Raw genomic sequence first — 57,671 nt, forward strand, 5'->3', positions numbered from 1 at the left:
CAAAGCGCACCGCGCCGAACTGGCAGTTCAGAAATGCCGCCTGTTCGGTCGTGGGGTAGATGCGTATCTTTGTGGCCTTCAGCATGTCAGTGCTCGCTGCTACAATAGCCATAGATTAAAAGCTATAACGGGGGATTTCAAGTGAGTGCGGATGCAGTCTACCGACGAGGGCGGCACAGCGTCACAACGTTGAAAGCCTATGTTCAGGGGCAGAAGACACAAAAATAGGGCCGCTTGCGCGGCCCCCGCTGACCTCCCCGCCCGAGTGGGCGAGGGTTCACGCGGGTTTTTGCTGAGTCGGCTGATGGGGTTCACCGCCGGGGTGGTGCGCCCCGTCGGGTTTTGGGGGGGCGGATGACACGGGCCTTGCGGGGTGGTTTCCAGGACAGGCCCGCCTGCTGATACAGGGCCTTCATTTCCTGGAACTCCAGTTCCCGCCAGCGCCCCAGCCGCAGCCCGGTTCCCAGCTGAATACAGCCGTAGCGCACCCGGATCAGGCGGCTGACCGTGATTCCCTGGGATTCCCACAGGCGCCGCACTTCCCGGTTACGGCCTTCCTTGAGGGTGACATGGTACCAATGATTGGCACCGGTTCCCCCGGCCTCCCGGATATCATCGAAGCGAGCCGGACCGTCTTCGAGGGTCACCCCGGCCAGTAACTGCTGAATCACTGCCGGTTCTACCGTACCCAGCACCCGCACCGCATATTCCCGCTCCACCTCGGTGGAAGGGTGCATGAGCCGGTTGGCCAATTCGCCATCGGTGGTGAACAGCAGCAATCCGGAGGTATTCAGGTCCAGCCGGCCAATGCTCACCCAGCGTCCCTGGCGCAACCGGGGCAGGTGTTCAAACACGGTGGGGCGACCTTCTGGATCGGCGCGGGTAGTCACCTCCCCCTCCGGCTTGTGATAAACCACCACCCGTGGGGCAGGCGCCTCAACGGAAACGGGGCGGCCACGCACAGTCACCTGATCTTCCGGGCCGGCCTGATCCCCCAACTGGGCTACCTTGCCATTGACGGTCACCAGGCCCTGAGCGATCCACCGCTCCACCTCACGACGTGAACCCAGACCCGCCTGGGCCAGCAATTTGTGGAGACGTTCAGCCATTTTTATACTTAACTCGCGTTCTCAAACCGCTAGTGTACTGACCTGCCCCCCCTTTCCGCTACCGATTATCCCCCGCCCCGTCCGCCCATAGGGGCGACGAAATAAAATCCGCCAGAAAAGGACTGGGCACCCCGGAGCAGGATACGAACAGCTGGCGGATGGCCCGGGTGGCAGCGACGTGGAACAAGGCCCGTTCCGTCAGCTCGCTGGCCCGTTGCTCGGTGGGATCGGTGGAACGCTGCATTTCCTGACGCAGGGGCAGCACGTCCTGATTCACCGCCATGATCAGCACATGACGGAACTCCAGACCCTTGATCCGGTGCATGGTGGCCAGCCGCACCCCATCATGGCCACGGGCATCGGCCTGCTTGCGGCTGAGACGATGGGTGTGGATGCCCGCCGCCGACAACGCCTGCTCACAGGCATCCAGCAGGGCATTGGTCCTGGCCACCACACAAATATCACCAGGGCCTTCACCCTCCCCCTTCAGATCGGATAGGGTCTCCACCAGGAAGGCCAGTTCCTCGGCCAGGGCGGCAAACCGCCGGATCACCGGCGGCCTGCCGTGCATCAGGGAACGGCAATCACTGCCCCGATCCTCGCCGCCATCCAGATCATCCACGGTTTGCCCTTCCAGCAGGGCGGTGGCAAAACGGCGAATCTCCTCGGTGGTCCGGTAATTGATCCTGAGCTTGCGACTGCGACCCCGGACCTCAATGCCGCAGTCACTCAAGGCATACCGACGGCGGTAAATGCGCTGATGCCCGTCGCCAACAATGAACAGATCGTTTTTCCCCTGGGGCACCATGCGCCGCAACAGGGCCATCACCTGCGGCCCCATGTCCTGGGCCTCGTCCACCACCACGGCGGCGTAAGGGGGCGGCACCTGGTCGGAGGCCAGCACATCGGCGGCATCCTGGGTGGCATCCTCGCTGGTCCGCAAGCCGCGCTGATGCAACTGAATCCGCAATGTCTCGAATACAGGCCAGATGGCCGCCCGCTGCGGACGGGTCAGGGGCACCCCCCGCCCCGTCCGTCTGGCACGAAAATACTGGCGTTCATCGGTCACCCGCTGGGGCAGGATGACCCGCTCCCACTCGTCCCGATAAAAACTCTCCGGCAAATCCGGGTCAACCGGGCGGGCATCCAGGGCCAGCCGCCAGCAATGCCGGTACTGCTCGTGACCTTCATACACAATCTGGTGGGGATACTGTCTGGATTTGAGAAACCGACTCACCCAGGCGTCAATGTGAATGACCTCGATTCGGGCCAGTTCCTCCGGGGTGCAGATGTGGCGCAGATTCTCCTGAATATCCACCGCCAGATTGGCGGTGAAGGTGGTGAACAGCACCCGGCCCGGCGTCGCCTCCGCCCCACGACGCACCAGCCACCGGGCACGGTGCATGGCCACCACCGTCTTGCCGGTACCGGCGCCACCCAATACCCGCACCGGCCCGGCCACATCCCACGCCACCAGACGACGCTGGGTGGGATGCAGGAAAATCCGCCATTTCTCCAAAGGCGCCGACAGCATCCCCTCCAGGGCCTGATCATCCTCCACCACACAGAAACTGCGCCGGGTCTGTTCCCGCTGCAGGGCACCGGCAAAATCGCTGGTATCCACCGCCGCCGCCTGGGGCGCCCCATACTCCTGCAGGATGTCCTGCACATCAGAGCCAGCGGCAATCAGATACAACGCCTCGAAGGCTTCCCTGGGCAACCGGGCCTCGGCCTGCTCCAGCGCCTCTTCCGAGGTGATGCCCTTGACCAGGTCCAGCAGGGTCTCGGGCACCCCCAGACGCAGATATTCACGGTCCCTGAGATTGAACAGGGGCCTCTGGCCGGTATCGACAAAGGACTGGGACGGTAAGGCCGGAGCCTCCAGCACGGTGGCATCGAGCAACTGCAAACTGCCGGTTTCCGGATGAATCCGGCAGGCATGACGCCGTGCCCAGTCGTAGGCGGCATCATGCTTGTCCACCCACAGCAGCACATACACGTTCCCCTGGGTCGGGCTGAGGATAATGCCCCGGTAGTCCTGATCCACCCGCACGGAACGAAAATGGGGGTCCGCCGCATCCCGTATCTTCTCGTAGTTGATGCCGCTGCTGCGGGGATCATTGCGAAACTTGGTGACAAACCCCATCACCTTGCGCTGCTGGGTCTTGGGAATCCGGGCATAGGACTCCAGAAAATCCATTGACAATGCCACCGTTGGCTGCAAATCACTCACGCACTCACCTCTTGGTCCCCTGACTCAAATGTTCCACCAGCCGGTCGGCCACCGGGTCATCCAGTCCCACCAGCACGGTCCAGCCCATGGCCCGCCATCGGTCCAGATCCGCCTCATCGCCGTCCAGCATCACCCCCACCCGGTCCATGGGCCAGGCCAGCTCCAGCTCCGGCAACACCTCGCCCCGGTCATCCAGCAACTCCAGACCCACCTCCGGCAAGGGCAGATCCCGCTGGGCCAGCCGCTGCAGCGCCGTCCCCAACAGGGACTGCTGAATCAGCGGCGCCCAATCCGCCGCCGGCTGATCCGGTGCCGGAGACGAAGAAACCGCCACCCGATCCGGGTAGACCCCCGCCTGCACCCCGCTGGCGCAGGTCAGGTGCAACCGGGGCAAAAACTGTAGCAGGTTGGCCGCCTCCCAGTAGGTGATCCAGCACCGCTCCCAGTCCTTGTCCTGCACCCGCAGCCGATCATCCAGACCATGCACCCCCACAAGCTCGGTCTGTAACGGCCCCACCGCCCCGGTCTGGGCCGCCTGCAGGGCAGACAGGGGCAACCGGACTCCGGTGCAGATCCCGGTCACCGCCGGTTCGCTGCCGGTCAGGGAAGCGCCCAGTACCGCCGGGGCGGTGGACGGGTCTTCGTCCCAGCAGGCCAGCAAAGCCCCCGGCAAACAGGGCCGCAGATGCGCCAGCAGATGGGCACGACAGGCCCGGTCCCGCACACTGGCCGGTGTCAACCAGCCCAGCGCCCTGGACAGGGCAGCCAGTCGCAGGCGTTCCCTATCCTCCCCCTCACCGGCCAGATACATCAGCAGCCAGGCAAAAGATCCCCCCTCCACCACCGACTGATACGCGCCATGACGCTGCCAGCCGCCAGCGGCGGACAAACCGTCGAAAATCCCCTGCATCACCGGCTGCTGCCCGGCCCCCAGCAGGTTCGCCGCCGGCCGCAGCAGACGCTGACCAGAGGCGGGCAGCACATGCCAGCCAAACGTCCACAGCCGGAACCGGCCCGTATCCAGAATGGCCTGCCGCTTGGCGGTGTCATCGGCCATGCGATCATGGTGATACTGAAATCCATCGGTATAGATCACCACCGGCTGAATCCGCCCCGACTGACGCACTGGCCAGAAGATGAAATCGGGTCGGGTCTCCAGGGCCACCCCATCCGCCGGACCCAGCCGAGGCTGGGGTTCCAGGGTCCAGGCCCCCGCCTGGGCCGACCCCGGCTGCCGGGCCACGGTGACAAAATAGCCGGGCTTGCCGTTGACCATCCGTGGCGACAGGCTCACCCCCGGCGTGTTGCCCAGGGCATCCACAAACCGCTGTTCCAGTTCGCTTTCCAGCAAGGCATTGAGGGTCACCCCGCCCAGGCTGTCGATCCTCTCCAGGGCATGGGCCTGGGCCAGTATCCGGCCCAGAATCTCGTCGGCGGCCCGACGGGAAATCTCGTTCATCCGGCGACTTTCCCGATAGGCCAGCAGACAGGCATAACAGCCATCACGGTGGCTGTCATGGCGACAGGGGCAATGGTGAATCACCTCATGGGCCGCCCGCAGCACCTGCAACAACGAATCCGGCGCCCGCAACAGCTCCTTGAGATACCCGGTGCCCCCGGGCACGCTGTCATAGAGCACCAGATAATGCTTGCGGGTCTCGCCGCCGGTGGGTTCCGACTGATGGGCCACCTGGATATGGTCCACATTGCCCTGAAAATACCGTCTCAGCCCCAGATTAAGGGCCGCGATCAGGGAATGCAGCCGCTGCCCGCTGCTGCCCACCTCCGCCAGGGGCAACACGATCCGCACCGCCTCGGATTCCAGCTCCCGGAACAGATAGAGGCTGTCAAAAAAATCCGTCTCCTGCTCCACCGCACCGGGCCGCCGCAGGCGGCAGTCATAAGCATGTTGCTGTCCTGGCCGCCCCGCGCCGGCCCGGCGCCGCACCTTGCCACAGTGCCGGCACAACTGAAATCCCGGCCTGGAGGCCATATCCCCCGCCACCGCAAACTGCTGATCCTCGGCACCGTGGGGGCCAAAATTCACCTCCCGCAAGGTCACCCTGGGCAAATACTCAAAACCAAAGGGCATCTGGTCACTGGCGATCCGGTAGGCATGGGTGGCCCCATTGGGGGGCACGTCAATGAGCATCTGCCGATTGAAAAACACCGGAGTGCGCTGGTCAGTGTCATCCCCGATCCGGCTGCTACGGTCATCCACGGTGGCAAATACCTGTCGCAATCGCAGCAGGTTGCGGCGGCGCCCGGCATCGGACCACTGGGGACTGCCGCACCGGGGACAGACCCGATAGGGGTCGCCGCTGATGGCCAGATTCTCCATGTAGTGACAGCGGTCACACAGGCGCCAGGACTGCACCTCGCTGACGGACAGGTCCACCTGATCAATCTCCACCCGCCGGGCCACGGCATAAAACCGGCTGGTGGGGGCCAACTCACTCAGGGCCACCTGGGCCGGGCGCTGAAACTGCATCGGCTCCCGTTCATAGGACTTGCCGCCCTGGGCCTGTTCCCGCTGGGCCGAAGTCAGTCGGCGCAGGATGACCGTGCGCAATGTCACCCCCTCCTCGGGAAAGGCATAGTTGGGCAACAGCCCCTCGTCGGTGAAAAAATTGAGGGTCATGGTTTCCTGCAGGCGCTGACGCAGAGTACTCAACGCCTTCCGCTCCGCCATCACCCCTTCCAGCTCCGCGGTCACCGCCTCGTCCCTGGGCAGGGCTTCCAGATGTTTTTTCTGGGCCATCAACCGGTTGATCCGGGCCACCAGAGACTTGCGCTCCTGCACCAGCTGCTGCAACCGGTTGATCACCCGATGGGCCATGCCCCCCACATGCTCCCCCCCCAGCAAGAACTGCCCCAGATGGTCCCGGGCCGCCTCCGGCAAGGTGGGAAACAGGGCCAGAAAATCCCTTAACAGATCCTCCCGATGGTGCTCGACCCACCGCAGGAACACCAGGGGAAACCGGTCATCGGCCTGGACCTCCACCCCATCCAGCACCCCCTTGAGGGTGGCGGGCATGGCCTCCGCCGCCACCCCCGAAGCCGCCCAGCGATCAAAACCATAGGCGATCAACTGCCGCTCCAGAACCGCCGTCGCCTGTAAAAACACCCCCGGCGGGCGAATCTCCCCCTGAATCAGGGCCAGGGGATCGGCATAAAAATACAGATCATGGGGATGGGCATTGGCCACGGTGACGGCCAGGGCATTACCATCCCGACGCCCGGCCCGGCCAATGCGCTGCAGATAATTGGCCTGCCCCGGCGGCACCGAACACAGCAGCACCGTGGACAGGTCACCGATATCGATCCCCATTTCCAGGGTGGGCGTGGCGGACAGCAGGTTGATGTCCCAGGGGGTTTCACCGTGGATGAAAGACTGCTCCACCGCCAGCCGCTGGGCCGGCCCCAGCAATGCGCTATGTTCCGAAGGCACCAGCCGCACCGGATGGGCCGGCAAATGCCCCCCCGGCAGGGTCGGGGCACCCACGGACGGGGCCAGGGTGCCGGCACAATGGGCATGGAGACAGGGCAACCCCAGCCAACTGGCCACGGACTCCAGGGGCACCTGCAAACGATGGCCACAGGCATCACAGACCAGTTCCGTCACCGTGGTGGTACAGCGCCACGGGTCTGTGTTCAGTCCCCAGACCGACGCCCCGGACACGGTACGCTCCAGCAACAGCCCATCCTGGGTCAGGGCGGCCATCACCCGCCCCATCACCTGCCGGTATTCGGCGGAAGCCAGCACCCGGTCCCCGGTGGCCAGGGTTTTGTTGAACCAGGCCAGATACCAGGACTGGCGCAGCAGATCCTCGAACGACCCACTCACCGGCCCCAGGGTCAGCAGGGCCGGCGGACGGGCCGCGCCGCCATAGTTGGGCATGTGAGGCGTCCGATACAGCGCATAGGTCTTGCCCCTGGACTGGATATAGTGATCCAGCATGGGATGATAAAACGCCCCCCGCACCCGGAACCGCCATAACAGCCCCAGCAAAAACCCCTGCACCGACGCCGCCGTCACCCCCCGCAGGGGGCCGACCTCCTCCCCCAGACGGGCCGCCAGTGAAGTGGCGGTTTCCAGCAGCCGCCGGCCATCCACCGCCACCGCCGCCGTCAGGGTACGCTCCAGGGTTCTGCCGATCCGGGCACGCAGCCCGAACCCCTGCAACACCTCCCAGATCAGCCGCTGTTCCACCAGGGCCGGCAGATCGGAACCGGCGGGCAACCGGCCACGGGTCCGCAGTTCATCATAGTCCCGCAACCACTCCATATTGGGGGCGATGAACGTGCCCACAAAAGCCCCATCACTGCCTGCCAGACTGCGCCAGAACCGGGGCATCCCCGCCGCCACCAGGGACAGGGACATGCCGTTGCCCTGCATCTGGATGAACCGGCCAATGGCACCCCGCACCAGGGTGCTGTAGGTACGCGCCCCGAAAAACCCGGCCCGATGGGCGGCATCCTGCACCGAATCGGAAAAGGCGATCAGCTTGCGGTGATCGTTATGACTGGAGGCGAATAACTGGCCGATCAGCACACTGGACAGGGATGCCGCCCGAGACCCCATCAGGCTCAGGCCCTGAACCGCACCGCAAAAGGGGCAATCATGGTGACTGCCCAGACGGCGGGCCTCCCCCCGGCCCTGTTCCCGGCGCATGTCCGGCGTCCATACCGGCACCCGATGATCACCACCGCAACCGGGACAGGCCACCACCGTGGCGTTACGCCCATGCCACTGACCGCAATCGGCGCACACCAGCCCCAGCAGCCCCTGGGTCGCCCCCTGGGGTGGTTCCACCAAGGGAAACAGCAGGCAGACATCGGGATGATGGCCGAAATAGCCCCGATACAAGGTCTGCAAATCCGACTCCAGACGGGATTCCGAAGGATGGCGCAGGGACAGCCAGCCCGCGGCATGACATTCCCGGCAATGGACCACCGGCAAGCACAGGGGCCGGGTCAGATCCGTCAGATCATCGGCAAACTGCAGCACGGGCCGGGGGGCCACCGAAGCCACCAACCGGCTCAATTCCCGCAGCCAGGACTGCAGGCGCAGATTGACCAGCGGCAGGGCCGCCCCCTGATCCGGCGACTGGGGCCGTCTGGCCCAGGCCGTCAAAGCCAGCAGACTGTCCAGCCACTGCCGGGCCTGTCCCCGGTCAATGCGAAAACGGGCCGCCCAGCGGGCCAGCACCGATTCCACATCCACCATCTGATGGGCCGCCTGCAACATTTCCCGAAAGGGGGCACATCCCCGCAGACATTCCCCCAGGGCAAACCGGGCCTGCAGGGCCTCGGCGGGATCGGGTGCATCCAGAGGGGGCGCCGCCTCCCCGAACCACAGCAGGGCCTGGGCCTGCACATAATCCACCGCCCGCTGGGCATGGGCCATCCCCTGCCCAACCCCGCCCTGGGGCCATTGGGTATGGACCACCTCCGCGCCGGCCAGGAATTCTTCCGGGGTGAGGCGGTCTTCCTGGATCACCGCCGCCTCGTCAAAGGTGGTGGCAAACACCTGGGCGGCATAGTCTCGCAAAGCCTGGGCGGATGCCGGGCCGCCGATGGTGGCGGAAGTGCCGACACAGGCCAGGGCGTCCCCCAGTCCCAGCCGTTGCCGCAGGCGTCGCACCAGACAGGCCAGATCCGTGCCCTGGGCGCCATCGAAGGTATGCAGTTCATCCACCACCAGATAACGCAGACAGCCGGGGTTGTCATGCTGCCAAAGGGGCTGATCCGCCGGGCGCATGAGCAAAAAATCCAGCATCTTGTAATTGGTGAGCAGGATATCCGGGGGATAGGCCCGCAGGGTGTCGCGGCAGGTGATGACACTATCCTCGGTCATCACCTTGCCGGTGCCGTGGCTGGTATCCCCCACATACAGGCCCACGCTGACCCGGCCCCGCAATCCGGGCTGGCGATGGATTTCCCTGGCCAGCCGTCGGGCCTGATCCGTGGCCAGGGCATTCATGGGATAGATGATGATGGCCTTGATGCCCCGTTCCCGGCGGCGGGCGCTGTCTTCCAGGATGGGCAGGGAAAAGCATTCGGTCTTGCCGGACCCGGTGCCGGTGGCCACCAGGGTAGACAGGGGGGTATCGCCGCACAGACGGGAGAAGGCCCGCATCTGGTGTCGATAGGGGGCAAAGTTCATCTGCACCCGTTCAAAGGGAAGGGTCTCCCCTGCTTCTGTCTGCCGAAAGGGCAGTGCCAGGGTCAGATACGGTCCCTTGAACAGCCCTCCTGGGGCGTCCAGCAACTCATCCAGCAGGGTGCTGCCATCGTCCCGGCGAAACCCTGGGGTGGCCATGGGGAATGTGGTGCGCAGGAATCGGCGCACCGCTTCCTGCATTTCGCTTTCCACGATGGAGGGCAGCATAGGTTCCTTCCTGGTTAGCTTTGTATGGAATCGAAAGCGTAACGGAAAAGCTATCGCTGTGCTTGGCCTTGTTAGCGCTATGGTGCCAGAGCCCGAAGCACTATTTCAGGTTCTTTGGCGACAATATTCAAAAGCACCAAGGCCGGCCCATGTGGGGTACGATCACCACGCTCCCAATGGCGAAGAGTACTGACACTTATACCGAATGCGGAAGCGAATTCGTTTTGTGACATGCGGACTTTAGCGCGAATTTTCTTCACATCAAGTGGGCCAAATTGATGAACTACAGCCTTACTAGACTTGCCCCGAGAAAACTCTACGGCCTCAGTCAACCCCTGTTTAATACTGGGAAATTCATTAGTCATCATTATCACCATAATGCTTGTGTAGTCTCAAGCTACCTCTGAATGACGCGCTCCCGCTTTAAAACCTGTCACAGCTATTGCTACCTGATCAGGATGTTGGAAATTTAACTGCGGGAAAATTATCAAAAAAATCGGATTTATCAGCGTTCGTTTTAACCCTGTGTTAGGTGCCGGTGCGCCCCGAAGAAGACCTTCCATGCTGAGGTCTTCGTCAAGGTCTGATCAGTGAATACCGTAATCACTTCCGCAGATTTGCCAGTTGGAAAGTTTCGCTGCCTTACCTGATTAGCCTGCATCACGCAATGATTCTGCGATAATCTCTGGATGCTTAAAGGCGATGCCAATTAGGGCCTTGGCTGCACCGGAGGGGCTGCGCCGACCCTGCTCCCATTCCTGCAATGTCCGAGCAGAAATATGAAGCGCTTGGGCAAACTGAGACTGCGAAAGCCCGGTTTTCATTCGTGCGGCGACAACGTCATTCGGTGCGACCTGAGTAGTACGAGAAGCTTTGCCTGCCTTCATTTCACGCACAGACTGTAAAAGCTTTTTGCCCAGTTCCTCTCCTGTCATAGATTGATACTTAGTCATTTTCAATAGCCTCCCGAATTGATTTGAGCAGATGCGCAGGAATATTGCCACGCACATTTTTTGCGTAGATCAACAATAGCCAAAGTTCGTCACTTTGCAGGCGAGCAAAATATATTACTCTTACTCCCCTTAATCTCAATAGCATCGGGGTCAACGAGGCAGTCGATTTCAAACGTTTTTGGTCGTTGGCCTATGGTGTTTGGAATCTTCACGGTTCCAGAATCAGGGAACTTGTGTTTGAAACAAAGTTTCGTGGCTTCTTCCAGGAAAGATCCTGCGTATTTGTATAGAAAACGACCTTTGTTTTGATAAATGTCGATCATTTTCCCTTCTTTAGTGGTGACACCCAAAACGCGATAAATCAAAAAATGAGACTGGTCATCTTCTTCCATTTCCGCTACGCGAGCATCGATTTGAGCACTCAATTTCTCTGAGTATGTTTTTGCCAGTGCTCTTAATTCATGTTCTATAGGCATTAAATTTCCTTTATTCGTGGATGTGCCTGTAGAGCTAACGCCGAAGGCAGCGGCGTGCGTTAGCGTGTCCGCTGGCCTGACTTTTTAGCAGAAATGTCCTTCAGGCCACCAGAGACATACTTATGCAGGACACTGGACACGAGAGACTGATAAGGAAGCCCTTCCTCCAGAGCTCGACGCTGAAGTGCCTCCAGATCCCGGCTAGAGATACGTATATTGATTCTTTTGTCTTTCTTGAAAGTTTCTTCGGCCATCTTGGCCAGGTACTCGCGACGATCAGCATCCAAGTCCGACTCAAACTTTCCGGATTCGTATGCCTCAAGCAATTCTTTCTCTTCAGTATCCAATTTGGTTTTCGCCATGTTACCCTCCTAAAAATTTCTTGGTGGCCTTGCGACTGGGAATAATCGTCTTGAGAAAGAACTCCCTATCATTTTCAATGTACGGCACCAGCCAGGCATAATCATCTATCCGAACCACGAATATACGCTGGTTTGGATACTTCTCCCTGTTGGAATGAGGCCCATCATCAAGCAAACCACCAGACTATAGAGCAAACAGAACATCTTCGAAGGAGACTCCGCGTTCACTCATAATTTATGCTTTTTACCGGTGTTCGGTTAACTCTTTTTTTATGTGCTTTGCCCGCATCGGAAAGCGCTCAGGATGTTCGATAATTTCTTCCGTCAAGTCGATATCGAGATCGGGCCAATAGAAATGACCAGGCTGCGGTTCCTCGACATTGACTATCTCCCTCACCGAGCGGTCTTTAAACCAGGGAAAATCGTCGTAAGGCAGAAACATTTTCTTTTCCCTGACCAAGAGCCAGATTCCAAAACTGGAAATATTAGTTACCTCAACTAGCGAAGTGCTCTCGCCAAGCGCTGATAAGCTCATCGCAATGACCCTCCCAAGCCTCCAGAATTGAGTTCGGTTTTAAAGCGCGAACTGCTGCGCCTTGTTATGCAGCAGTAAGCTCAACTTTCTGCACCTTGTCTAAACTCAATTTCTTCCCGACATGCCACAAATCATAAGCATCCTGCATAGCCAACCAACTTTCTGGGCTTCTACCCAAAGCTTTAGATAAACGAAGTGCCATTTCCGGGCTTACGCCACTTTGCCCCTTCAGTATCCGATTGAGTGTGGATGGAGAAACATCCAACTTTGCCGCAAGATATCGACAACTAATACCAAAAGGCTCCATGTAGGTTGACAAAATAAATTCACCGGGATGAACCGGGTTAAACATTACAGACATCAGTGATAATCCTCATAATCTAGCAGATACACATGGCCATCACGAAACTCAAAGGTCAAACACCAGTTGCCATTGACTGTTATCGACCAAAAACCTTTGCGATCACCTTTTAGCGGATGCAGTTTGTATCCTGGAATATCGAGATCTGAAATATCCATCGCAGTATTTAACGCCGTTAATTGCAATCGCAAGCGGATGGCATGTTTCACTTGAATACCGCGATTACTTCCAGTTTCGAAGTAAAGCTTTAGTCCTTTGTGCTTGAAATTTATAATCATAGGTTATGAGTGTAGCGCGATACGCAACATTGTCAAGCTACATAAAATTTAGGTTAACCGGCGCCGACCAATACTCGCTCGAATTTTCCGTCCCAGAGCTTTCCTTGGCCCGATTGAACCCTTGTTCTGGTCTACAGATTCATATACTAAATGCCCCGCTTAGCATCGATTAGCTTTACCTCGCTAAACCATTGCCCAGACGGCAGAGGATATTTCTTCAACACTCTCTCATACTTGAAATTCTTACTACCGAGCAGGTGCCGTTCGATTGCTTCTGAGGCATAGACTGCCGTATACAGCGCGGCCCTGGCCATATCTAAAGTCGTGAGGGCGGATTCCTTGTGGATTGTTGCGTTACGCCTACGTGACAGAGTTAGCACTGACTTGAAGGGCTCGGATTCATCATCAAACGGCGACCCCACCAACCTTTCTGGCCACTTTGAAAAAGCATCCAAAAATTGCACACGGTCATATCTGTGGTCGAGGTCAGGATGCGCTCCAGCGCTATTATCCAGAATGCGGCGAATGCACTTGAAAAGCATTACTTCGATGAGGTGATGCGAACCCAGCAGAACAAGTTTTGAGAGAGGGCCGTGCCTCGGTGCCGTCTCGTAGTGGCGCTCGGGTAGTTCATGCGTCACCATCCAGTGGAGTCCAACATACATTTCGGACCATGCGTCAAGGTTTAGCCAACCCATCACAACCGAACTGTGGATTTGTTTGGTCACATGTGCGCCTAATATTCGCCATAACCAGCAGAAAAAACAGAGCGCGGCATCGTTTTATCCCATACAATGGACGCTGAATCTGAAAACACAATAAAATCCCAATCTGAATCCTCTCGGAACTGCCCATTGGCATGAGAGCCGATCAACCAAATCTGAAGAATTCTTGGTACGCGTGAAGTAAGCGTTATAATGTAGCCCTTGGCTTCATATTTCGCCTTCCTAACAGGAGATTAAGCTGTCACATCTATCAAATCCTGATCATGAAGAAATGCAAAGAATTTATCCAGTATCTCGCCATTGCGTTGATTTATCTGATCCTCACCAAAATCTTCTAGCTTTATGATTTCATATATTTCATAGACTTTTGTTGCCCCCTTATTTTTTCCACGCCGTTGCTCTCCGCTGTAGATTTTCTTTTTATCTTTGAATCTATAGTCAGAGGCACGAATGTTGATGCTCCCTTCAAGCAAAACCTTATTACCAAGAGATTCTATAGCCGAACTATTCTGGAGCTCACCTTCCATTTCTTGTCTTTTTTTAGAAAATATATGCTCTAAATGAAATATCTCATTAATATCAAGAAGGAGTTGATTCGAAAAAGTATATGCAAACCATGTGACCATAGAGCGAGTTATATTTCTTTGATTTGTAAACCGATAATTCTCAAAAAATGATCTAGCCTGCTCTTCATCGAACCTATACTTTGAAAATGTGACTTCTTTACCATTAACAATATTTACCATTTCATCGTAAATAGGGGTGCGCAAAGCATTGACGCCAGGATTTGTTATGGCATACGCAAAGATGAAGGCCGTTATCCGATCCAAAAACACCTCAAATTCAGGATCGCTCAAGGCGTCTTCCGATGTTCTATGATGGAGAAAATAGACTGAAACTATATTCTGCCACATCCCATTTGGCGCGTAAGTCAGAACAAATAACTTCTTAAGAATAGATTCAGAAAATCTTTGACTATCCTGATTAGAAATGCTTTTCCAGAATAAGGCTAGTGCTTTTAAGTTTGAGATCGTCTCTGGGCGCTTTAGATATTGGTATTTATTGCGCTCGTAGAATTTCCGCAACGCCTCAGTAGTAGTGCTTTTATTTCCTTCTTTTGCGCGCAAGTAATACATGTAACGAGCGAAAAGCTCATCCATTGGAGAGCCCGTATTTAAGTAGGAAATTGAACTTGTCAGCTCCTCAAGATTTTTCCATTCGGAAATGAAATCATCCTTTTTATCGATCTCGCCATAATACTTATAGAACTGAGCCTTAAATATGTCGGCATCTGCTAGCGGTAAACCGCGATCATTTAATGTCGAGAATATTCTGAGAGCCGTGTCTTGCGACTCCGCCTCTATAGGAAGCAGGATGCAGTTACCTAATATTCTTGCAGGAAAATATGGAAAATAGCTTGCGAACGCTTGCAAAAAATCATCGATTTTTTTTTGGAAGAATTGATAATTGCTGACATATTGGCTTTTGCTGTTTGGCTTCACTGTGCCAGTTCGCAGCAAGTCAAGAAATTCCTCCTTGTCGTTATCCGTAGCCACTTCAGAGTCAATTTTTAAGGTCGATTTATCAGCACTTCCAAATTCATCAGTTTTCCATATGCATTTCTCAATCCTGTCGCGTGTTTGTTTTGAGTTAGCATCTTGCATATGGGCAAACTTATCATAAAATGCACGCAGGATAAGCATTATTGTCGTAAGACGCTGCTGGCCATCAATAACCTCTGACTGCCCATCATTGTTCTTAAATGTAACAATTGATCCTAAAAAGTATTCATCGTTTTTATCAAAGGCTTCATAGTCATTATTTGGAAATGAAAATGTAAAAAGATCATCCCACAGGGTCTGACATTGCTCTTCATTCCAAGCATACGGTCGCTGATAGTCTGGAATAAGAAAATCAGCCTTTTTATCAGACAGCAATTCAAAGATGGTTTTCTGGTCAACGTTTAGTTTTGACATGTTAATCTCTATTTTCTCAATGCATTCACCAGCTTGCCCGGCGCAATAATTTGTTAAATTTATTTCGCCCATAGGGCAATTCTTAATTCAAGTTTCCTCTTAATTTCAACCATGATGCGCCCCCGCTGTAAAAGCTTAAAAGCGCTTAATCGCCGTCACCCATGACTGTATTCAGCTTTTCAACCCCTCAAAAACCCCCCAGGCCACCCGGTAGTCTTCTTCCCGGTCGGGTTTGTGGAAGGGGGCGTGATAGTGGATGGTGCGGGGGATGGGGCCGCCGGGTTGGGTGTCGTCCTGATACGTTTTGCTGACGGTGCCCTGTTGCAGGTGGGCGATGTCTTCCCAGCCCAGGGGGATGTCCCGTTCGCTGCGCTGGGGCGATTCGATGCCGTAGCTGATGCCGTTTTGCAGGTCGGCACGGCGGGCCTTGCGGGGGAGTCCTACCTGGGTGAGACCCTTGCTGGGGGTGAAGATGATGCGGCCCGTGGCGTCGTACCAGGTGTCGGCTTCGTACTGGCGCATGACGGGGAACTGGACCCGGTAAAGGGTGAGCAGTTCGGCCAGGGTGAGACCCAGGGCCTGGGCGACGAGTACGTCGATTTCCAGCAGGGCCTGGCGGCGGGCGTAGTCGCTACGCAGGGCACAGTGGCGCCGCCAGTGGGGGGTGAGACGGCTGAAGAAGTCGGCGGGCAGCAGACGGGCGGCGGGGCTGTCAGGGGCGATGGCCCAGCACTGGTGGCGGAAGTCGTCCTGCCAGCAGGTTTGCCAGAGGTCGGCGTAGTGATTAGAGAGACATAATAAGTTCAGTCCTCTCAATAAAATTTGCCCGGATTCAATAATAGGGAAAAAAGCTAAATCGTTTCCGTATAGATCTGACTTTCCAGTAGATTTTAAGAAAAAATCATATACAACAGAAAATGTAGAAGCTGCAAATAATGAAATTATTCGGCAATCACTAAAAGCAGTGCTTACAACAGTATGTATATGGCCTGATCCTTTGGGAATTATCGACCCAATAAAGGATCTTTCTGAAGATCCTCCGAACATTCTTCTATTGACAAAACGATAATACTCCGTCACCCGCTTCGGCCCGCTGGCGCCGGGTTCGGTCCAGGGGACTTTGGGGGTTCGGGCGGCGTATTCGTCCGGGGTGCAGGCGGGGACGTAGTTGGTGCGGGGAAGGTAGTCGTCCGGCAGGGTTTCCAGATCCAGTACGTCATAGTCCTTGTTACTCTTGCAACCAAGACGCGGAGACTTGAACAAGGGATTACCGACAAAGAAATGGGGACCGGAGAGTATCCATTCTCCTGCATCCCTGGGAAAACGGATTTCACGGCGGATTGTGCCGTCCTCTTGCTGGTTGTGCTCATTCCAATGCTGGGTTGAATAATAATCATCCTTGAGATCGCCCAAGCGCCGAGGCTGAGCGGCAAATTTTTTCAGTACGGAGACCAAAGAGTTGGCATGAAGGGCGGGGAGGCGGGCTTCAAGGGGGTCCGTATCAGATTCGTCATAGAGTCTGGCAAACAAGGATAATTCCTGCTCCGTGACATTGATGATACGGTCGGCATGACCCTCTGTATTCCAGCGCACCCGGATGCGGCCATCTTCGCCTTCAATTTCCTCCTTGATGCCAGGCACAGGCTCTGTGCCTTTATGATTGAAACAGGCGTCTATGGTTTTGGGGACGAAAAGATTGGCCGCATGGTAAAAGTTCGGAGATGCGGACCAAGAACCATGTATATTAATGCTGAATAACGTCTGATTATGTACATCTGCAAATAATCCCATTTCATTGACGAACTGATAATGCCCCCGCAACCTCGAATACACCTCCCGCCGCAATCCTCCACCCTTGGGATCGTCATAAATTCCTTCGGGATGCAACAATCCGGTGACGCCCTTTTCATTGCCAATCATCCATGACCGTGGCAGAAAACACTTGTACAGATTGGCCTTTTGCCCGGCAAGTTGAGGATAATTCCCCACTGCATTGAGAAAATTCTGCGTCCCTTCCGATTCCTCGTACTCCTCCCGCCAGGCCGGGGGCAAGGCCGGAATCCGGTGAAAAATCTGCTCCCGCAATGCATTGAGCCGACTGGCGGAATACTTTCTCAGGACAAACAGGGGTTCGTGATCCCCCAGTATTCCCGCCTCCTCCCATTCCACCTTGATCCAGGGCGGATTCCCCAGGATGAGATGAAAACCTCCCCCCGCCGGGGTCGGCTCCCCCACAAAGAAATCGGCAAACTCCAGTTCCCAATGGAAAAAACGCCGCCGCCGGGCAATCTGGTCCGCCAGCCGCAAACGGGGAAAGGCGGCAAACAGCACTTCCAGATCCACCACCCCGAAACGGTCCACAAACCGGCGCCCGCGCTCCTCTTCCTCACCGGCATTGAACAGGTCTCGCACCTCATAACGGGGACCGGCGGCAATGATGTCCCCCAATAGCAGATTTTCCAGATCGAACAGATATTCTTCCCGGTCCGGCAACTGGGCCGCCTCGGCAATGGGCCAGAACCAGAGGGCGCACCAGTAGTCCATCACCAGCTTGAGGCGCAGATAGGCGCCGGCGTTCTTGCGGTACTGGGCATGACCTTCCAGCAGCCGGTCCTTTTCGTCCAGGGTGCTGGCCTGTCCGTCGGCTTGCCGGCCATAGATGGCATAGGGGTCGGTGGTGCGGCGGCGCATCCGCTCCAGATCGGTGGCATGTTGGTGCCAGAGGGCTTCGATGCGCTCGGACAGCCGGACCAGACGCTGCTGCTCGTCCCGGTCCAGGGGACGGGTGAAGGTCTTGCGCCAGGTGTCGATGGCGGCGATGGCCGAGCGGTGCAGCTGTTTGACCCCTCTGTCCCCATAGTGGGCCATGCCGGGATCGGGCAAAAGGAAATGCCAGATGCCCTGGGGAGGCCGGGGGGCATGATGGGGCACCGGGTCCGGGGCGCGGTTGTGCCAGGCGGCCTCGTCCTTGGGCTTGCGGCCCAGGCTGTCCTGGGGATAGACCGCCCGGCGCGCACCCACCAGGGAGTCGCCGTTGAGCAGTTGCAGGCCAAACCAGGGGACAAAACGGTCGTCGGAGAGGGCGTTGAGCCACAGGGAGACCTGGGCCAGTTCCACCGCCACCGGGTTTTTGTCCACGCCGAATACGTTGTGGTCGGCCAGGTACATCTTCACCCGCTGCTTTTCGGCGGCGTAGTCCGCCTGGGGAATCCGTGCGTCGCAGGCGCTCTGGGCCAGGGCCAGGTAATGGTCGGCCAACTGGTCGATGGCTTCGTTGAGGAACGCGGCGGACCCCATGGCCGGCTCGCAAATCCGCAGTTGTAACAGGCGTTCGGCCCGGGCGGCATCGTCGGGCAGGGGGTCGAGCTGTTCCTTGAACAGTTCCGCCAGGGCGTATCGGACCAGACTGCGGGTGAGTCCTTCGGGGGTGTAGTAGCTGGCGGATTTCTGCCGGTCCCGGCCCGCCAGACGGTAAAGAAAGGTGCCCCTGGGATGGCGGCGCAGTACCCGTCTGCCGGCGTCGTCCTGGTCATACACCCGTTCTTCTTCGGTGTACTGTTCCAGGGCCTGGGCATCGACAAAATAGCCGGTGTCCAGGGGGTCGGGGTTGTCCTCGCCGGCCCGCTTGACTTCGTAGAGGTCATCTTCGGCGAAAAAGCCCCGGTAGCTGAGCAGGGCTTCGTAAACGGCGCCCAGCTGGTTGATGCCCAGGCGGGCGTAGGAGATGCGGCCCCGGCGACGGCGGCCCCTGGCGGGGCGGGACAGGGACATGAGGCGGATGACCTGTTGCAGGGTGGCGTTGGTGAATACCACCCGGTTGAGCAGCGGGGTGCGGGCGGGGTCGAACAGGTGGGATTGCAGGGGGGCCATGGTGAAGGCGTCCCGGCCCGTGCCGCCGCTGGAGAGCAGGTCGCCGGCGGGGCGGTGGCCTTCCCGCACCAGCCGGAACAGGGTGGTGAGGGTGTCGTGAAAATAGCGGCCCTGTTGTTCGGCGGGGCTGGTGAGGGGGACCAGTTCCAGTTCCCGCAGGTGTTCCAGGCTGTAGCCCTTGAGGTAGGTTTCCGTGTGCATGGGGGCGTAGCCCAGTTCCGGGCGGGCTTCGATGTAAAACAAAAACAGCAGCCGGTACATGTAGCGCAGACATTCCAGGCTGAGCTGGTGGGGGTCGAGCTGGCCGGAGAAGATGCCTTTTTTCTGGTCCCTGGCCTGGGCCACCAGATGGGCGGCGGCTTCGTTGCCCAGCCGTTCGATACATTCCCGCAGGGCGTATTTGAGGTCTTCGGAGACGCCGAAGGCGTGGCGGTGGGCGTTGTCTTCCAGGGTGTCCAGCAGGCTGCGGCCCTGGCCGTCCAGCAGGGAGTCCCGGTGCATCAGGGCGGTGGCCACCTTGAGGCTTTCGGTTTCCCGGCGGGAGAGCAGTTCCACCCAGTCCAGGCGCAGGATGCGGCCCTGGGCGAATTTGGCCCGGTCGATGAGCAGCCATTGGCGGGGGCTGGCCAGCAGTACCCAGCGGGGGGGCCGGGTCTGGGTGAAGATGAAGCGGCCCAGGGCGCTTTGCCAGTCGGTGAGCTGGTCGCCGTCCCACAGGGGGCGCGGCACCGGGCTGGGGTCCAGGGTGAGGTATTGGGATTCCAGCAGGGAGACGATCAGGGGGTCGGTGTCCGGCTCGGCCAGGGGCACGGCCTGCACCACCCACAGCAGGGGGGCGTTGTCCGGGTCCAGGTATTCCGCCAGTACGGGGAATTCGGTGTCGGCGGCGGCGGGAAGGCGACGGGGGGCGTAGTGGTAGCCCAGGACGGCCAGCAGGTCTCGCACTGATTCCCGCTGGGCCTGAACCCGGCGGCGGGGATCTCGCTCCCGTTCCAGTTGGGATAGCCCCTGAAGGTGGGCGTGGGCCATGCGGGCCAGACGCTGCCAGGGGGCCAGTTGGTGTTCCGGCAGGGTGTCTCCCTTGGGCAGGGCGTCCCTGGCGGCCTGTTCCGCCGTGTGCCAGCGTTCCAGGCTGTCGCGGATGTCATCCAGAAAGCGTTCGCTCAGGTAATGCTCGGAATAGAATTCGTTGTCGTTGATGATGCCGGCCCAGGCCATGGTCAGGTCTCCTCTCCGGTGCAGGCGACAATCACCTGGATGTAGGGTTGGGGTTCGATCATCTGGGTGTCTTCCAGCCAGTCTTCGTAGTCCTTGAAGATGCGGTCGATATGGGCCATGCCTTCGTCCCGGCGGCGGGTCTTGAGGGCGTCGGCCTGGGCGCTGGCGGACAATGCCTGTTCCAGTTGGCGGATATGGCGCTGTTTGAGGGCGTCCATGGCGCTCATCTGGATGTTGAGCTGATGATTGAGATGGGCTTCTTCCCGACGGCGGTGCTGGTCCAGGTGGGTCAGGGCCAGGTCCACCACTTCGGGAAGCTGGGCCTGAAGGGTGTCGGTGGGTCCGGCCTGGCCCCGGTTGGCCATCTGGCCGGGGGTGAGTTGCAGACGGCGGCAGAAGCCGTCCAGGGTGAGGGTGTCCACCACCTGACCGGCCCGTAGCACCAGACCGATCCAGGACTGGATGAGCAGGTAGCCCCGGCGGTTGGGGTAGCCGCCGTGGAGCAGGAAGGCGGTATCCTCCGGGCCAAGGGCGGCGGGCAGGCGCAGGACCGGGGCGGTGTGGCGGCCAAAGGCGGACAGGGCGCGATCCGCCAGCCATTCCATCACCGGATGCAGGGGCCACAGATAATGTTCCTCGGCCCAGGGGCTGTCCTCGTCCCGGCGACGGCGCAGGCCGTCCTTAATCCGCTCCACCACCGGGGTGAGGATGAAGCGGTCGTTGTCGGGGCGGGATTCGGGGGGCAGATGGCGCAGGCGCTGCACCAGGTCTGGCGGTGAGGTGAGTGTCAGCCGGCGGGCGCGGGGGTCCACGTCCACCTGCAGGGGGACGCCGCTGTCCCGGAGTCCGTTGAGGGCGGTGGTGGCGTAGTGGAAGTCGTCCTCGAACAGGCTGAACGGGGCGGCGGCGGGGGGCGGCGTGGCGGGGGTGTCGGGAATGAAGGCGTCCAGGGGGTTGGCGCTTTGGGACTGTTGCTGGTCGAGGAATTGGGCAAACAGGCCGGCCAGGTCGTCGCTGTCCTGTTCCATGAATTCGGCCACGGTGGCTTCTTCTTCGGCGGCGTCGAACTGGCCGAGAAATTCGGAGGGGTCGCCGATGTTGCGCTGGGCCTGTTCGTCCTTGTCGATGAGGATATCCAGCACCCGCTGTTCGTCCTGCACCCTGGGGTTGCTGGCGGCGGTGATGAGGTAGCGAATCCGGGGGCAACGGGTCTGGCCGTAGCGGTCGATGCGGCCATTGCGCTGCTGGAACACCATCAGGGACCAGGGGATGTCGAAGTGGATCAGGCGGTGGGACAGGTGATGGAGGTTGATGCCTTCGGCGGCCACATCGGAGCAAAGCAGCAGGCGGACCGGGGCTTCCCGCCGGCCAAAGTCTTCGACAATGGCCATCAGTTCCCGGTCGGGACGATCCCCCCGCAGTACGGCCACCTGATCCGGTTTCAGGCTGAGATCGGCACATAGGTGATGCTGGAGAAAGTCCAGGGTGCGCAGGCTTTCGGTGAAGATCACCAGCCGGTCTTCCGTGTCGTTGGGCTGCCAGCCCAGGCTGTCGGGTCCGGTGCCCAGCAGGGTCAGCAGGCGCTGGTATTTGCTGAAATGGGTGGGGTCGATGGCCTGCAGAATCTGGCGCAGTTGTCTCAGGGTGTCCTGGTCCTGGATCAGGTCCGGGTTGGGGTCGAGTTTTTCCAGGCGACGCAGGCGGGTGTCCAGGGTGGCGAGACAGGCGGCGGGGCTGGAATAGAGGGCTTTTTTGAGGGTGGTGCGAAAGAGCTGGGCGCCGCCGGCGCCGGGGCGGCCATCCAGGGTATGGAAGGTGAGTCCGTCCAGGAAGTCGTGGGCGGCTTCCTCGGCTGCCGAGGCGGGGATGCGGATGCGGTCGATATCCCGTTCATGCTGGTAGCGGCCCAACTGGTCCTGCACGTCCTTTTTGAAGCGGCGGATGACCAGTCCCTTGTCGCGGAAATCCTCGTGGGCGTAGTCCTCCGGGTTGGCAATGGCGGTGGGGTCGAGCATGTTCATCAGGCTGGCGAAGCTGCGGGGCTTGCCGTCGTGGGGGGTGGCCGAGAGCATGATGAGGGTGTCGGAGCGGGTGGCCAGCAGGCGGGCGAGGCGGGCCCGTTGGGAATGGCCGCCCCGTTCGGCCACGTTATGGGCTTCGTCGATGATGATGATGTCCCAATGGGCCTGTTCCAGGTGATGACGGTATTCGATGTCCTGTTTGAGGGTGTCGATGGAGATGATGGCCCGGTCGAAATAGTGGAACGGGTTGTGGTTGCCGGGGATGCGGTTGCGTACCCGTTGCAGGCCCACGGAGTCGAGCCGGACCAGGGGGATGGTGAAGCGGTTCCAGAATTCCTGCTGGAACTGGGCCAGCATGGATTTGCTGGTAAGGACCAGGATGCGGCGGCCCCGGCCTCTGGCGATGAGTTCGGCGGTGAGGATACCGGCTTCCAGGGTTTTCCCAAGACCGACGGCATCGGCGATCAATATGCGGCAGCGGGCCTGGCTCAGGCCCTGGCGGGCGGGTTCGAGTTGAAACGGGAGGGGGTCGAGGGCGGCCCGGTGTCCCAGGCGGATCTGGGGGCCGGCCACCGGGGTTTTGCGGATGACGGTATCCAGATAAAGCAGGCTGGCCTGATAGCCGCTGCTGAGGTCGTCGATCAGGTGGGTTTTGCGGGGATCGAGGATGCGGATATGTGATTCGAGGGTGGTGAGGAAGTGCCCTTCCCTGCCCCGCACCAGTTCCGAGATGCCTTCGCAGATGAGTAGATAGCCGCCGTCGGTGGTGCGGCTGATCATGCGGATGCGCCATTCCGCGTCGCGGATTTCCACCCGCATTCCCGGCGCGTAGTTCACTGGCATAGCTGGCCCGCCTTATCCGGCCCGGGGCGTTATCGGGCCAGAAGAAGGTGGCCTCGTGCCGTCACCGGGGTGGTGTTCCTGGGGTTTTTTGCTGTTTGGTGGAGCTTACCATGCCTGTGGTCTGTCTCGTGCAAGTTGGCACATTTTCCGCTCACTCCCGCCAAGGCGGGAGTCCCGGTGTCCGGTGTCAGCAGCAGGCTTCTTCCACCCAGGTCAGCAGGGCTTGGGCGTCTTCATCGCCACATGCCTCGAACAGTTCGCGGATCTGATTGATGTTGGCGTGGATCAGGAACAGGTCGTCCGGCTTGGGGCCGGATTTTGGGTTGCGTTTGCCCAGAAAATAATCCCAGAAGGGGGACTGGTGGGCTGGATCGGCGGTGTATTCCTCGATCAGGCTCATGACCCGGCGGGCGTTGCCGTCACAGTCCAGGTCCTTGAAGCTGATGTAGCGGGCGTTGGCGGCGTCGGGATGGAGAGTGGGGCGGGACATGAACGGCTCCTTGAGTGGGTGTTTTATCGGCCATGATGCAAGGAGCGAGCCAGTTTATATGGGTTTGTAAGTCACTGTTAATGATGAAGGAATTTCCAAGGTAGGGCACGGGATGCCCATGGGGGTGTAGGAAAGATGACAGGTGTGGAGCCAAGGCCCCCTTCTCCCCTTGGGGGAGAAGGGTTGGGATGAGGGGAAGGCGGCGGGCACGCCCCCCCGGTACACCCCACCTCACAACCGCCGGATTTTTTCCAACTGGGCTTCCAGTTCCCGCAGGGTGGTGCCCATCTCGGCCACCCGTTCCCGTTCCTTGGCCACCACTTCCGCCGGGGCGCGTTCCACAAACCCTGCATTGGCCAGCTTGCCCTCGCACAGGGTCAAATTCTTCTGCACCTTGGCGATTTCCTTTTCCAGACGGGCGATTTCCGCATCCTTGTCGATCAGGCCCGCCAGGGGAATCAGCAGGCGCATCTCACCCACCAGGGTCATGGCGGATTCCGGGGCCTCGGTGCCTTCCAGCCACTGTACCGATTCAGGCTTGGCCAGGAAGCGGATGAAACCCTGGTTGGCGGCAAAACGGGCCTGGTCTTCCGGTTTCCAGTTGTCCAGCAGCACCGGCAGGGGCTTGCCGGGGGAGATGTCCATCTCGGCGCGGATGCGGCGCATGCCCAGGATGAAGGTCTTGACCCACTCGATTTCCTGCTCGGCGCTGGCATCCTTGAGGGCATCGTCCACCACCGGGTAGGGGCGGTGCATGAGGGTGTCGCCGGTGACGCCGGCCAGCGGGGCCACCTGGCGCCAGATGGCCTCGGTGATGAAGGGCATCACCGGGTGCATCAGGCGCAGCAGGGTTTCCAGAACCTGCACCAGGGTACGGCGGGTGCCGCGACGGGCGGCCTCGCTGCTGTCCTCGCCGGTGAGCACCGGCTTGCACAGCTCCAGGTACCAGTCGCAGTAGTCGTACCAAGTGAACTCGTACAGGGCTTTGGCCGCCAGGTCGAAGCGGTATTCCCCCAGTTGGCGATGGGTCTCGGCGATGGTGTCCTGCAGACGGGAGGTGATCCAGCGATCCGCCAGGGACAGTTCCACCGGGCCGCCGCAAAGGCCCGTGTCCTGGCCCTCGGTGTTCATGAGCACATAGCGGGCGGCGTTCCACAGCTTGTTGCAGAAGTTGCGGTAGCCTTCGATGCGGCCCAGGTCGAACTTGATGTCCCGGCCACTGGAAGCCAGGGCCGCCAGGGTGAAGCGCAGGGCGTCGGTGCCAAAGGCGGGGATGCCGTCGGGGAACTGTTTTTTGGTGGCCTGGGCGATGCGCTTTTCCATCTGCGGCTGCATCAGCCCGGTGGTGCGCTTGGCCAGCAGGTCTTCCAGGCTGATGCCGTCGATGAGGTCGATGGGGTCGAGCACGTTGCCCTTGGACTTGGACATCTTCTGGCCTTCCGCGTCACGGATCAGGCCGGTGACGTAGACTTCCCGGAATGGCACATCATCCATGAACTTGAGGCCCATCATGATCATGCGGGCCACCCAGAAGAAGATGATGTCAAAGCCGGTGACCAGTACCGCGGTGGGGTAGAAGGTCTTGAGTTCCGGGGTCTGCTCCGGCCAGCCCAGGGTGGAGAAGGGCCACAGGGCGGAGCTGAACCAGGTGTCCAGTACGTCCGGGTCCTGGGTCAGGCGTACCTCGTCCCCCAGCCGGTGCTTGCGGCGCACGGCGGCCTCGTCCTCGCCCACGTAGATGTTGCCGGCCTCGTCGTACCAGGCGGGGATGCGGTGACCCCACCAGATCTGGCGGGAGATACACCAGTCCTCGATATTGCGCATCCACTCAAAGTAGGTCTTGCTCCAGTTCTCGGGCACGAAGCGGATGCGGCCATCCTCCACCGCCCGGATGGCGGGTTCGGCCAGGGGCGCGGCCTTCACGTACCACTGGTCGGTGAGGAAGGGTTCGATGACGGCGCCGCTGCGGTCACCCCTGGGCACCATGAGCTTGTGATCGTCGATGCGCTCCAGCAGACCCTGGGCCTCCAGGTCGGCGATGACCTGCCGACGGGCATCGAAGCGATCCAGGCCCCGGTAGGCTTCGGGGGCGGCATCGTTGATGCGGGCATCCACGGTGAAGATGTTGATCATGGGCAGATGGTGCCGGCTGCCCACGGCGTAGTCGTTGAAATCGTGGGCGGGGGTGATCTTCACGCAGCCGGAACCAAATTCCGGGTCCACGTAGTCGTCGGCGATCACGGGGATCTCCCGGCCGGTGAGGGGCAGGGTGACGGTTTTGCCGATGAGGTGGCGATAGCGCTCATCCTCCGGGTTCACCGCCACGGCGGTATCCCCCAGCATGGTTTCCGGGCGGGTGGTGGCCACCACCAGATGACCGGAGCCGTCGCTCAGGGGGTAGCGCAGGTGCCAGAGTTTGCCCTGTTCTTCCTCGGAGATGACCTCCAGGTCGGAAACGGCGGTGTGCAGCACCGGGTCCCAGTTCACCAGGCGCTTGCCCCGATAGATCAGACCTTCCTCGTACAGGCGCACGAAGACCTCGGTCACCGCCCGGGACAGGCCGGCATCCATGGTGAACCGCTCCCGGTGCCAGTCGATGGAGGTGCCCAGGCGCCGTAGCTGTTGCTGGATCTGGTTGCCGGAGTGGTCCCGCCATTCCCAGACCTTATCCAGAAACGCCTCCCGGCCCAGATCATGACGGGACTGGCCATCCCGGGCCAGTTGGCGTTCCACCACCATCTGGGTGGCGATGCCCGCATGGTCGGTGCCCCCCTGCCAGAGGGTGTTGTCCCCCCGCATCCGGTGGTAGCGGATGAGGGTGTCCATCAGGGTGTCCTGGAAGGCGTGGCCCATGTGCAGGGTGCCGGTGACGTTGGGCGGCGGCAGCATGATGCAGTAGGGCGTGCCCTCGCCCGCGGGGGCGAACCAGCCGCGGCCCTCCCATTCCTGATAAATGGCTTGTTCGATGGCGTGGGGGTCGTAAGTCTTGTCCATGGTGCCTGTGTCTGGATGCGGGCGAAAGGGGCGGATTATATGATGCTTTTCGGTGGGAGTGGTCATCCCAGCGGATGGTGGTGCAGGTCGTAGCCCTGTTCCCGGTAGTAGCGATAGCGGTGGCGTCCGGCCTGTTTCACTACGGGATCCTCGTTGACGATTTCCGCCACCCGGGCAAAGCCCTGGTAGCCTTCGGGGACAGTGTCGGCTAGATTCAGCAGCAAATCCCGGGCCGTGGGGGGGATGCGGTCATGGCCGATGCTCACCGGCATGTCCGGGTCCTGGGGATTGATTCCGTGGGGGATGAAGGCATCATCCCGAAAAGTCCACAGCAGCTCATCCAGTTGCCGCGACAGGCCGGGGGCGCCGGTGTGCACGTGCACCCGATGCCCCAGCCCGAAAGCCTTCTGGATCAGCCGGCAGCTGATGGCCAGACGGGCCTGGGGCTGGTCGCTCTTGATGGTGTAAAAATCAACGCGGGTCATGGCGCAAACGGCGGGGCGCCGTTAGTCCTTCACCCGGCTGGCCAGGAACTGCATCAGCAGCGGCACCGGACGCCCGGTGGCGCCCTTGTCCTTGCCACTTTTCCAGGCCACACCGGCGATGTCCAGATGGGCCCATTTGTACTTTTTGGTGAACCGGGACAGGAAACAGGCCGCAGTGATGGTGCCGGCGGGTCGGCCACCGATGTTGGCCATGTCGGCGAAGTTGCTCTTGAGCTGTTCCTGGTATTCATCCCACAGGGGCAGTTCCCAGGCCCGGTCGCCGCTGCGCTGGCCTGCGGCCAGCAGGTCATGGATCAGCGGGCCGTGGTTGCCCAGTACCGCCGTGGCCTGATGGCCCAGGGCGATGATGCAGGCGCCGGTGAGGGTGGCCAGGTCCACCACCACCTCCGGGTCGAAGCGTTCCACATAGGTCAGGGCATCACACAGCACCAGACGGCCCTCGGCGTCGGTGTTGAGGATTTCCACCGTTTGTCCCGAAAGGGTGGTGACGATGTCGCCGGGCTTGGTGGCCTTGCCGTCGGGCATGTTTTCGGCGGCGGCGATGACACCGATGATGTTCATGGGCAGGCGAAGTTCCGCCACGGCCTTCATGGTGCCCATGACCGCCGCCGCGCCGCCCATGTCGAATTTCATCTCGTCCATGGCCTCGCCGGGCTTGATGGAGATGCCGCCGGTGTCGAAGGTGATGCCCTTGCCCACCAGGACCACCGGCTTGTCGCTCTTTTTACCGCCCCGGTAGTCCATGACGATGAGTTTGGCCGGCTGTTCAGACCCCCGGGAGACCGCCAGCAGGGCGCCCATGCCCAGCTTTTCCATCTCTTCCTCGTCCAGCACTTCCAGTTTCAGATCCTTGTAGGCTTTTTTGAGCTGCCGGGCCTGTTCCGCCAGGTGGGTGGGGGTGCAGACGTTGCCGGGACGGTTGGCCAGATCCCGGGTCAGGGCCATGCCCAGGGCGGTGGCCGAGGCCTGGGCCATGGCCTGGGCGCCGGCTTTCAGATCCTTGGCATCTGCCACGTTGAGCACCATGCGTTTGAGGCCAGGGGGGGCGGGCTTTTTGCCGCTTTTGAATTCATCAAACCGGTACAGGCCGTCTTCCACCACCAGTACGCTCTGCACCAGCTTCCATGTCAGGTCGTGTCCCTTGACCGGCAGATCCGTGAGATAATTGTGTACCCGGTCGGCACCGGTCCGGCGCAGGGCGCCTACCATGGCGGCGGTCACCTGACGGAAAGCGGCCGGGCTGAACTCCCGTTCCTTGCCGCAGCCGATCAGCAAGATCCGGTCCGCCAGATCATGGGGGACATGATGCAACCACAGGCACTGCCCCCGCTCGCCGTCCATGTCGCCCCGCTTGACCAGGGCGCTGATGGCGCCGTCGGTGGCCTCGTCCAGGGCCTGGGCGGCGGCGGAAAGTTTCCGGCGCTCGAACACCCCGGCGACGATGCAGGCGCTGCGCTGTTGTGCAGGATGGGTGCTTTCGACTGTAAATTCCATGCCGTTCCTCGGGAGATGCTGGGGGATATGAGGCGGACCGGGAACCGGCAGCCGCCCACCACTGACAAGAGTCTGTCCATTCTATGGAAAATCCACTCTCTTCACCAATCGCCACCGATGGGCGCCCAAATCCGGTGATGGCATGGGCCTGAAGGTGCTCGATCGCTATCTGGTCCGGGAGATGCTGATTACCCAGCTTGCCGTGACCCTGGTGCTGCTGCTGATCATCATGGGCGGTGTGCTGGCCCGGTTATTGCGGGAGGCTGCCGAGGGCCGTATTCCCGGCGATGTGTTGCCTCCCATCCTGATTCTGGGCACGTTTAACGGCCTGATCCTGCTGTTGCCCGTTTCACTGTTCCTGGCGCTGATGCTGTCCCTGGGCCGGCTCTACAAGGACAGCGAAATGGCGGCCCTGATGGCAGCAGGGGTGGGGTACGGGCGTTTGTATCGCACCCTTATGATCCTGACCCTGCCATTGACCCTGATCCTGGCCTTGCTGTCCTTGTTCGTTTCGCCCCAGATTTCCCTGATGGTGGACCAGATCCGGGCCGAGGCCAGTCAGCGTTCCGATCTGATGGGCATTACGCCAGGCCGGTTTACCTCCGCTGGCGCCGGGCTGGGGGGGGTGGTGTTTTTTGTGGAGTCGTTTTCCGATGAACGGCGCACCATGAATCATGTGTTTATCCAGCGGCGTCAGGGGGAACAGACCGAGGTGGTGGTGGCCCGCACCGCCACCCAACAGGTAGACCCGGTTTCCGGTCAGCGCTTTTTGATCCTGCGGGATGGTTTTCGTTATGAGGGCAGTCCGGGGGATCTGGATTTTCGTATGGTGGAATTTGCCACCCACGGGATCAGGATGCCCGAATCGGGGGCATCTTCGGTGCGTAACCGCACGGATAATGTCCCCACCCAGGCCCTGTTGGGCAGTGATCGCCTGGACTATCGGGCCGAACTGCAATGGCGACTGGCTGCGCCCATCTCCATGCTGCTGCTGGCCCTGGTGGCCCTGCCATTGGCCCATGCTTCCCCCCGTCAGGGCCGATTTGCCAAACTGGCCCTGGGGGTTGCCCTGTATGTGATCTATGCCCAGTTACAGATCATGGCCCGATCCTGGTACGGGGAAGGGGTGTCTCCCGCCTGGCTGGGGATGTGGTGGGTGCATGTGCTGGTGGGCATGTTGATCATTTATCTGCTGGTGCATCGCTATGGCTTGCGCTGGCTGATGATCGCCTGGCGGTATCGGGGGGCGCGGGCATGATGATCCTGCGTCTGTATATTGCCCGTCAGGTGATCGGCGGCACCCTGCTGGCCTTGCTGGTGCTGACCGCGCTGGATGTGGCGTTTACTTTCATCGGTGAACTGGATGACGTGGGGCGCGGCTCCTACGGCTGGATTCAGGCCATCACCTACACCGCCCTGACCGTGCCCCGGCGGTTGTACGAACTGTTTCCCACCGCTGTGCTGCTGGGCACCCTGCTGAGTCTGGGTACCCTGGCTGAAAACAGTGAACTGACGGCCATGCGGGCCGCGGGTATCTCCGTTTCCCGCATTGTCAGTGCAGTCCTGCAGGCCGGTCTGGCCATGATGCTGATGGCGGTGCTGCTGGGGGAAGTGGTGGCACCGGCGGCGGAACGTCAGGCCCAGAGTCTGCGTACTTTTTCCCATGCCGAGCAAATTCATCTGGGGGGCGCCGGGCTATGGGCCAGGGACGGGGATCGGTTCCTGAATGTGCGCACCATCATGCCGGGGCTACGACTGCAGGATCTGCGGGTTTACCGCTTTGATGAGGATGGCCGCCTGGTGGAGTCGATCCAGGCAGGACAGGCCCGTTACCGGGATGGTCTGTGGACGGTGGAACATGTGGTCCGCAGCCGTATTGCAACCACCGGAATACAGGTGGAACACAATGCCCTGGAACAGTGGGACCGGCTGCTGGCCGCAGAACTGTTTGACGTGATTGTGGTGGAGCCACGGCAGATGTCCGCCTGGACCCTGGCCCGCTACATCGCCTATCTGCGGGAAAACAATCTGGAGTCGGCCCCCTATGAACTGGCCTTCTGGACCCGGTTTACCACCCCGTTGTCCAGTCTGGTGATGCTGCTGCTGGCATTGCCCTTCATCTTTGGTTCCCTGCGTACCGGCGGGGCAGGACAGCGGTTGTTCATCGGCATCCTGATCGGGGTGGGCTTTCATCTGCTCAACCGCACCCTGAACCATATGGGACTGGTGTACGGCATGCCCCCTTTCCTGAGTGCGGTGCTGCCCCTGATGGTCTTCCTGCTGGTGGCCCTGTGGGCCTTGCGCCGGGTGCGTTAGCGGGTCAGACCCCGGTTTTTTTGTGATCCGGCAGGCGCACCAGCCGGGTGTCTGACAGCAGATCGTGAAGCATCAGTTTCTGCGGGTGGCGCCAGGTCCAGATCAACCCGGCGACCACCAGCACCAGCACAACCACAGCCACCGGCCACAGGTCGGTGCGCCACGCCTGCAGACCGGCAAGGAGCACCACCCATTGCAGCAGGGCCACCAGAAACCGGCGCATGGCGTGCATCCAGGTGATGGCCTGTCCCCGGCGGCCCACCAGTTGAATGCGCCAGGTTTGCATGGCCAGGGAAATGCCCCCCCGGGTCCAGAACCAGCCAAAATAGAGAAAGGCCACACACAGGATCAGCAGGGTAAACAGGGGAAACAGGGGGTGGGACTCGGTGACGCCGGTCAGCAGGGTGGCGCCCAAAGCGGTGAGCATGAGCACCGCCAGCAATAACATGCTTTCATAGACCACACAGGCCAGACGGCGCAGGATACCGATGGGTTCAAGGGGGGCAGAGGACTGGGGATCGGTCATGGCAGATTCCTGCTGGGCTGGTGCCTGTCCTGGAGGATGGCTGGGATCGGGAGATGGGCGGGCATTATAGCCCCGGATGCAGGCTTTGCAGCAAAGCGCCCGGTGCGGTCTTATACTCCATAAGGGATCGGTGGGCCGATGTGTCCCCGGTCAGGGTTCAGGTATCCACGAGCGCAAAATAGATGAGCAAAGAACACGGTCAGGAACGACGGCATTTTCATCGGGTCAGCTTCACCGGGGTGGCCTATGTCCTTCTGGATACGCCCGAAGAGATCGCCGTGGAACTGGTGGATCTTTCGTTACAGGGGGGGCTGGTACGCATGCCCCATCCCGTCCCCCAGACCCGGCTGGGGGAACAGGGCTGGCTGCGAGTGCCCCTCACCGAAGACCTGGACATTCAGCTCAAGGTGCAGTTACAGCGTATCAATGGCCGGGATCTGGGCCTGCGCATCACCTCGATGGAACTGGACAGCGCCCAGCATCTCAAACGTCTGGTGGAGCTTAATCTGGGTGACCACACCCTGCTGGAACGTGATCTGGCCGCACTGTACGAGGTCCATTCAACGTGACTCCCTTGATCCGATCCTCAACCACCTCCCGATCCTTCCCGGCCCGGCTGCTGCTGTGGTGTCTGCTGCTCTGTCTGGGCGGTCTGCTGGCGGTGGCCAGTCAGGCCCAGGAAGGACGCATCGCCGTGATCCTGAACGTGGAGGGCGTCATCGGCCCGGCCACCAGCGATTATTTTGTCCGGGGGCTGGAAAAGGCACAGGAACGCAATGCCGAGGTGGTGGTGGTGCGCATGGATACCCCCGGTGGTCTGGATACCTCCATGCGTGACATGATCAAGGGCATCCTGTCCTCTCCGGTGCCGGTGGTCACTTATGTCTATCCCTCTGGCGCCAGGGCCGCCAGTGCCGGCACCTACCTGCTCTACGCCAGTCATATTGCCGCCATGGCCCCCGCCACCAACCTGGGTTCGGCCACGCCGGTGCAGATGGGGGGCATGCCGGGTCTCCCCGACGAACCCAGGGAGCGCCCCAGGGACAGCGCCGACCGAACCCAGGATGACCATGCCGCCGATGACATCCAGGCACCAGCGGCCACCGACGACGATACCGAGGAACAGACCTCACCCCGCCGGGGGTCTACCGCCATGGAGCGCAAGGTGCTGGAAGATGCGGTGGCCTATATCCGTGGGCTGGCGGAACTTCGGGGCCGCAATGGGGACTGGGCCGAGGACGCGGTGCGGGAAGCGGTCAGTCTCACCGCCAGCGATGCCCTGGAGAAGAATGTCATCGACGTGGTGGCCGAAAACCTGGAGGATCTGCTGGGCCAGATTCATGGCCGGGTGGTGAAGCTGGAAGTGGGCACCCGTGAACTCAATACCGAAAATCTGCAACTGGTAGAACTGGAACCCGACTGGCGCACCCGTCTGCTGGCGGTGATCACCAACCCCAACATTGCCTATATCCTGATGCTGGTAGGCATCTATGGCATCATCTTCGAACTGGCCAATCCGGGTAATATCTTCCCTGGGGTGGTGGGTGCCATCTGCCTGGTGCTGGCCCTGTATGCCTTCCAGGTGCTGCCCATCAATTATGCCGGCCTGGCCCTGATTTTCCTGGGTATTCTCTTTATGATCGCCGAAGCCTTCCTGCCCAGTTTCGGCATCCTGGGCTTTGGCGGTATCGCCGCCTTTGTGGTCGGCTCCATCATTTTGGTAGACGAGGCCAATTTGCACATATCCCTGCCCCTGGTGGGCGGCACCGCCCTGGTTTCCGCCGTGTTCCTGATCTGGGTGCTGGGTAAATTGACCCGGCTGCGCCGAAGCAAGGTCACAACGGGCCAGGAAGAACTCATAGGGGCCGCCGGCACCGTGATGAAGGATTTTTCCGCTGGCCGGGGCCGGGTCTGGATTCATAGTGAATCCTGGCTGGCCCGCTGCGATGCGCCCCTGGTCAAGGGGGATACGGTCCAGGTCACATCCATCGACGGGTTGACGCTGAATGTTGTGCCCGTCTCCGGCAAGACCACCACAGGAGACATATCATGTTGACAGCATTATTGGTTCCCATGGGCCTGGTTCTGGGCTTTTTGGTCATGTCCATTCGGATTCTTCCAGAATACGAACGGGCTGTTATTTTTTTCCTCGGACGTTTTCAGACCGTCAAGGGGCCGGGTCTGATCATTGTCATTCCCGGCATTCAACAGATGGTTCGGGTGGATTTACGGGTGATTACCCTGGATGTCCCCAGTCAGGACGTGATCTCCCAGGATAACGTCACCGTGCGGGTCAATGCGGTGCTGTATTTCCGGGTGGTGGACCCGGCCAAGGCCATCATTCAGGTGGAAGACTACAACAACGCCACCAGCCAGTTGGCCCAGACCACCCTGCGCTCTGTACTGGGCAAGCATGATCTGGATGAAATGCTCTCTGAACGGGACAAGCTCAACGACGATATCCAAAGCATTCTCGATTCACAGACCGATGCCTGGGGCATCAAGGTGGCCAACGTGGAGATCAAGCATGTGGATCTCAACGAAACCATGATCCGGGCCATTGCCCGTCAGGCGGAGGCCGAACGGGAACGGCGGGCCAAGGTGATCCATGCCGAAGGGGAATTGCAGGCAGCGGTGAAGCTCACCGAAGCCGCCTATATCATTGCCAAAAGTCCCCAGGCACTGCAGCTGCGTTATCTGCAGACCATGAGCGACATGAGCAATAAAAACGCATCCACCATCATCTTCCCCTTCCCCATGGACCTGATGAGCGCATTCAAGGAATTGGTGGGGAACGGTGATGGTATGCCCCGGGTGACCTGGAAAAACAATCAGGAAAAGGAGTGACCCTTGGCCAGTGGACTCCGGGATCAGCCGATCATCGACCGGTTTCTCGATACCCTGTGGATGCAGGAAGGACTCAGTGATCACACCCTGGCGGCCTACCGGTCCGATCTCAAGGGACTGGCCTGCCATCTGGAGTCCATCGGCGTGTCTTTGGTGAAGGTCAATCGGGGGCAGTTACTGGGCTATATGGCCCAACGTCTGGAGACAGGTGCCCAACCCCGCAGTCTGGTTCGGCTGCTGTCCACCCTGCGGCGTTTTTACGATTTTCTGCTCCAAAGCGGCCAGATCCGTGATGATCCCACCGCCCGTATTGAGCCGCCCCGGATGGGGCGGCCCCTGCCGGAACATCTCACCGAGGCGGAGGTAGAAGCGCTATTGGCCGCCCCGGATGTGACAGATCCCAATGGCTTGCGGGACCGGGCCATGCTGGAGTTGCTCTATGCCACTGGCCTGCGGGTTTCCGAGTTGGTGGGCCTGCGGCTGGGGCAGGTGAACCGGCGTCACAATGTGGTACGCACCCTGGGCAAAGGCAACAAGGAACGGCTGGTGCCCCTTGGAGAAGTGGCCATGGACTGGCTGGATCGCTATCTGGCCCAGGCGCGACCGGCATTGCTGCTGGGACATGGTCAGTCCGAGGCATTGTTTGTGACCCGTCGGGGGGGTGGCATGACCCGGCAGGCGTTTTGGTATGTGATCCGGCGTCATGGAGAAAGTGCGGGTATCACCAAGCCCCTGTCACCCCATACCCTGCGCCATGCCTTTGCCACCCATCTGCTCAATCATGGCGCGGATCTGCGGGTGGTGCAGATGCTGCTGGGCCATGCCACTTTATCCACCACCCAGATTTATACCCATGTGGCCAGGGAACGGCTCAAGGATTTGCATGGTTCCCATCATCCCAGGGGGTGAACCGCTCACCGGTTCCCGCTACCATGACACCCCCTTCTGGAATTGCCCCATCATCAACAGAGTCATCCTAATGCCTAGACATGTCCTTATCCTCATTCTGACAGCCCTGCTGGCTGCGCCTGCCGTGGCCGCCGCTGATGCCCAGGTTTTGCAACATCTCAAGGAACGGGTGTCCATCCTGGTGCCCAGTGTCGAACCCGACAGTATTCGGGAAACCCCCATCAAGGGGCTTTACGAGGTGAGATACGGCGCCCAGCTTTTTTATATCAGCCGCGACGGGGATTATGTGGTGGATGGTGAACTGGTGGAACTGGACAGCCGCCGCAGTCTGACAGCGGTGGCCCGGTCTGAAGGTCGCCGGGAGATGCTCGCGGGCATGGACCAAGCCGGCATGGTGGTTTATCCCCCCAAGGGAGATACCCAGCATGTCATCACGATATTCACCGATGTGGATTGTCCCTACTGCCGGCGTTTGCATGAGGAAGTGCCGGCCCTGAACGCCCAGGGGGTCGAGGTACGTTACCTGATGTTCCCCCGTACCGGGGAAGGCAGCGCCACGTTCCGCAAGATGGTGAGCATCTGGTGCGCCGATGACCGGGCCAGTGCCATGAATCAGGTGAAACAGGGGCAGTCCATTGAGACAAAAACCTGTGAGACTCCGGTCAGGGATCATGTGATCATGGGACAGATGATGGGCATTAACGGCACGCCGGCCATCCTGCTGGACAGCGGCGATCTGGTCCCTGGCTACCGCACTGCCGATGACCTCATGGAGATGATCGGTCATGTCAAGGCCGTAACCCGGTAATGGATTTTGCCGTCCCTCTGCCGGATGGCAGAGGGACAAGGTGGTGGCCTCAGTACATCAACGCCATCATCTTGCGCCGATACCCGTTCACCAGCGGGTGTCTTGCGCCCAACAGTTCAAATGCCGCCAGCAGGCCCTTGTGACCGGCATCGTCGCCATATTTGCGGTGCTTGCTCATCAGTTCAAGCAAATGATCCAGCCCGGCCTGATAATCGCCCTTGAGTATCAGGGCACAGCCCAGCCGATGCAGGGCTTCCGGGTCATCGGGATGGGTGATCTGTTGCTGTTGCAGGGTCGATAAAGTATCTGGTGTCCCCACCGCCCGGGCAAAATAGAGCCGGGCCTCCAATTGGCGCACGGCTTCTTGTTCATACAGATCCATCGGCAGCGTCTTGATGGTGGTGGCCGCGTCCTCCACCTGGCCTGCCTGCATCAGGGCATCGGCCAGATCGATTTTCAGGGCCTGCTGATCGGGATGATCCTGCAAAGCCTGTTTGAGCAATGTGACCGCCTGTTCTGGATTGCCTGCCGCCAGGGCCGCCTGGGCAGCCTGACGTTCTGCCGCCTCGGGGCCGGGCAGATATTTTTCCAGCAGGGCGCGAATGGCAGATTCAGGCTGCATGCCCATAAACTGATCCACCGGCTTGCCGTTTTGGTAAACGATCACGGTAGGAATACTGCGCACACCGTGTTCCAGCGCCAGGGCCTGTTCCTGGTCACTGTTCACCTTGGCCAGTACAAATTTGCCGTCATAGGCTTCTGCCAGGGCCGAAAGCAGGGGCAGCAGCATCTTGCAGGGTTGGCACCAGTCGGCCCAAAAGTCCACCAGCACCAGATGGTTATGGGAGCCTTCGATCACCACTGGCTGGAAGTTGGCTTCCGTGACATCGACGACGAAGGGAGAAGGGCTCATGGGTAGAAGATCCTGTGGTTGTCAACAAAAAGCGCTGGACTCCCGCTTGTGCGGGAGTGACGGCAAAGGCTTTGGTCACTGCCTTGTTTCCATTGTTGGGGTTCCCGCAGCTCCGTTTCAAGGGGCATTCCCGCCGTATGCTTGTAACTTGTTGTGATGTTTCATACATTAGGCGCGCCTTTGCAGCCGGAAATTATTGCGCATGAGCGCCAGTTCCTATACCGCCTCAGATATCGAAGTCCTCTCCGGACTGGACCCGGTGCGCAAGCGTCCGGGCATGTACACCGACACCACCCGGCCCAATCACATGGCCCAGGAGGTGATCGACAATGCCGTGGACGAGGCGCTGGCCGGCCACGCCGGACGTATCGACGTGATACTCCACGGCGATGGTTCCCTGTCGGTCGGCGACGATGGCCGGGGTATGCCCGTGGACCTGCACCCCAAGGAAAAGCGCCCCGGCGTGGAGGTGATTCTGGGCACCCTGCACGCAGGGGGTAAATTTTCCAGCACCAGCTATACATTTTCCGGCGGTCTGCATGGGGTTGGCGTCTCCGTGGTCAACGCCCTGTCCCTGAAACTGGAGGTCTGGATTCGGCGGGACGGCAAGACACATCACATGGCCTTTGCCAATGGTCACAAGCTCAGTGACCTGACAGTGGTCGGGGAGGTGGGGCGCCGCAATACGGGCACCCTGCTGCGCTTTTGGCCCGATCCCCAATACTTTGATACCCCAAAATTTTCCATACCCCGGCTCAAACATGTCCTGCGGGCCAAGGCGGTGCTCTGTCCCGGTCTGGCCATGTCCTTTCAGGACGAAGTCACCGGCGAACACTGTAACTGGCACTACGAGGCAGGGCTGAAAGACTACCTCATGGAAGCCCTGCAGGGGGCGGAGATTCTGCCCGAAGAACCTTTCATGGGCAGCATTTGCGGTGATACAGATGCCGTGGACTGGGCCGTGGTCTGGCTGCCTGAGGGGGGCGAGGGGGTGGCCGAAAGTTACGTCAACCTGATCCCTACCGCCCAGGGAGGGACCCATGTCAATGGTCTGCGTACCGGACTGACCGACGCGGTACGGGAATTTTGTGAATTTCGCAACCTGATTCCCCGGAGCGTCAAGCTGGCCCCCGAAGATGTCTGGGATCGGGTGTCCTATATCCTGTCCTTCAAAATGCTCGATCCCCAGTTTGCCGGGCAGACCAAGGAACGCCTGTCCGCCCGGGAGGCGGCGCCCTTCGTCTCCGGTGTGGTCAAGGACAGTTTCAGCCTGTGGCTGAATCAGCACCCGGCGACGGGGGAGCGCATCGCCGAACTGGCCATTACTTCGGCTCAGCGCCGGCTGCGGGCGGGCAAAAAAGTGGTGCGCAAGAAGGTGACCCAGGGGCCAACCCTGCCGGGAAAACTGGCAGATTGCGCAGCCCAGGATCTGGGGCGAACCGAACTGTTCCTGGTGGAAGGGGATTCCGCCGGTGGGAGTGCCAAACAGGCCCGGGACCGGGAGTTTCAGGCCATCATGCCCCTGCGGGGCAAAATCCTCAACGCCTGGGAAGTGGACCCGGATCAGGTGCTCGGTTCCCAGGAGATCCATGACATCAGCGTGGCCATCGGCGTCAATCCTGGCGCTGACAACCTGCAGGCGCTGCGCTACGGCAAAATCTGCATCCTGGCCGATGCCGATTCCGATGGTGCCCATATTGCTACCCTGCTCTGCGCCCTGTTTTTGCGTCATTTCCGGCCATTGGTGGCCCAGGGGCGGGTGTATGTGGCCATGCCGCCCCTGTTTCGCATCGATGTGGGCAAAGAGACTTTCTACGCCCTGGATGAAGCAGAAAAACAGGGGGTACTGCAACGGATTACGGCGGAAAAGAAAAAGGGCAAGGTGGCGGTCACCCGATTCAAGGGTCTGGGGGAGATGAACCCGCTGCAACTGCGGGAAACCACCATGGACCCGGACACCCGCCGTCTGGTCCAGCTCACCCTGGATGATGGGGTGGGCACTGATGCCCTGCTGGACATGCTGCTGGCCAAAAAGCGCGCCGCAGACCGCAAGCAATGGCTGGAAAGCAAGGGGCATCTGGCCGAGGTGATCTGACAGATTCCCGCCCCGGAAACCCCACACAGAACAGGAGCTCAACATGCCAGCACCCATTGGATTTGGAACCCGTCTGTTACTGATCCTGCTCAGTTTTGCCGGCATCATCATGGCCATGACAGGCATTCTGGAACTGGCCACCGCCGGCACAGGTGGACTGTATCCCCCGGCCTGGCGTTTTCCTGGCTACGCCTGGATCCTCACCGTGGGCGGCTATGTGCTGATGATCCCCATGGGCTGGCTGTACCTGCGGGACATCAAGTCCGAAACGGACTGAACCATCCCGATTCCCTGCCCGCAATCATTGGACTTTCATGAGTACTGACGATCTGAACCTGGAAGGTGTGGAGCGCCTGCCGCTCAAGACCTTCACAGAAAAGGCGTACCTGGACTATGCCATGTACGTCATCCTGGACCGGGCCTTGCCCCATGTCGGGGACGGCCTCAAGCCCGTACAGCGGCGCATCATCTATGCCATGAGCGAATTGGGCCTGTCTGCCCTCTCCAAGCACAAAAAGTCTGCTCGAACCGTGGGGGATGTGCTGGGCAAGTTCCATCCCCATGGGGATTCCGCCTGTTATGAAGCCATGGTGCTGCTGGCCCAGCCCTTCTCATCCCGCTATCCCTTCGTGGACGGTCAGGGCAACTGGGGATCGCCGGACGATCCCAAGTCCTTTGCCGCCATGCGCTATACCGAGGCCCGACTTTCTCCCCATGCCCAGTTGCTGCTGTCGGAACTGGGGCAGGGGACTGCCGACTGGGTGCCCAACTTCGATGGCACCCTGGACGAACCCAAGGTACTGCCCGCCCGTTTACCCAATGTGCTGCTCAACGGGGGAACCGGCATCGCCGTTGGCATGGCCACGGATATTCCACCCCATAATCTCCGGGAAGTGGCCGCTGCCTGTATTCATCTGCTGGCCCACCCGGAGGCGTCGGTAGACGATCTGTGCAGCCATATCCAGGGACCGGATTTTCCCACCGAAGCAGAGATCATCACCCCCCGCAAGGAACTGATGGCCCTGTATCGCACCGGTCAGGGCAGCCTGCGCCTGCGTGCCCGGTATGACCGGGAAAACGGCGATATCATCATTACAGCCCTGCCCCATCAGGTCTCCGGGGCCAGAATTCTGGAACAGATTGCCGCCCAGATGAATGCCCGGAAACTGCCGATGGTGGAGGATTTGCGGGATGAGTCGGACCATGAACATCCCACCCGGCTGGTGATCACACCCCGCTCCAACCGGGTGGATATCCCGGGATTGATGGCCCATCTGTTCGCCACCACGGACCTGGAGCGCAGTTACCGGGTGAACATGAATGTGATTGGCCTGGATGGCCGGCCCCAGGTCAAACCCCTGGTTCAGCTTCTAACCGAGTGGCTGTCTTTCCGCACCGAGACGGTGCGCCGTCGTTTGCAATGGCGTCTGGATCGGGTGGAAACCCGGCTGCACGTCCTGGCGGGGCTATTGATCGCCTACCTGAACCTGGATGAAGTCATCCGCATCATCCGTGACCAGGATGAACCGGGGCCGGCACTCCAGGCACGTTTTGACCTGACCCCTGCCCAGGTAGATGCCATTTTGGAACTCAAACTGCGCCATCTGGCCCGGCTGGAAGAAGTGAAGATTCGTGGCGAGCAGGATGGGCTGACCCAGGAGCGGGATCAGCTACAGGCCATTTTGGGTTCCAGCGAACAACTCAGGGCACTGGTGCGTACGGAAATTACCGCCGATGCAGAGAAATTCGGGGATGACCGCCGCTCTCCCATCGTTTCCCGGGCCGCTGCCCAGGCCCTGGATGAATCGGCCCTGATTCCCTCAGAACCCTTGACGGTGGTGCTCTCCCGCATGGGCTGGGTCCGGGCGGCCAAGGGCCATGAAGTGGATGCCGCCGGACTGAATTACAAATCCGGTGATGGCTTTTTATCCGCCTCTCCTGGCCGCAGCAACCAGCAGGCGGTGTTCATTGATTCCACCGGTCGCACCTACGCCCTGGCTGCCCATACCCTGCCATCGGCCAGGGGACAGGGAGAACCCCTGTCCGGTCGGCTCTCGCCCCCGGATGGGGCCTGCTTCGTCGGTGTGATGATGGGGGCGCCCGATGACCTTTACCTGTTGACCACAGATCATGGCTATGGCTTCATTTGCGCCCTGGAAGACCTGATCTCCCGCAACCGCTCGGGCAAGGTGGTGCTGACCGTGCCCGAGGGCGCCAGGGTGCTGCCTCCGGTACGGATTCAGAACCTGGCCCGTCAACGGCTGGCGGTGGCCACCAGCGATGGGCATCTGCTGATCACAGCCCTGGCAGATCTGCCCCGGATGGCCAAAGGCAAGGGAAACAGGATCATCCATATCCCCTCGGCCCGGCTCAAGGCCAGGGAGGCCTGGATGGTGCCCCCTGCCCTGGTGGCGGAAGGGGAAGCCCTTCAGGTGGTGGCTGGCAGGAAATTCAAGGCCATCAAGGGGGCAGAACTGGAGGCCTACCAGGCTGAACGGGGGCATCGGGGGCAAAAACTGCCCAGAGGATTTCAGAAGGTAGATGCCCTGATCTGCGTGATCCCTTAGACTTGACCCCCACGAGGGCCGCCTGATGCTTGAAATTTTTTGCACCGGGCACCATCCAATCATACCGAATAACCGATTGGGCTAGCCTGACCCTGGTGGTTCAATCACCGTTATTCCTTTATTCCTGTCCCCTGGCGTCATCAGTCAGGGTATTGCGGAGGACTTATATGAAGCGCGTTGCCCTGTTCCTGGCCACTAACCTGGCCATTATCGTGGTGCTGAGTATCACCCTGAGAATTCTGGGTGTGGAAAACATTCTGGATGATTCGGGAACCAACCTGAATCTCAACAGCCTGCTGATCTTTGCCCTTGTTTTTGGTTTTGGTGGTTCTTTCCTGTCTTTGGCCATTTCCAAATGGATGGCCAAAAAGAGCATGAACGTACAGGTGATCGAACAGCCGGCCAACGAAGTTGAGCAATGGCTGGTGGACACCGTGCGCCGGCAGGCCCAGCAGGCCGGTATCGGGATGCCGGAAGTGGGTATTTTCGATTCCCCCGATCCCAATGCCTTTGCCACCGGCATGAGCCGCAACAATGCCCTGGTGGCCGTGAGCACCGGCCTGATGCAGAGCATGAACCGGGATGAAGTGGAAGCGGTACTGGGCCATGAAGTGGCTCATGTGGCCAATGGGGACATGGTGACCCTGGCCCTGATTCAGGGGGTGGTGAACACCTTCGTGATCTTCCTGGCCCGGGTGATCGGTCACTTTGTGGATCGGGTGATTTTCAAGAACGAAGAAGGTCACGGCATTGCCTTTTGGGTGACCTCCATTATCGCGGAAATCCTGCTGGGTATTCTGGCTTCCACCATCGTCATGTGGTTCTCCCGCAAGCGGGAATTCAGTGCCGATGAAGGGGGCGCCAAGCTGGCAGGCCGGGAGAAGATGATCGCTGCACTGGAGCGTCTGCGGGCGGCCCAGGGCCACCCCAGCGAGATGCCCGACCAGATGCGCGCCTTTGGCATCCGTGGCGGCATGGGGGAAGGTATCAAGAAGCTGTTCATGACCCATCCTCCGCTGGAAGACCGGATCATGGCCCTCAAGGAAGGCGGTCGCTAAAACACCGCGTGTTGTGCCTTATACCACAGGCCCAGGGGTCCATCAGATCCCTGGGCCTGTGGCCGTTTGGCCCCCTGTTCAGAGGGTCGGCACCAGGGTGATTTTGCCATCCTGGCCGGGAATATCCCGCACCAGCCGAGGCAACAGGTAGCCCGGCAGTTGCCGGGTCAAGGTGGCCATCAAGGCCAGGGCGGTCTCCTGGTCCACGGCAAAATGGGCGGCCCCCTTCACCGGGTCCAGCAGATGCAGGTAGTAGGGCTGCACACCGCTGTCGAACAGGGCATGGCTTAAATCGGTCAACGCCTGGACCGTATCGTTGACTCCACGCAGCAACACCGCCTGATTAAACAGACGCACCCCGGCCAGGTGGAGTCGCTCCATGGCGGCACGGGTAGTGCCATCCAGTTCCTGGGCATGATTGGTGTGGATCACCATGACCGGATGCAGCCGGGTGCCGGTGAACCAGTCCAGCAGGGCCTGGTCCACCCGTTCCGGTACCACAATGGGCAAACGGCTGTGCAGGCGCAAGGTACGCAGATGGGGAATCCCTGCCAGATCCACCGCCAGCGCAGCCAATCGGTCATCAGTGAGGGTCAAGGGATCGCCGCCGCTGAAAATCACTTCCCGGATCTCCGGGTGGCTACGCAGATACATCAGGATGCGGGGCCAGTGTTCCCGAATCGCTGCGGCATTCTGGTAGGGAAAATGACGCCGGAAGCAGTAACGGCAGTGGATGGCACAGGCGCTGGACGTCACCAGCAAGGCCCGGCCATGATATTTATGCAGTAACCCCGGCACCGGCATGGCAGCCAGATCGTTCACCGGATCCGGGTCAAACCCCGGCACCTCCAGACATTCCTCACCCAGGGGCAATACCTGACGCAACAGAGGGTCATGGGGATCTCCCGGTACCATGCGTCCCAGGTAGGCCAGGGGCACCCGCAGCCGAAAATTCCGGGCAGCCTGCCGGGTAGCGGGGAGCAGGGCCGGGTCCAGTTGCAGTCGCCGCAGCAGTTCTGCCGGATCGGTGATGGCCCGTGCCATGGCCCGTTGCCAATCCGCAGACTGACTGCGGGCATTTAATCGCGTTATCATAGGCGGTTTTTTAAGGGTGAATCGTAGCAGGCTGGCCCATTGTGCCGGTTTTGGCGGTGGTTTTGCCAGATTCCCCTCCCCACCGACGGGAAATACCGTCGGCCTCCCTTTTTTCATGCCCTGGCGCAATCCGGAGACACGTTTTCATGGCCATGTACAGCACCAACGAATTCAAGAGCGGACTCAAGATTCTACTGGATGGTGATCCTTACGCCATTGTGGAAAACGAGTTCGTCAAGCCCGGCAAGGGGCAGGCGTTTAACCGGGTAAAAATGCGCAATCTCAAGACCGGGCGGGTGCTGGACAAGACCTTCAAGTCCGGTGAGTCGGTGGAAGCGGCTGATGTCATGGACACGGACATGCAGTATCTCTATGCCGATGGCGAGTTCTGGCACTTCATGATGCCGGAGAGTTTCGAGCAGTATGCCGCCAACGAGGCTGCGGTCATTGATGCCATGAAATGGCTCAAGGAACAGGACATGTGTACCGTCACCCTGTGGAACAACGTGCCTTTGTCGGTCAGCCCGCCCAATTTTGTGGAACTGAAGATTACCCAATGTGATCCAGGCATCCGCGGCGACACGGCCACCGGAGGCACCAAGCCGGCCACCCTGGAGACCGGAGCCGTGGTCAAAGTGCCCTTGTTTGTCAACGAAGGGGACGTGATCCGGGTGGATACCCGCACCGGCGACTACGTCTCCCGGGCGTGAGCTGGTTGCCCTCCGCCGCGCCGGCGATGCTCCATCGTCGGGCGGACCTGTTGCGGTCCATACGTCATTTTTTCCATGAGCGGGGGGTGCTGGAAGTGGAAACCCCCTGCCTGTCCCGGGCGGGGGCCACGGACCCGGCCATCGAGAGCCTGACCGTGACCCTGCCGGAAGCCAGCTTCTGGCTGCATACCTCCCCTGAATTTCCCATGAAGCGCCTGTTGGCTGCTGGATCGGGGGACATCTATCAGATCGCCCGGGTTTTTCGGGCCGGTGAAGCCGGTCGCTTTCACAACCCGGAATTTACCCTGCTGGAATGGTATCGGGTTGGGTTCGATCATCATCGGCTGATGACTGAAGTCGATGATCTGGTGCGTGGTCTGGCTGGTGACCGGCTATCCCGTCCTGCTGTCCGGTTGAGTTACCAGCAGGCTCTGATGGACCATGCGGGTATCGACCCCCTGCATGCCGATGTCGAGGCACTGGCCCGCAGGGCGCGGGCCCTTGGGCTGGATGTGCAAGGTGAACTGGATCGGGATGGCTGGCTGGACCTGCTCATGTCCCTGGTGGTGGCACCCGCATTACCCGCAGATGGTCTGACTTTCATCCATGATTATCCTGCCAGTCAGGCTGCGCTGGCGCGAATCTGCCCGGATAATCCGGCGGTGGCCGAACGTTTTGAACTGTACTGGGGTGGGGTGGAGCTGGCCAACGGTTTTCATGAACTGGGGGATGGGGTGGAGCAAGGGGTTCGTTTTGAGGCGGACAACCACCGCCGCCGGGCCGCTGGTCAAGCGGCGGTGGCGGTGGACCATCATCTTTTGGCGGCGTTGGCCCAGGGGCTACCGGACTGCGCCGGTGTGGCCCTGGGTGTGGACCGGTTGCTCATGTGCCTGAGTGGTTGCGACCACATCCGTCAAGTGCTGGCCTTTGACTGGGAGCGGGCCTGATGGCTTTTTGATGCCCTTCCAGCGCTTGACTGATGCCGGGACGAAAGACCCACACAGGGATGACACCGCCCCATCAGGTGATCACCGTCGGCGCTTCGCGCCCCGTATGTTCCTCAATACCCGCCACCTCATGGGCAATGGCAATCAGCGGCGCCAGGGCCGACTGGGTTTCCAGAGCATGCCGTTGCGGGTCCGGCTCATACCGCTCCACATAAAGTCTCAGGGTCGCCCCCGCCGTGCCCGTGCCCGACAGTCGAAACACCAGCCGTGACCCACCCTCGAACAGGATACGAACCCCCTGGCCCTGACTGATGGTGCCGTCAATGGGGTCTTCATAGGCAAAGTCATCCGCCAGACTCACCGTATGATCACCCAGGCGTTTACCGGGCAGTGCCGACAACCGATCCCGCAAACGCCTCATCAGTGTCTCGGCCCGTTCAGCATCCACCTCCTCAAAGTCATGGCGGGTGTAATAATTGCGACCAAACTGCCGCCAATGGGACCGGACGATGTTTTCCACCGAATCCTGACGCACTGCCAACAGGTTGAGCCAGAACAATACCGCCCATAGGCCATCCTTTTCCCGTACATGGTCAGAACCGGTACCGAAACTTTCTTCCCCACAGAGGGTGACCCGGCCTGCATCAAGCAGATTGCCAAAAAATTTCCAGCCGGTGGGGGTTTCAAAACACTCGATGCCCAAATGGGCTGCCACCCGGTCTGCCGCCTGACTGGTGGGCATGGAGCGGGCAATGCCGGCAATGCCGTCGCGGTAACCGGGCACATGGTGAGCATTGGCGGCCAGGATTGCCAGACTGTCACTGGGGGTGACGAAAAAGCCCCGCCCCAAAATCATGTTGCGATCCCCGTCACCATCGGAAGCCGCCCCAAAATCAGGACCATCACGGTGATACATGGCCTCCACCAGATCCTGGGCATATACCAGATTGGGGTCTGGATGCTGCCCGCCAAAATTGGCCAGCGGGTCACCGCGCATCACCGTATCAGACCTGGCCCCCAACATCTCCACTAAAATACGCCGGCCATAGGGCCCCGTCACCGCATACATGGCATCAAAACGCATCCGAAAGGCGGTGCCGGTGAACAGGGTGCCAATACGGTCAAAATCAAACAACGTCTGCATCAGGGCGGCATAATCCTGCACCGGGTCTACCACCTCAATGTCCATGGCACCCAATGTGCTGTTGCCCAGATGATCGATATTGACAGGGTGGATATCGGCAATCCGGTACTCGGTCAGGGTCAGGGTGGCTTTGTGGATCGCGTTGGTGACTTTTTCCGGTGCCGGCCCCCCATTGGGGGTATTGAACTTGATGCCGAAATCCCCCTGGGGACCGCCGGGGTTATGGCTGGCAGAAAGAATGAGCCCGCCCTGGGTCTGATAACGACGGATCAGGCAGGAAACCGCCGGGGTGGACAAAATGCCCCCACGTCCCACAATCACCTTGGCGACCCCGTGGGCAGCCGCCATGCGCAGGATGATCCGGATGGCTTCCCGGTTGAAGTAGCGGCCATCACCGCCCAGCACCAGGGTGCCGCCCTTGAGTGCAGTCTGGGTGTTGAAAACGGCCTGGACGAAATTTTCCAGATAATGGGGCTGCTGGAAAACACGCACCTGCTTGCGCAGGCCGGAAGTGCCCGGTTTCTGGTCTGAAAAGGGGGTAGTGGCAACCACATTGATGTTCATAAAATATCCGCAAGAAAGCCCGCAATATCAATCGCGGGAGGAATTACGGCTGCGGTATTGCAACCGCCGAAAATTGAAGCTGCGCGATCGACATTATCAAATGCCGGGCAGTCTGTCCCGATCAGGCACCAGGAGTCTCGGCTCGACCTATCACCTTGAAGGCGACGAAGGGCACCATCGGCGCAAAAGTCTCAATCTTCATCTGCGGGTCTATCATAAATGGCTCGGCCATTGCCTGCATCAGGGCCATCGGTTCCACAGGGCAGACCCACCCCTTTGAAAAATTCTTGACTCCCCAGCTTGGTTTTGTAAGACTACCTCTAAACCTGACTTAGAAGGTCGGGAATTGTGAAGCCTGACAACCCAGAAGGGGGCCTCCATGAAACTGTCAACCAAGAGTCGATATGCGGTAACCGCCATGCTGGATCTGGCCATTCACGACCGTGTTGGCCCGGTCACTCTGGCAGACATTTCCCAGACCCAGGGCATTTCCCTGTCCTATCTGGAACAGCTGTTTGCCAAACTGCGCAAACAGGGGCTGGTGGCCGGGGTGCGGGGACCTGGTGGCGGCTATCGTCTGGCCCAGCCCGCCCATGAAATCACCGTGGCCAGCATCATCACCGCGGTGGATGAGAACGTCAAAATGACCCGTTGCCAGGGCAGCGGTGACTGCCACGACGGACAGCGTTGCCTGACCCACCAGCTTTGGGACGAGCTCAGTGAGCAACTGTTTACGTTCCTCGATGGCATTACCCTGGACCAGTTCGCCAACCGTCCTGAAGTCCAGCAGATCGTCCGGCGCCAGCAACAGCAGCATCCTCGCCCTGCTCATCCCCATTTCATTTTTGGCCGCTCTGCAGCCTGATAAGGAGGTTCCCATGTCATCAACAAGGCCCATCTACCTGGATTATGCCGCCACCACCCCGGTGGACGAGCGGGTGGCAGAAAAGATGTTCCGGTTCATGACCGTGGGCGGGGCTTTTGGCAATCCTGCCTCCCGCTCCCACAGCTTTGGCTGGGAGGCGGAACAGGCGGTGGAGGAAGCCCGGGAGCAGGTGGCCGCCCTGGTGGGGGCCGACCCCAGAGAGATCGTCTGGACCAGCGGCGCCACTGAAGCCAATAACCTGGCCATCAAGGGGGCCGCCCATTTTTATCAGAAAAAAGGACGCCATATCGTCACCGTCAAAACCGAGCACAAGGCGGTACTGGACACCTGCCGGCAACTGGAACGGGAAGGCTTTGAGGTCACCTATCTGGACCCGGAACCCAATGGTCTGCTGAATCTGGACACATTGGAGGCGGCTCTGCGTGACGATACGGTGCTGGTTTCCGTGATGCACGTCAATAACGAAATCGGCGTCATCCAGGATATCCAGGCTATCGGCCATCTGACCCGGTCCAGGGGCATCCTGTTTCATGTGGATGCTGCCCAGTCCACCGGCAAGGTGCCCTTGAACCTGGCTCAACTGCCGGTGGATCTGATGAGTTTTTCCGCCCACAAAACCTATGGTCCCAAGGGTATCGGCGCCCTGTATGTCAGTCGTAAACCCAGGGTGCGGCTGGAGGCCCAGATGCATGGAGGAGGCCATGAGCGGGGCATGCGCTCTGGCACCCTGGCGCCTCATCAGATCATCGGCATGGGGGAGGCGTTTCGTATCGCCAGGGAGGAAATGGGGGCAGAGCAGGAACGTCTGCGCATGCTAAGGGATCGACTTTGGGCGGGCCTTTCGGATATGGAAGAGGTGTATCTCAACGGGGACCCGGTGCATCGGGTGGCCAATCATCTCAATATATCCTTCAATTTCGTGGAAGGAGAGAGCCTGATCATGGCCCTCAAAGACATTGCCGTCTCCTCTGGTTCAGCCTGTACCAGTGCCAGTCTGGAGCCGTCCTACGTCTTGCGCGCCCTGGGACGGGATGATGAACTGGCCCATAGTTCCATCCGTTTTTCTGTGGGCCGCTATACCACGCTGGAAGATATCGACCGGACCATCGTCCTGGTCAGATCCGCAGTGGAAAAACTCCGGGCACTCTCCCCCCTGTGGGAAATGTATCAAGACGGCGTGGATCTCAAAACCGTAGCGTGGGTGGCACATTAAGCCCCCCGGAACACCCATTTGAGAGGTAATCAGCCATGGCCTACAGCGACAAAGTTATCGACCACTATGAAAACCCCCGTAACGTGGGATCCCTGGACAAGGCAGACCCCCATGTGGGCACCGGCATGGTGGGCGCCCCGGCCTGCGGGGATGTGATGAAACTGCAGATTCAGGTCAATGATGCCGGTGTCATTGAAGATGCCCGGTTCAAGACCTACGGTTGTGGTTCCGCCATTGCCAGTTCCAGCCTGCTGACCGAGTGGATCAAGGGCAAGACCCTGGAAGAAGCCGCAGCCATCAAGAACACCGAGATCGCCGAGGAACTGGCCCTGCCGCCGGTGAAAATCCACTGTTCGGTCCTGGCCGAAGACGCCATCAAGGCTGCCATTGCAGATTTTCGCAGCAAATCGCCACAACACTCTCCGGTTGATCACGAGGTACCCCAGCGACTGTCGGCGTGACCCGCCCAGAGGTTCCCAGGCAGGATCACTGCCCCGTCATCTCCCGGCAAAACCGGGAGATGACGAACCTTGGACCAGGTCAAAGTACAAACGACAGGGCATAATAGGCCAGAGCAGCGGCCCCCAGACACAGGATCACCGACAGCAGGACATTGCCCAGGGCGGCGACCCCATGCCCCCGTTGCAACAGCATCAGGGTTTGCAAACTAAAGGATGACACGGTGGTATAGCTGCCCAGGACACCCAGCACGCCCCAAATCCAGACAGACTGCCACGCCTCCGGTGTCCCGGCAGCCTCTATCCCGGCAGCGGCCAGACCGATCAACAGGGCGCCGGTCACATTCACCAGCAAAGTCCCCCAGGGAAAATCCCCCCCGAGCCTTGCAGTGACCTGGGCGCTGACCCAGTAACGGGCCATCCCGCCCAGAGCACCCCCCAACAGCACCAGCAACAGGGCCCAAAAAGAAAAGTCCATCACATCGGGTATCCGTATGACTTAGCTATTATGGGTCAAGCATACAACACAGAGGATCGCCCAAGGCCTGATGGATCCATCACGAAACTTCCCTGACAATAGGACATCCAAGCAGTGAGTTGTCCAAATCCCTACAACCCAAAGCAGTCCCATACCGAACCTGGCCGCTGCAATCCCGCAGCCGCCATCCCAACCCACCCCAAGGGTGGGCTTTATCGTGGAGGAACTGATGAACTACCGTTACACGTCGCTGATCGCTGCATTGTCCATCCTGCCTCTGGCCCTGCTGGTGGGATGTTCCGATCCCGGGCCTGCAGAGGAAGCCGGACAAACCGTGGACGAAGTCATGGAGGATGCCAGAGAGCAGCTCGACAGCGCGGCGGAGACAGCCAGAGAAGCCGTGGACGAAGCGGCTGACACACTCAGAGACCCCGGTCCGGCAGAGGAAGCAGGCCGGGAAATTGATGATGCCGTAGACACCACCCAGGAGGCGCTTGAAGACGCCCGGGATTGATCTGTCCCCCCAAGTGCCGGAGATACTGCTGATCTCCGGCACCCACCGACTTGTTCCGACCCGCTCCCGTTCCATAAAATGCAGCCATCCTTTGGTTGTTCATCTGTCTCCGGGAGGAATGCCACCTTGGTAGAAATCATCAGGGCCTTGAACCTCACACCTGAGCAGGAAGCCCTGGTAGATTTGCACAGTTTCCTTAATGTGCTCAACATACTGTCAGCAGAGATGGATCTGCTGGCCCATTATATCGGGGGGGATGACAACCTCAGGGCGGGCATCACCACCGTGCATGAATTTGCCAAGGCGCTCAGGGATCCTTTTCAGGCCCGGCTCTGGATCGAGGATATCGAAGCCGTCCACCGGGAGATTCGCGCCGCCGTGGACCAGGCCACCACCGGTCTGGAACCAACGCCGGAATCGGCGGAATGCATCGACAACATCAACGCCATCATGGTGATTTTCAAGTCCCGGGTCCGGGAACTGGCGGTGCGGGCCAACGTGCCCCTGATCTGGAAATGGCACGAGCTACAGACCCTCCGGGAAGACCTGAGCCTGCTGTTTCAGGTCATGGCCCAAAAAAGCAATGGCCGGTTTGGCATCAAGGACAACATCGCTGATCAGGGAGAACGGGATTATCTGGTGAAATTCGATACCGCTAGCCACGACGGCCACCAGATCTTCATGCCTGCCATCTTTACCGACGTGATCCGGGATCTGCTGGCCAATGCCCGCAAGTACACAGCCCCCGGCGGCAAGGTGCTGGCCGGTCTGCATGATAACGGGCACCGGATTCGGCTGGTGGTGGAAGACACCGGCATCGGTATTCCAGAGGACCAGATTCAGGACATTGTGACCTTCGGCTTTCGGGCAGACAATGCACAGGCCCGCCGCACCTACGGCGGCGGTTTTGGCCTGACCAAAGCCTACTGGGTCACCAGCCGCCTGAAGGGACGCATGTGGATCCACTCCAAAATCGACGTAGGTACCCGAGTCACCATCGAGTTTCCCCGTCTGACCCGCCCCGAACCGACGGACGCGCCCTACGGCAGAGCTTGAATGAGTTCCGATTCCAGCCGGGTCAGAGTATCCGCCAGGGCCCTGGACAGGCCCGCAGCCAGCTCGGCGGGGGTCGCCTCGGGCAGCAGTTGACGGGATTGCAGGGTGGAGGCCAGCAGGATGCGCCGGGGTTCCCTGTCGGCGATGGAGGACAGATAGACCTGAATCTCCAGTACCGCCGCGGGCGTTTGGGCATCCCGCAGATCCCCGTGGATGGTGTTGACCAGAATATCCAGGCGATAATCCGCGTCCCGGGCCAGACTGGCGGGTAGCACGGTGCTGAACAACCGGGCCTCCCCGATCCAGTCCCGGGTGGCGCTATAGACCTGATCCCGCACCGGGGCAAACCATTCATGATGGAAATCAGCCACATACCGGGCGTCATCCATGCGGTAGATCAGGCCGCGTCCGGAGAACTCCGGGGCCACCCGCACCGTCCCCATGACCACAGAGCCCGCCACCGGGTTTCGGATCGGGGCGGTATCGGGCCGCTTGGCTTCCATCAGGTAGGCGGTACGCACCGGAGGTTCCCGCTCCAGGCTCACACTGCAGGCCGCGGGCAGCATCAGGGCGGGTATCAGCAGACAGGCCAGCAGCAGCCTGGGCAATGACAACAGGATGGGCTTTGGCATCATCGAGGCAGCTCGGCAGGTTCAGGGGGGCGGTTGAGGATGGCGCCCGGATGGCGACGCAGCTCCTCGGTCAGATCCCGCAGGTGATCGGTCATGGCCCGCAGATTATCCAGGGTGGCAGTGATGTCCTGCTCATGGCCGGCAATCAGATCGTCGGTGCGGGCCACCGTACCCTGAAGCTGATCCAGGGTACGGATCAGCCCCTCCAGGGCGACCTGGATCTCCGGTGACTCGGACAGGCGCCGGAGATTGCGGGCGGCCTGCCCCAGTTCTTCGGGAATCCGTGCCAGTTGGGGGGAGTCCGCCAGTCCCTGCACCCGCTTGAGGATATCGTGGGTCTGCTCCAGGGTCCCGGTCAGCTCCCGCATCAATTGGCCGGTATCCACCTCCTCCACCAGAGTGTTGAGATTGACGGTGAACCGTTCGATGTTGGATAGAATGGCTTCCACGTCCATCCGGTCCACCCGCCGCATGATGTTGTCCGCATACTGCAGGAACTGGGTCATGGTGCTCGGTGCCGAGGGGATGTAGAGATAGTCCGGGGTCCAGTCGATGACCACCGGCGTGAAGGTGCCCGTATCGAAGAAATCCAGTTCCAGGAAATTGATCCCGGTCACCCCCTGGCTGGTCATGCGCACCCGCAGACCCCGCTCCACGAACAGGGCCAGTTCCTGCCTGACATCCCCCATGGAGGGGCTGAGCAGATCAGGGCGCAACCAGCCCCGAACCAGCACATACTGGGCACGGTCGGCCACCGGCAGCTCTTTTTGGTAATGGGCATAGGTGAAACTGATCTGGCTCACCTCGCCGATGGTGACCCCCCGCAGCTTGATGGGCGCCCCCACGTCCAGCCCCTGAATGGAGCCATCGAAATAGGTTTCCATCATCAGCTTGGGCCGCAACAGTGCCCCCAGCCCCAGCGCCAGCAGGATCACAACAGTGGCGGCAAAGGCCCCGACGATGAACAGGCCCAGACGAAAATACCCGGCACGACTACTCACGATGCCTCCGTGGCTTCACGGTTGAAGAAACGACGCACCCAGGGGTGTTCACTATGGTCCCGCAGCTGGGCGGGGTCGCCCTCGGCCAGGATGCCCTGGGTTTCCTTGTCCAGCATGATCACCCGATCGGCAATGGTGAAGATGCTGGGCAATTCGTGGGTCACCACCACGAAGGTGATGCCCAGGATGCGGCTCAGACGCAGGATCAGCTGATCCAGTTCCGCCGAAGTGATGGGGTCCAGACCGGCGGAGGGCTCATCCAGAAACAGGATGTCCGGGTCCAGCGCCATGGCCCGGGCGATGGCGGTACGCTTTTGCATCCCGCCGGAAATCTCCGCTGGCAGGTGCCGCTCAAACCCGGCCAGGCCCACCAGTTGCAGCTTGAGACGGGCCACCAGGTCCATGGCCTCATCGGGCAGGTCGGTGAACTCCTCCAGGGGCAGGCGCACGTTGTCCAGCAGGGTCATGGAGCCGAACAGGGCGCCCATCTGATACATGACGCCGAAACGCCGCAGGATGTCCCGCCGCGCCTGGCCCTCAGTGCCGGTGAAGACCTCACCGCCGATGGTCACCGAACCGGCCATGGGTTCATAAAGGCCAATCAGGTGCTTGAGCAGGGTACTCTTGCCACAGCCGGACCCACCCAGGATGACGAAAATCTCCCCTGGGGCAATATCAAAGCACAAATCCTTCAGCAACGGTCGACCACCAAACCCCAGGGTGAGGTCCCGGACCTGGATAATGGCTGGGGATGATTGCGGATCGGACGGCATCAGATACCCAAATGGAAGAAGATCACGGCAAACAGACCATCCAGTACCACGATCAGGATGATTGCGCTGACCACCGCCCGGGTGGTGGATACCCCCACCGCGGAGGCGCCGGTGCGGGTTTCCAGTCCCCGCAGACAGCCCACCCCGGCAATCACCAGACCAAATACCGCCGCCTTGAACAGGCCACCGAGAAAATCACTGGGGGACACCGCCTGACTCACCTGATTCATGAACGCCACCAGGGGCACATCGAAGGTCATCATCACCAGGGCACCCCCCATCAACCCCACCAGATCGGCAAAAATGGTGAGCAGGGGTGCCACGATCACTGCCGCCATCACCCGGGTCACCACCAGAAATCGCACCGGATCCAGCCCCATGGTGGTCAGGGCGTTGAGTTCCTCGTTGACTTTCATGGTACCGATCTCGGCGGCAAAGGCGGAAGCGGACCGCCCCGCCAGCAGGATCGCCGTCATCAGCGGCCCCAGTTCCCGAAACAAGGACAAGGCCACCAGATTGGCCACAAAGATCTCGGCACCAAACTGCTTCATGGCCACCGCGGACTGAAACGCCAGAATCACCCCCATGAGAAAGGCGATCAGGGCAACGATGGGCAGGGCATTGACCCCGGCCTCCTGGGCAATGCGCAGGGCGTCCTTCCAGCGGACCCTGGACGGGTGGATCAGACCGTGGAACAAGGCCGCCGTCGCCTCGCCGACGAACACCACATGGTTATACAGATCCCGGCCCAGGTCATGCACCCCCTCCCCCAGACGCTGGCGCAAGCCGGGAGGGGACCGATCCGGCGGGGGCGCCGCCAGGGCCTGGGCATCGAAGGGTTCGAGCAGTTGGGCCACCTTGGGCGGTACATTGGCCAGCGCCACCGGCGCCGCCGGGTCGCGGGGCTGGCGCAACAGATCCAGTAACAGGGCCACGCCGGCACCGTCACAATAGGCCACCGCCGCCAGGTCCACCTGCACCGGCTGCCCTGAATACCGAATCAGCAGGTCACGGGCATGGGACCATAACGGCCCCACCGTATAGGCATCCAGCCGACCGGACAGCACCAGCATGCACTCACCGTTGGGGCCGGAAGCCACGTCCAGTTGTGCACTGTCTTGATTCACCGATGTCTTTTTATCCATCAAAACCCGGAAACGCCTTGGCAAACCATTGATCATGTCGCTCCATATTGCCAGACTGGACACAATATAAAAGCGACCACCCCCATGCACCGGCCTGTTTAAAGCCCATGCCCTGGCCCACCTGCGATGGAGTCCTGCTGCCCCCCATGAATACCCTCCCGTCCTCGCCGGCCTCGTCCATCGACGCCATTTTGACACAACTGAACACGGTGATCCTGGGGAAATCCGGTCCCATCCGGCTGGCCCTGGCCTGCCTGCTGGCCCGGGGCCACCTGCTGGTGGAAGACCTGCCAGGGGTGGGCAAAACCACCCTGGCCCATGCCCTGGCCCGCACCCTGGGGCTGCAATTTCAGCGCATTCAGTTCACCAGCGACCTGCTGCCGGCGGATATCCTGGGTGTCCCGGTGTTCAGTTCCGAACGTAAATGCTTTGAATTTCATCCCGGCCCGATCTTTTCCCAACTGGTACTGGCGGACGAGATCAACCGCGCCACCCCCAAATCCCAAAGCGCCCTGCTGGAAGCCATGGAAGAACAGCAGGTGACCATCGAAGGCATCACCCGGCATCTGCCGGTGCCATTTTTTGTCATCGCCACCCAAAATCCCCAGGAACAAATCGGCACTTTTCCCCTGCCTGAATCCCAGATGGACCGGTTTTTGATGCGCCTTCATCTGGGCTATCCCGATGCCGCTGCCGAACGGGCCCTGCTGCGGGGTCAGGATCGCCGGGAACTGGTGGAAACCCTGCCCACCCAGGTGGACGGATCGGCCCTGTTGGCGCTGCAGCAGCAGGTGACCCAGATCCATGTCTCCGATGCCCTGCTGGACTACCTGCAGGCCATCATCGCCCATACCCGCCAACCGGGCATATACCGGATGGGACTCTCTCCCCGTGCGGTGCTGGCTCTGTTGCGGGCGGCCCAGGCCTGGGCCATGGTGGATCACCGGGATCATGTGTTGCCGGAAGACATCCAGGCGGTCCTGCCGCCGGTGGCCGGGCATCGGCTGCACCTGAGAGAATCCCCTGGCCTGGCACCGGAACAGGTTACCCGGCGCCTGATCGAAGCTGTCCCGGTCCCATGATGCAACCTTCGACCCTGGACCATCGGCGACTGCGGGAACGGGCCATTGCCTGGATCACCCGGCACCAGCGACCACAGGGGCGAACCCTGGAACTGGATCGGCGCTGCATCTACATCCTGCCCACCCGTCAGGGCTACACCTTTGCCCTGATTCTTGTGGTGATGTTGTTGGGGGCCATCAATTACAGCAACAGCATGGCCTTCATGCTGACCTTCCTGCTGGCGGCCCTGGGGGCCAATGCCATGTGGCATACCCACAGAAACCTGCTGGGGCTGAAGGTCACCCGCCAACCGGCCCAGCCGATCTTTGCCGGCCAGACTGCCCAGTTTGTCTATACCGTGGACAATCCCAGTCGGGCAACCCGTCGCGGCCTGCTGCTGGAGACCCTCAATGGCACACCGGTGCCCTTTGATGTCGGCGCCCGACATGCCACCCAGGTCACCCTGGACCTGCCCGCCCGGCGCCGGGGCCTGTTACGGCCCGGTCGTCTGCGACTTCATGGCCGCTATCCCATGGGACTGTTCCGGGCCTGGTCCTGGCTGCATTTTGATGATTCCGTACTGGTCTACCCCAAACCCCTGCCCATGGATCAGGCGCCCCCCTTTACCGGGCAGGATGAAGGCGAAAGCCAGGAACGCACCGATCCCGCCGGAGAGGAGTTTGCCGGAGTCCGGGGCTATCAGGCAGGAGACTCCCCCCGCCATCTGGACTGGAAAGCCCTGGCCCGTACCGGTGATTTGTATACCAAGCAGTTTGGCGAGGTGAGTGGCGGGCAAATCTGGCTGGACTGGGACCAGTTGCCGGCGGGTGATCTGGAAATCCGGTTGTCCATGATGTGCCATCAGGTGCTGCAGGCCCAGGCTCAGGGGCGGCGTTTTGGACTGCGCATGCCCGGCCTGACCCTGGACCCGGACACCGGTGAGGCCCATCAGCACCGCTGTCTGGGGTACCTGGCCTGCTTTGCTCTGCCAACGGATACCTAAACACCATGGCCCCCCTCCCCAGGACATTGGAAAACACGCTGCCGGAGCGCTCCCACGCCCTGTTGTGGGTCATCGCCGCCATCGGCGTGGCCATGGCACCCCATCTGTTCAAT

General features: G+C 60.3%; 50 protein-coding genes (1 of these 50 running past the window's edge). 21 read left to right on the forward strand and 29 right to left on the reverse strand.

Going from position 1 to position 57,671, the window contains the following annotated elements; genetic code table 11:
* The 20 genes from BMX62_RS00005 to BMX62_RS00105 all read right to left on the reverse strand — a co-directional run.
* A partial coding sequence (locus BMX62_RS00005; RefSeq protein WP_338011465.1) for a helix-turn-helix domain-containing protein occupies nt 1-112 on the reverse strand: 112 nt, incomplete at its 3' end.
* Between the two features lie 199 nt (nt 113-311).
* The gene (rluB, locus tag BMX62_RS00010) at nt 312-1,109 is read right to left on the reverse strand and encodes a 23S rRNA pseudouridine(2605) synthase RluB (protein ID WP_090202217.1); all 798 of its coding nucleotides are present in this window, start codon (nt 1,107-1,109) and stop codon (nt 312-314) included.
* A gap of 58 nt (nt 1,110-1,167) precedes the next feature.
* Nucleotides 1,168-3,342: a UvrD-helicase domain-containing protein gene (locus tag BMX62_RS00015; RefSeq protein ID WP_090202219.1), complete on the reverse strand. Its 2,175-nt coding sequence runs from the start codon at nt 3,340-3,342 to the stop codon at nt 1,168-1,170.
* A 4-nt stretch (nt 3,343-3,346) separates the two neighbouring features.
* Complete coding sequence (locus BMX62_RS00020; RefSeq protein WP_090202220.1) at nt 3,347-9,736, reverse strand: DEAD/DEAH box helicase; 6,390 nt, start codon at nt 9,734-9,736, stop codon at nt 3,347-3,349.
* A gap of 77 nt (nt 9,737-9,813) precedes the next feature.
* Nucleotides 9,814-10,113, reverse strand: a complete 300-nt coding sequence (gene nadS, locus BMX62_RS13205; protein WP_338011464.1) for a NadS family protein — start codon at nt 10,111-10,113, stop codon at nt 9,814-9,816.
* A gap of 273 nt (nt 10,114-10,386) precedes the next feature.
* Complete coding sequence (locus tag BMX62_RS00030; protein WP_090202222.1) at nt 10,387-10,689, reverse strand: helix-turn-helix domain-containing protein; 303 nt, start codon at nt 10,687-10,689, stop codon at nt 10,387-10,389.
* An 89-nt stretch (nt 10,690-10,778) separates the two neighbouring features.
* A complete protein-coding gene (locus BMX62_RS00035; protein WP_090202223.1) occupies nt 10,779-11,165 on the reverse strand; it encodes an ApaLI family restriction endonuclease in 387 nt (128 codons plus the stop codon).
* 59 nt (nt 11,166-11,224) lie between these two features.
* Entirely contained in the window at nt 11,225-11,527 is a 303-nt protein-coding gene (locus BMX62_RS00040) for a CopG family antitoxin (RefSeq protein WP_090202225.1), read from the reverse strand.
* A gap of 244 nt (nt 11,528-11,771) precedes the next feature.
* Entirely contained in the window at nt 11,772-12,062 is a 291-nt protein-coding gene (locus tag BMX62_RS00050) for a DUF2442 domain-containing protein (protein WP_090202226.1), read from the reverse strand.
* A 64-nt stretch (nt 12,063-12,126) separates the two neighbouring features.
* Nucleotides 12,127-12,414: a HigA family addiction module antitoxin gene (locus BMX62_RS00055; RefSeq protein ID WP_202906166.1), complete on the reverse strand. Its 288-nt coding sequence runs from the start codon at nt 12,412-12,414 to the stop codon at nt 12,127-12,129.
* Nucleotides 12,415-12,422: 8 nt separating this feature from the next.
* Nucleotides 12,423-12,701: a type II toxin-antitoxin system RelE/ParE family toxin gene (locus BMX62_RS00060; protein WP_090202230.1), complete on the reverse strand. Its 279-nt coding sequence runs from the start codon at nt 12,699-12,701 to the stop codon at nt 12,423-12,425.
* 146 nt (nt 12,702-12,847) lie between these two features.
* A complete protein-coding gene (locus BMX62_RS00065) occupies nt 12,848-13,345 on the reverse strand; it encodes a hypothetical protein (RefSeq protein ID WP_143339625.1) in 498 nt (165 codons plus the stop codon).
* 92 nt (nt 13,346-13,437) lie between these two features.
* Entirely contained in the window at nt 13,438-13,620 is a 183-nt protein-coding gene (locus BMX62_RS13345) for a nucleotidyltransferase domain-containing protein (RefSeq protein ID WP_090202234.1), read from the reverse strand.
* 39 nt (nt 13,621-13,659) lie between these two features.
* Nucleotides 13,660-15,474: a DUF262 domain-containing protein gene (locus tag BMX62_RS00075; RefSeq protein ID WP_238375775.1), complete on the reverse strand. Its 1,815-nt coding sequence runs from the start codon at nt 15,472-15,474 to the stop codon at nt 13,660-13,662.
* 99 nt (nt 15,475-15,573) lie between these two features.
* Nucleotides 15,574-20,490 carry an Eco57I restriction-modification methylase domain-containing protein gene (locus BMX62_RS00080; protein WP_090202236.1) on the reverse strand — a complete coding sequence of 1,639 codons (4,917 nt, stop codon included), beginning with the start codon at nt 20,488-20,490 and terminating at the stop codon, nt 15,574-15,576.
* A 2-nt stretch (nt 20,491-20,492) separates the two neighbouring features.
* On the reverse strand, nt 20,493-23,354 hold the full coding sequence (locus tag BMX62_RS00085) for a DEAD/DEAH box helicase (protein WP_238375776.1): 2,862 nt from the start codon (nt 23,352-23,354) through the stop codon (nt 20,493-20,495).
* Nucleotides 23,355-23,541: 187 nt separating this feature from the next.
* Nucleotides 23,542-23,844: a N(2)-fixation sustaining protein CowN gene (gene cowN / locus BMX62_RS00090; protein ID WP_090202240.1), complete on the reverse strand. Its 303-nt coding sequence runs from the start codon at nt 23,842-23,844 to the stop codon at nt 23,542-23,544.
* A 231-nt stretch (nt 23,845-24,075) separates the two neighbouring features.
* Entirely contained in the window at nt 24,076-26,838 is a 2,763-nt protein-coding gene (locus BMX62_RS00095) for a valine--tRNA ligase (RefSeq protein WP_090202559.1), read from the reverse strand.
* Nucleotides 26,839-26,900: 62 nt separating this feature from the next.
* On the reverse strand, nt 26,901-27,323 hold the full coding sequence (locus tag BMX62_RS00100) for a DNA polymerase III subunit chi (protein WP_090202241.1): 423 nt from the start codon (nt 27,321-27,323) through the stop codon (nt 26,901-26,903).
* 21 nt (nt 27,324-27,344) lie between these two features.
* Nucleotides 27,345-28,838, reverse strand: a complete 1,494-nt coding sequence (locus tag BMX62_RS00105) for a leucyl aminopeptidase (protein ID WP_090202243.1) — start codon at nt 28,836-28,838, stop codon at nt 27,345-27,347.
* A 142-nt stretch (nt 28,839-28,980) separates the two neighbouring features.
* Between BMX62_RS00105 and lptF the strand changes: the two genes are divergently transcribed.
* On the forward strand, nt 28,981-30,096 hold the full coding sequence (gene lptF / locus BMX62_RS00110) for an LPS export ABC transporter permease LptF (RefSeq protein ID WP_090202244.1): 1,116 nt from the start codon (nt 28,981-28,983) through the stop codon (nt 30,094-30,096).
* Complete coding sequence (gene lptG, locus BMX62_RS00115; protein ID WP_090202246.1) at nt 30,093-31,154, forward strand: LPS export ABC transporter permease LptG; 1,062 nt, start codon at nt 30,093-30,095, stop codon at nt 31,152-31,154. Before lptF ends, lptG begins: the two co-directional genes overlap by 4 nt.
* A gap of 4 nt (nt 31,155-31,158) precedes the next feature.
* On the opposite strand, the gene BMX62_RS00120 is transcribed toward lptG, so the two are convergent.
* On the reverse strand, nt 31,159-31,680 hold the full coding sequence (locus BMX62_RS00120) for an RDD family protein (RefSeq protein ID WP_090202248.1): 522 nt from the start codon (nt 31,678-31,680) through the stop codon (nt 31,159-31,161).
* Between the two features lie 182 nt (nt 31,681-31,862).
* Here BMX62_RS00120 and BMX62_RS00125 point away from each other — a divergent pair, with 182 nt between their 5' ends.
* The 5 genes from BMX62_RS00125 to BMX62_RS00145 all read left to right on the forward strand — a co-directional run bounded on the left by BMX62_RS00125 (nt 31,863) and on the right by BMX62_RS00145 (nt 36,244).
* Nucleotides 31,863-32,249: a PilZ domain-containing protein gene (locus BMX62_RS00125; protein ID WP_090202250.1), complete on the forward strand. Its 387-nt coding sequence runs from the start codon at nt 31,863-31,865 to the stop codon at nt 32,247-32,249.
* 5 nt (nt 32,250-32,254) lie between these two features.
* Entirely contained in the window at nt 32,255-33,736 is a 1,482-nt protein-coding gene (locus BMX62_RS00130; protein ID WP_090202562.1) for an NfeD family protein, read from the forward strand.
* The gene (locus tag BMX62_RS00135) at nt 33,730-34,527 is read left to right on the forward strand and encodes a slipin family protein (protein WP_090202251.1); all 798 of its coding nucleotides are present in this window, start codon (nt 33,730-33,732) and stop codon (nt 34,525-34,527) included. Before BMX62_RS00130 ends, BMX62_RS00135 begins: the two co-directional genes overlap by 7 nt.
* A gap of 3 nt (nt 34,528-34,530) precedes the next feature.
* Entirely contained in the window at nt 34,531-35,436 is a 906-nt protein-coding gene (xerD, locus tag BMX62_RS00140; RefSeq protein ID WP_090202253.1) for a site-specific tyrosine recombinase XerD, read from the forward strand.
* 70 nt (nt 35,437-35,506) lie between these two features.
* The gene (locus tag BMX62_RS00145; RefSeq protein WP_090202565.1) at nt 35,507-36,244 is read left to right on the forward strand and encodes a DsbC family protein; all 738 of its coding nucleotides are present in this window, start codon (nt 35,507-35,509) and stop codon (nt 36,242-36,244) included.
* A 49-nt stretch (nt 36,245-36,293) separates the two neighbouring features.
* On the opposite strand, the gene trxA is transcribed toward BMX62_RS00145, so the two are convergent.
* Entirely contained in the window at nt 36,294-37,157 is an 864-nt protein-coding gene (gene trxA, locus BMX62_RS00150) for a thioredoxin (protein WP_090202255.1), read from the reverse strand.
* Nucleotides 37,158-37,359: 202 nt separating this feature from the next.
* Between trxA and parE the strand changes: the two genes are divergently transcribed.
* From parE to htpX, 4 genes are all read left to right on the forward strand, one after another.
* Entirely contained in the window at nt 37,360-39,252 is a 1,893-nt protein-coding gene (parE, locus tag BMX62_RS00155) for a DNA topoisomerase IV subunit B (RefSeq protein ID WP_090202256.1), read from the forward strand.
* Between the two features lie 43 nt (nt 39,253-39,295).
* Nucleotides 39,296-39,529: a hypothetical protein gene (locus tag BMX62_RS00160; RefSeq protein WP_090202258.1), complete on the forward strand. Its 234-nt coding sequence runs from the start codon at nt 39,296-39,298 to the stop codon at nt 39,527-39,529.
* Nucleotides 39,530-39,566: 37 nt separating this feature from the next.
* Nucleotides 39,567-41,819 (forward strand): DNA topoisomerase IV subunit A, encoded by a 2,253-nt coding sequence (parC, locus tag BMX62_RS00165; protein ID WP_090202260.1) that lies wholly within the window; start codon nt 39,567-39,569, stop codon nt 41,817-41,819.
* A 167-nt stretch (nt 41,820-41,986) separates the two neighbouring features.
* On the forward strand, nt 41,987-42,877 hold the full coding sequence (gene htpX / locus BMX62_RS00170; protein WP_090202262.1) for a protease HtpX: 891 nt from the start codon (nt 41,987-41,989) through the stop codon (nt 42,875-42,877).
* Nucleotides 42,878-42,955: 78 nt separating this feature from the next.
* Here htpX and epmB read toward each other — a convergent pair whose 3' ends face one another.
* Nucleotides 42,956-43,972, reverse strand: a complete 1,017-nt coding sequence (epmB, locus tag BMX62_RS00175) for an EF-P beta-lysylation protein EpmB (RefSeq protein ID WP_090202264.1) — start codon at nt 43,970-43,972, stop codon at nt 42,956-42,958.
* Nucleotides 43,973-44,118: 146 nt separating this feature from the next.
* Here epmB and efp point away from each other — a divergent pair, with 146 nt between their 5' ends.
* On the forward strand, nt 44,119-44,682 hold the full coding sequence (gene efp / locus BMX62_RS00180) for an elongation factor P (RefSeq protein ID WP_090202266.1): 564 nt from the start codon (nt 44,119-44,121) through the stop codon (nt 44,680-44,682).
* On the forward strand, nt 44,679-45,629 hold the full coding sequence (gene epmA / locus BMX62_RS00185) for an EF-P lysine aminoacylase EpmA (protein ID WP_420795791.1): 951 nt from the start codon (nt 44,679-44,681) through the stop codon (nt 45,627-45,629). The genes efp and epmA overlap by 4 nt, the downstream gene beginning before the upstream one ends.
* Nucleotides 45,630-45,702: 73 nt before the next feature.
* Here epmA and BMX62_RS00190 read toward each other — a convergent pair whose 3' ends face one another.
* Nucleotides 45,703-47,337, reverse strand: a complete 1,635-nt coding sequence (locus BMX62_RS00190; RefSeq protein ID WP_090202271.1) for an alpha-D-glucose phosphate-specific phosphoglucomutase — start codon at nt 47,335-47,337, stop codon at nt 45,703-45,705.
* A gap of 379 nt (nt 47,338-47,716) precedes the next feature.
* Here BMX62_RS00190 and BMX62_RS00195 point away from each other — a divergent pair, with 379 nt between their 5' ends.
* The 3 genes from BMX62_RS00195 to iscU are packed head-to-tail and all read left to right on the forward strand — an operon-like array spanning nt 47,717 to nt 49,897.
* On the forward strand, nt 47,717-48,202 hold the full coding sequence (locus BMX62_RS00195) for an Rrf2 family transcriptional regulator (RefSeq protein WP_090202272.1): 486 nt from the start codon (nt 47,717-47,719) through the stop codon (nt 48,200-48,202).
* Nucleotides 48,203-48,215: 13 nt separating this feature from the next.
* Nucleotides 48,216-49,436, forward strand: coding sequence for an IscS subfamily cysteine desulfurase (locus tag BMX62_RS00200; RefSeq protein ID WP_090202274.1), 1,221 nt, complete (start codon nt 48,216-48,218; stop codon nt 49,434-49,436).
* Nucleotides 49,437-49,471: 35 nt separating this feature from the next.
* Nucleotides 49,472-49,897 carry a Fe-S cluster assembly scaffold IscU gene (gene iscU, locus BMX62_RS00205; RefSeq protein ID WP_090202275.1) on the forward strand — a complete coding sequence of 142 codons (426 nt, stop codon included), beginning with the start codon at nt 49,472-49,474 and terminating at the stop codon, nt 49,895-49,897.
* A 79-nt stretch (nt 49,898-49,976) separates the two neighbouring features.
* Here iscU and crcB read toward each other — a convergent pair whose 3' ends face one another.
* The gene (crcB, locus tag BMX62_RS00210; protein WP_090202277.1) at nt 49,977-50,372 is read right to left on the reverse strand and encodes a fluoride efflux transporter CrcB; all 396 of its coding nucleotides are present in this window, start codon (nt 50,370-50,372) and stop codon (nt 49,977-49,979) included.
* A gap of 229 nt (nt 50,373-50,601) precedes the next feature.
* Here crcB and BMX62_RS00215 point away from each other — a divergent pair, with 229 nt between their 5' ends.
* Both BMX62_RS00215 and BMX62_RS00220 read left to right on the forward strand, forming a co-directional pair.
* Nucleotides 50,602-50,886: a hypothetical protein gene (locus tag BMX62_RS00215; protein WP_090202279.1), complete on the forward strand. Its 285-nt coding sequence runs from the start codon at nt 50,602-50,604 to the stop codon at nt 50,884-50,886.
* A 126-nt stretch (nt 50,887-51,012) separates the two neighbouring features.
* Nucleotides 51,013-51,942 carry a sensor histidine kinase gene (locus tag BMX62_RS00220; protein ID WP_162273476.1) on the forward strand — a complete coding sequence of 310 codons (930 nt, stop codon included), beginning with the start codon at nt 51,013-51,015 and terminating at the stop codon, nt 51,940-51,942.
* Here BMX62_RS00220 and BMX62_RS00225 read toward each other — a convergent pair.
* The 4 genes from BMX62_RS00225 to BMX62_RS00240 are packed head-to-tail and all read right to left on the reverse strand — an operon-like array spanning nt 51,927 to nt 55,493.
* The gene (locus tag BMX62_RS00225; RefSeq protein WP_090202282.1) at nt 51,927-52,577 is read right to left on the reverse strand and encodes a PqiC family protein; all 651 of its coding nucleotides are present in this window, start codon (nt 52,575-52,577) and stop codon (nt 51,927-51,929) included. The two genes, BMX62_RS00220 and BMX62_RS00225, sit on opposite strands and share 16 nt — an antisense overlap.
* Entirely contained in the window at nt 52,574-53,575 is a 1,002-nt protein-coding gene (locus BMX62_RS00230) for an MlaD family protein (protein ID WP_090202284.1), read from the reverse strand. Before BMX62_RS00230 ends, BMX62_RS00225 begins: the two co-directional genes overlap by 4 nt.
* On the reverse strand, nt 53,572-54,348 hold the full coding sequence (locus tag BMX62_RS00235; protein ID WP_090202286.1) for an ABC transporter ATP-binding protein: 777 nt from the start codon (nt 54,346-54,348) through the stop codon (nt 53,572-53,574). The genes BMX62_RS00230 and BMX62_RS00235 overlap by 4 nt, the downstream gene beginning before the upstream one ends.
* Nucleotides 54,348-55,493, reverse strand: coding sequence for an ABC transporter permease (locus BMX62_RS00240; RefSeq protein ID WP_090202568.1), 1,146 nt, complete (start codon nt 55,491-55,493; stop codon nt 54,348-54,350). The genes BMX62_RS00235 and BMX62_RS00240 overlap by 1 nt, the downstream gene beginning before the upstream one ends.
* A gap of 146 nt (nt 55,494-55,639) precedes the next feature.
* Between BMX62_RS00240 and BMX62_RS00245 the strand changes: the two genes are divergently transcribed.
* The 3 genes in view from BMX62_RS00245 to BMX62_RS00255 are tightly spaced (at most 5 nt apart) and all read left to right on the forward strand, a layout consistent with a single transcriptional unit that may run on beyond the window.
* The gene (locus tag BMX62_RS00245) at nt 55,640-56,575 is read left to right on the forward strand and encodes an AAA family ATPase (protein ID WP_090202571.1); all 936 of its coding nucleotides are present in this window, start codon (nt 55,640-55,642) and stop codon (nt 56,573-56,575) included.
* The gene (locus tag BMX62_RS00250; protein WP_238375777.1) at nt 56,572-57,558 is read left to right on the forward strand and encodes a DUF58 domain-containing protein; all 987 of its coding nucleotides are present in this window, start codon (nt 56,572-56,574) and stop codon (nt 57,556-57,558) included. The genes BMX62_RS00245 and BMX62_RS00250 overlap by 4 nt, the downstream gene beginning before the upstream one ends.
* A gap of 5 nt (nt 57,559-57,563) precedes the next feature.
* Nucleotides 57,564-57,671, forward strand: the 5' portion of a protein-coding gene (locus tag BMX62_RS00255) for a transglutaminase TgpA family protein (protein ID WP_090202287.1). Its footprint extends 1,881 nt past the window's final position; only the first 108 of its 1,989 coding nucleotides appear in the window; the start codon lies at nt 57,564-57,566; its stop codon lies beyond the right edge, outside the window.

The organism is Ectothiorhodospira magna (genome assembly GCF_900110965.1).
GTDB lineage: Bacteria > Pseudomonadota > Gammaproteobacteria > Ectothiorhodospirales > Ectothiorhodospiraceae > Ectothiorhodospira > Ectothiorhodospira magna.

Coding starts and splice junctions, on each gene's coding strand:
- trxA (WP_090202255.1), bottom strand. CDS start 37,157: ATGAGCCCTTCTCCCTTCGTCGTCGATGTCACGGAAGCCAACTTCCAG.
- lptG (WP_090202246.1), top strand. CDS start 30,093: ATGATGATCCTGCGTCTGTATATTGCCCGTCAGGTGATCGGCGGCACC.
- BMX62_RS00120 (WP_090202248.1), bottom strand. CDS start 31,680: ATGACCGATCCCCAGTCCTCTGCCCCCCTTGAACCCATCGGTATCCTG.
- BMX62_RS00200 (WP_090202274.1), top strand. CDS start 48,216: ATGTCATCAACAAGGCCCATCTACCTGGATTATGCCGCCACCACCCCG.
- BMX62_RS00060 (WP_090202230.1), bottom strand. CDS start 12,701: ATGATTATAAATTTCAAGCACAAAGGACTAAAGCTTTACTTCGAAACT.
- BMX62_RS00240 (WP_090202568.1), bottom strand. CDS start 55,493: ATGGATAAAAAGACATCGGTGAATCAAGACAGTGCACAACTGGACGTG.
- BMX62_RS00105 (WP_090202243.1), bottom strand. CDS start 28,838: ATGGAATTTACAGTCGAAAGCACCCATCCTGCACAACAGCGCAGCGCC.
- BMX62_RS00225 (WP_090202282.1), bottom strand. CDS start 52,577: ATGATGCCAAAGCCCATCCTGTTGTCATTGCCCAGGCTGCTGCTGGCC.
- crcB (WP_090202277.1), bottom strand. CDS start 50,372: ATGGACTTTTCTTTTTGGGCCCTGTTGCTGGTGCTGTTGGGGGGTGCT.
- BMX62_RS00055 (WP_202906166.1), bottom strand. CDS start 12,414: ATGTTTAACCCGGTTCATCCCGGTGAATTTATTTTGTCAACCTACATG.
- BMX62_RS00050 (WP_090202226.1), bottom strand. CDS start 12,062: ATGAGCTTATCAGCGCTTGGCGAGAGCACTTCGCTAGTTGAGGTAACT.
- parC (WP_090202260.1), top strand. CDS start 39,567: ATGAGTACTGACGATCTGAACCTGGAAGGTGTGGAGCGCCTGCCGCTC.
- nadS (WP_338011464.1), bottom strand. CDS start 10,113: ATGGTGATAATGATGACTAATGAATTTCCCAGTATTAAACAGGGGTTG.
- BMX62_RS00250 (WP_238375777.1), top strand. CDS start 56,572: ATGATGCAACCTTCGACCCTGGACCATCGGCGACTGCGGGAACGGGCC.
- rluB (WP_090202217.1), bottom strand. CDS start 1,109: ATGGCTGAACGTCTCCACAAATTGCTGGCCCAGGCGGGTCTGGGTTCA.
- BMX62_RS00075 (WP_238375775.1), bottom strand. CDS start 15,474: ATGGGCGAAATAAATTTAACAAATTATTGCGCCGGGCAAGCTGGTGAA.
- BMX62_RS00125 (WP_090202250.1), top strand. CDS start 31,863: ATGAGCAAAGAACACGGTCAGGAACGACGGCATTTTCATCGGGTCAGC.
- BMX62_RS00020 (WP_090202220.1), bottom strand. CDS start 9,736: ATGCTGCCCTCCATCGTGGAAAGCGAAATGCAGGAAGCGGTGCGCCGA.
- lptF (WP_090202244.1), top strand. CDS start 28,981: ATGGGCCTGAAGGTGCTCGATCGCTATCTGGTCCGGGAGATGCTGATT.
- BMX62_RS00160 (WP_090202258.1), top strand. CDS start 39,296: ATGCCAGCACCCATTGGATTTGGAACCCGTCTGTTACTGATCCTGCTC.
- BMX62_RS00135 (WP_090202251.1), top strand. CDS start 33,730: ATGTTGACAGCATTATTGGTTCCCATGGGCCTGGTTCTGGGCTTTTTG.
- BMX62_RS00145 (WP_090202565.1), top strand. CDS start 35,507: ATGCCTAGACATGTCCTTATCCTCATTCTGACAGCCCTGCTGGCTGCG.
- htpX (WP_090202262.1), top strand. CDS start 41,987: ATGAAGCGCGTTGCCCTGTTCCTGGCCACTAACCTGGCCATTATCGTG.
- BMX62_RS00245 (WP_090202571.1), top strand. CDS start 55,640: ATGAATACCCTCCCGTCCTCGCCGGCCTCGTCCATCGACGCCATTTTG.
- iscU (WP_090202275.1), top strand. CDS start 49,472: ATGGCCTACAGCGACAAAGTTATCGACCACTATGAAAACCCCCGTAAC.
- epmB (WP_090202264.1), bottom strand. CDS start 43,972: ATGATAACGCGATTAAATGCCCGCAGTCAGTCTGCGGATTGGCAACGG.
- BMX62_RS00100 (WP_090202241.1), bottom strand. CDS start 27,323: ATGACCCGCGTTGATTTTTACACCATCAAGAGCGACCAGCCCCAGGCC.
- BMX62_RS00095 (WP_090202559.1), bottom strand. CDS start 26,838: ATGGACAAGACTTACGACCCCCACGCCATCGAACAAGCCATTTATCAG.
- BMX62_RS00035 (WP_090202223.1), bottom strand. CDS start 11,165: ATGCCTATAGAACATGAATTAAGAGCACTGGCAAAAACATACTCAGAG.
- BMX62_RS00030 (WP_090202222.1), bottom strand. CDS start 10,689: ATGACTAAGTATCAATCTATGACAGGAGAGGAACTGGGCAAAAAGCTT.
- BMX62_RS00065 (WP_143339625.1), bottom strand. CDS start 13,345: ATGGTGACGCATGAACTACCCGAGCGCCACTACGAGACGGCACCGAGG.
- BMX62_RS00235 (WP_090202286.1), bottom strand. CDS start 54,348: ATGCCGTCCGATCCGCAATCATCCCCAGCCATTATCCAGGTCCGGGAC.
- BMX62_RS00085 (WP_238375776.1), bottom strand. CDS start 23,354: ATGCCAGTGAACTACGCGCCGGGAATGCGGGTGGAAATCCGCGACGCG.
- BMX62_RS00190 (WP_090202271.1), bottom strand. CDS start 47,337: ATGAACATCAATGTGGTTGCCACTACCCCCTTTTCAGACCAGAAACCG.
- efp (WP_090202266.1), top strand. CDS start 44,119: ATGGCCATGTACAGCACCAACGAATTCAAGAGCGGACTCAAGATTCTA.
- cowN (WP_090202240.1), bottom strand. CDS start 23,844: ATGTCCCGCCCCACTCTCCATCCCGACGCCGCCAACGCCCGCTACATC.
- BMX62_RS00040 (WP_090202225.1), bottom strand. CDS start 11,527: ATGGCGAAAACCAAATTGGATACTGAAGAGAAAGAATTGCTTGAGGCA.
- BMX62_RS00080 (WP_090202236.1), bottom strand. CDS start 20,490: ATGGCCTGGGCCGGCATCATCAACGACAACGAATTCTATTCCGAGCAT.
- BMX62_RS00215 (WP_090202279.1), top strand. CDS start 50,602: ATGAACTACCGTTACACGTCGCTGATCGCTGCATTGTCCATCCTGCCT.
- BMX62_RS00195 (WP_090202272.1), top strand. CDS start 47,717: ATGAAACTGTCAACCAAGAGTCGATATGCGGTAACCGCCATGCTGGAT.
- parE (WP_090202256.1), top strand. CDS start 37,360: ATGAGCGCCAGTTCCTATACCGCCTCAGATATCGAAGTCCTCTCCGGA.